Source organism: Pseudomonas sp. NFACC46-3, from assembly GCF_900114515.1.
GTDB classification, from domain to species: domain Bacteria; phylum Pseudomonadota; class Gammaproteobacteria; order Pseudomonadales; family Pseudomonadaceae; genus Aquipseudomonas; species Aquipseudomonas fluorescens_Q.
The window spans coordinates 57,672-111,623 of the sequence record NZ_FOTH01000021.1 but is presented as its reverse complement, the minus strand read 5'-3'; the positions used below and the strand labels follow the sequence as shown (position 1 = coordinate 111,623).

Genomic DNA, 53,952 nt, shown 5'->3' with positions numbered 1-53,952 from the left:
TCAACCGCAACTTCACCAACCCGAACAACGCCCAGGGCAAGGCCGAGGAATGGACCCAGAGTTTCATCCTCGACGCCAAGTCCGGGTTCACCCAGGGCGTGGTCGGTTTCGGCGTGGACGTGCTGGGGCTGTACTCGGTCAAGCTCGACGGCGGCCGTGGCACCGCAGGTACACAACTGCTCCCAGTGCATGACGACGGCCGCCCGGCCGACGACTTCGGCCGTTTGGGCGTGGCCCTGAAGGCCAAGGTGTCGAAGACCGAGCTGAAAGTGGGCGAGTGGATGCCTGTGCTGCCGATCCTGCGCTCCGACGATGGTCGTTCCCTGCCGCAAACCTTCCGTGGCGGCCAGGTGACCTCCACCGAAATCAGCGGCCTGACGCTGTACGGTGGCCAGTTCCGCGCCAACAGCCCGCGCAACGACGCGAGCATGGAGGACATGTCCATGAACGGCCGCGGCGCGTTCACCTCCGACCGTTTCAACTTCGGCGGCGGTGAATACGCCTTCAACGAAAAACGCACCCAGGTCGGCGTGTGGTACGCGGAACTGTCCGACATCTACCAGCAACAATATTTCAACCTGACCCACAGCCAGCCCATCGGCGACTGGACCCTGGGCGCCAACCTCGGCTACTTCACCGGCAAGGAAAACGGCAGTGCGCTGGCCGGCGACCTGGACAACAAAACCGCGTTCGCCATGCTCTCGGCCAAGTACGGCGGCAACACCTTTTATGTCGGCCTGCAGAAAGTCGGCGGCGATGATGCCTGGATGCGCGTCAACGGCACCAGCGGCGGCACCCTGGCCAACGACAGCTACAACTCCAGCTACGACAACGCCAAGGAAAAATCCTGGCAACTGCGCCACGACTTCAACTTCGCTGCCGTTGGCGTGCCGGGCCTGACGTTGATGAACCGCTACATCAGCGGTGACAACGTGCACACCGCCACCGTTGACGACGGCAAGGAATGGGGTCGGGAAAGTGAGCTGGCCTACACCGTGCAGAGCGGCGCGTTGAAGAGTCTCAACGTGAAGTGGCGTAACTCGACGATACGCCGGGATTACAGTACCAATGAGTTCGATGAGAACCGGTTGATCATCAGTTATCCGCTCAGCCTGCTGTAAAAGCCAAACATGGATGGAGGCTGTACCACCGTCATCGCGAGCAGGCTAGCTTCCACAGGGAATCGGTGCCGAGCACAAAATCAGCGCTCACTGAAGATCCAGTGTGGGAGCTTGCTCGCGATGGCGTCATCACATTCAACATCCCCCATCAATTGAACCACCGCTATCGCGAGCCAGCTCGCTCCCACAGGAAATGAGGTAACCCCTTAAGCCCGCGATTCGACGCCCAGTTCGTCCCACACCGACTCGGCCAGATGGAACGTGGCGTTGGCCGCCGGGATGCCACAGTAGATGGCGCTCTGCATGATCACTTCCTTGATCTCGCTGCGGCTCACGCCATTGTTGGCGGCGGCGCGCAGGTGCAGCTTGAGTTCTTCGGCGCGGTTCATGCCGATCAGCATGGCGATGGTAATCAGGCTACGGGTATGGCGCGGCAGGCCCGGGCGAGTCCAGATGTCGCCCCAGGCATGGCGGGTGATCATCTCCTGGAACTCGCTGTTGAACTCGGTCAGGGCATTGAGGCTGCGATCGACGTGGGCATCGCCCAGCACCGCGCGGCGTACTTGCATACCTTCATCGTAACGTTGTTTCTCGTCCACAAAAAACTCCTCAGGCACGGCCAGAATCAAGCAGGAAATCCAGCACCCGCGCGCTGAAGGCGGCGCCGGCCTGGACGTTGGACAGGTGCGCGGCGTAGAACTCGGCGTACTCCGCGCCACTGACCCGCTCCTGGATAAAGTGCCCACCCGACGGCGGTGTCACGGCATCTTCGGTGCCGGCGATCACCAGCAGCGGCACGCGAATCGACGACAACTGCTCGCGGAAATCGGCATCACGCACGGCCGCGCAGTTGGCCGCGTAGCCTTGGGGCGATGTGGCAGCGAGCATGTCGGTGATTTTCTTCACCTTCGCAGGATGAGCCTCGGAAAAATCCGCAGTAAACCAGCGGGCGATCGAAGCATCGCGCAACGCCACCATCGCATCCTTGCCGTCGCGCAGCACGGTTTCGATGCGCGGGTTCCACACCGACGGATCGCCGATCTTGGCCGCGGTGTTGCACACCACCAGTTTGTACAGGCGCTCGCCGGCGTTGATGCCCAGCCATTGGCCGATCAACCCGCCCATGGACAAGCCGCAGAAATGCACCTTGTCGAGGTTCAACTGATCAAGCATCGCCAGCACATCGCGACCCAGTTGTTCGATGCTGTACGGCCCTTCGGTGACCAGCGATTGACCATGGCCGCGCGTGTCGAAACGCAGCACGCGAAAGTGTTCGCTGAAAGCCGCGACCTGCTCGTCCCACATGTGCAGATCGGTGCCCAGGGAGTTGGAGAGCACCAGCACAGGGGCGTCTTGCGGCCCATCAAAACGATAGTTCAGATCGCCCTCGGCGAGTTTGACGAATCCCACAACAATCTCCTTTCAGGCGTTCAAGGCAAGGTGTTCGGCCACGGCCCGGGCGACCCAGGTCTGGGCTTGTCCGAGGTAGTGCGCCGGGTCGAGCAGATGATCAAGCTCGGTCGCGGATAGCTGCGCAGTGACCTGAGGTTCATCCCCCAGCACATCCCGCAAATGCCGTTGTTCGGCCACGGCGCGCTTGCAGCATTGCTCCAGCAGATGGTGCGCCGCGTCGCGTCCCACACGCTGGGCCAGGACGATGCTCACCGCTTCGGCCAGCACCAGCCCCTGGGTCAGTTCCAGGTTGCGGGCCATGCGCGCCGCGTCCACTTCCAACCCTTCGGCCAGCAGCCGCGCCTGCTGCAAGGCACCGGACACCAGGCAGCAGATCTCCGGCAGGGTTTCCCATTCGGCGTGCCACAGGCCCAGGCTGCGCTCGTGTTCCTGGGGCATGGCGCTGAACAGCGTCGACAACAAGCCAGGCACTCGCGTCGCCGCGCCGATCAGCACTGCCGCGCCCACCGGGTTGCGCTTGTGCGGCATGGTGGACGAACCACCCTTGCCCGGCGCCGAGGGCTCGAACGCTTCGCCGGCCTCGGTCTGCATCAACAGGCTGATGTCGCGGCCCAGCTTGCCCAGGCTACCGGCGATCAGGCCCAGCACTGAACCGAATTCCACCAGGCGATCGCGCTGGGTGTGCCACGGCTGCTCGGGCAGGTTCAGTTGCAATTCGGCGGCCAAGGCTTCGGCGATGGGCAAAGCGTGTTCACCCAAGGCGGCGAGGGTTCCGGAGGCGCCGCCGAATTGGAGCACCAGCAAGCGCGGCTTGAGTTCTTTCAAACGTTGGCGACTGCGGGTGATCGCCCCCAGCCAACCAGCGATCTTCATGCCCAGGGTCACCGGCGTGGCGTGCTGCAGCCAGGTGCGTCCGGCCAGCGGCGTGGCGGCGTAGTGTTCGGCTTGTCGGGCCAGGGTGGCGGCCAACTGCGCCAGCTCGCCTTCGATCAGCCCCAAGGCCAGGCGCAGTTGCAGCACCAGCCCGCTGTCCATCACGTCCTGGCTGGTGGCGCCCAGATGCACGTAGCGCTCGGCTTCGGCATCCTCGGCGGCGATGCGCTTGCCCAACGCCTTGACCAACGGGATTGCCGAATTGCCAGCGCTGGCGATCGCTTCGCTCAGTGCCGAAAAATCGTACAGCTGCGCACGACAAGCCTGCTCGATCGGCGCCACGGCACTTTGCGGAATCACCCCGACCCGCGCCTCGGCCCGGGCCAAGGCTGCTTCGACGTCCAGCATGGCCTGGACCCGACCCGCATCGCAGAACACCTCGCGCATGTCGCGGGCGGTGAAGTAGACATCGAATAGTTGATTGCCCGGTCGTTCGCTCATAAACAGTCCTTGGGAAGGTAGATGTCCCGTGGCGAGGGAGCTTGCTCCCGCTTGAGTGCGAAGCGCTCACAAGAGAGGGCTGCTACGCAGCCCAGCGGGAGCAAGCTCCCTCGCCACAATGACTCAAACAAGCCTCAAATGATCAGGTGGATTCAAAGGTCATGGTGCAAATACGCCGGCTGCTTGGGCAGGCGCAGGCTGAACAGGAACGCCACCACCATCATCACCGTGACATACCAATAAAAAGCGTTTTCCATGCCCTGGGCCTTCAGGCTCAGGGCAACGTACTCCGCCGAACCGCCAAAAATCGCATTGGCCACCGCGTACGCCAACCCTACCCCCAGCGCCCGGACTTCGGGTGGAAACATTTCCGCTTTCACCAGGCCGCTGATGGAGGTGTAGAAGCTGACGATCGCCAGCGCCAGCGTGATCAGGACAAACGCCAGGAACGGGCTGCTGATGCTTTTCAGGGTCAGCAGGATCGGCACGGTGCACAACGCGCCCAGGGCTCCGAACCAGAGCATGGAGTTACGCCGGCCGATCTTGTCCGCCAGCATGCCGAACAACGGCTGCATGCACATGTACAGGAACAGCGCGCCGGTCATGATGTAGCTGGCGGTCTTGGCGTGCAGGCCGGCGGTGTTCACCAGGTATTTCTGCATGTAGGTGGTGAAGGTGTAGAAAATCAGCGAGCCGCCGGCGGTGTAGCCCAGCACGGTGATAAACGCGGCCTTGTGGTCGCGAAACAGCGCCATAATGCTGCCCGCGTCCTTGTTCTCACGCATTTCCTTGCTGCTGGTTTCCTTCAGGGAACGCCGCAGCAACAGGGAAATCAACGCCGCAGCCGCACCCACCACGAATGGGATCCGCCAGCCGTAGGCACGCAGTTCATCTTCGTTGAGAAACTGTTGCAGGATCACCACCAGCGACACCGCCAGCAGTTGCCCACCGATCAACGTCACGTACTGGAACGAGGCGAAGAAACCGCGCTGGCCCTTGAGGGCGACTTCGCTCATGTAGGTGGCGGTGGTGCCGTACTCGCCGCCCACCGACAAACCCTGCAGCAGGCGTGCGAACAACAACAGCACCGGCGCCCATACGCCAATGTCCTTGTAGGTGGGCAGGCAGGCGATGAGCAATGAGCCGAAGCACATCATCAGCACCGAAATCATCATCGAATTCTTGCGCCCGTGACGGTCCGCCACCCGGCCGAAAATCCAACCGCCGATGGGCCGCATCAGGAACCCGGCGGCGAATACACCAGCCGTGTTGACCAGTTGCAGCGTGGGGTTGTCCGAGGGGAAGAACGCCGGGGCGAAATAAATTGCGCAGAACGCATAGACATAGAAGTCAAACCATTCGACCAGGTTGCCGGATGAAGCACCGACGATGGCGAAGATGCGCTTGCTGCGTTCTTCGCCGGTGTAGTGGCTGATGATTGGGGTGGCCATGGATTATTCACTCGTTGGGGACTGACGAAGTCTAGACACACTTAGTAACAGTCCCGTTCCACAAACGGTCTTTCAAGCAGTAGCGCCTGTAGCGCCGCCATCGCGAGCAAGCTCGCTCCCACAGGGTTCATGCTATTGCTGTGGTCCTGTGAGTTCATACACTTCCGGGCTGGGTTCATATCCCCTGTGGCGAGGGAGCTTGCTCCCGCTGGCTTGCGCAGCAAGCCCAAAGCCGGCGACCCGGTGTATCAGGATGACCTCAGTGCCTGGTTTTGCGACTGCTTCGCAGCCGAGCGGGAGCAAGCTCCCTCGCCACAGGAAAATCATGAGTCAGTAATCGAAGAACACCGTCTCGGCATCCGTGCCCTGAAGGATCACGTTCCACTGGTACACACCCGACGCATCAGGCTTGGCCACGATTGTGCCGCGACGTTCTTCGGGCACGCAGGCCAGCAGCGGGTCGGTTTCGTTGGTCTGTTCGCCGTCGAAATAGATGCGCGTCAGCAAATGCTTGACCAACCCGCGCGCGAACACCAGCACCACCAGGTGCGGGGCCTGGGTCGTGCCACTCAATCCCGGCACAGTGCCCGGCTTGATGGTGGTGAAGCGAAAACGCCCTTCGGCGTCCACCGGTACCCGGCCGAAGCCTTCGAAATGCGGGTCCAGGGGTTTGTCCTGGTCGTCTTCCGGGTGGGCGTATTTGCCGGCGGCGTTGGCCTGCCAGACTTCCAGCATCGCGTCGTTGACGAACTGGCCGTTGCCGTCGACCACCTGCCCGGTGATCGCCACGCGTTGGCCGAGGGTTTCGGCGACGGTCAGGTCTTCGCGGTTCAGCCAGGTCAGGCCGATGTGGTAGTACGGGCCAACGGTGTGGGATGTGGTGGCGGTGAGCGTCATCTTATTTCTCCATCGGCGTGGCATCGCGGCCGCGCAAGACGATGTCCCAGCGGTAACCGAGGGCGTAGTGAGGGACAGTTTTTTCCAGGTCGAAACGGGCGATCAGGCGTTCCTTGGCACTCGTGTCCGGCACGCAGTTGTAGATCGGGTCGTATTCCAGCAACGGATCGCCAGGGAAGTACATCTGCGTCACCAGGCGCGTCAGAATGCTCGGCCCGAACAGTGAGAAATGGATATGCGCCGGGCGCCAGGCGTTGTGGTGGTTGCCCCACGGATAGGCGCCGGGCTTGATGGTCTGGAACTGATACCAGCCATCGGCGTCGGTGACGGTGCGACCGGTGCCGGTGAAATTCGGGTCCAGGGGCGCGTCATGGTTATCGCGATCGTGGTTGTAGCGACCGGCGGCGTTGGCCTGCCAGATCTCCACAAGGATGCCCGGCACCGGCTGGCCGTGCTCATCCAGCACGCGCCCGTGAATGATGATCCGCTCCCCCAGCGGCTCGCCGGCATGCTGGGCGGTCAGGTCGTGGTCCTTCTCTTGCACGCGGTCGGCACCGACAGTCGGGCCAGTAATTTCCGACAGCGAATGCGGCAGGAACACCAACGGCTTGGACGGCGAGCGCAGGTTGGTGGACTGGTACGGCGGGTGCAGATACTCCGGCTGGGTGCCCGCTTGGGGGCGACGATAACCAGGCTTGTCAGTCATGGAGCGTTCCTCGATTTCTTATTAGTAGAACGACGCGTCAGACGCGTTCGATTGCCAGTGCCAGGCCTTGGCCGACGCCAACGCACATGGTCGCCAGGCCTTTCTTGCCGCCGGTCTTTTCCAGGTGGTGCAACGCCGTCAACACCAGACGCGCCCCGCTCATGCCCAGTGGATGACCGAGGGCGATGGCGCCGCCGTTCGGGTTGACCTGGGGCGCATCGTCCGCCAACCCCAACTCACGCAGCACGGCCAGGCCCTGGCTGGCAAAGGCTTCATTGAGTTCGATCACGTCGAAATCGGCGACCGCCAGGCCCAGGCGCTCAGTGAGCTTGCGCACCGCCGGCACCGGACCGATGCCCATCACTCGGGGCGCCACGCCGGCACTGGCCATGCCCAACACTTTGCCGCGCGGCGTCAGGCCATGTTTCTTCACCGCTTCGGCCGACGCCAGGATCAGTGCCGCCGCGCCATCGTTGACACCCGAGGCGTTGCCGGCAGTGACGGTCTTGTCGGGGCCGTTGACCGGTTTGAGTTTGCCCAGGGTTTCCAAGGTGGTGTCGGCGCGAGGATGTTCATCCTGCTCGACCACGGTTTCACCTTTCTTGTGGGCAATGCGCACCGCCACGATTTCTTCGGCGAAAAAGCCTGCCGCCTGGGCTGCTGCCGTGCGCTGTTGGCTGCGCAAGGCGAAAGCGTCCTGGTCGGCGCGGGACACAGCGTAGTCATCAGCCACGTTATCAGCGGTCTGCGGCATCGCATCCACGCCGTACTGGGCCTTCATCAATGGGTTGATGAAACGCCAGCCGATGGTGGTGTCTTCCAGCTTCATGCTGCGGGAAAACGCCGCGTCGGCCTTGCCCATCACGAACGGCGCACGGGACATCGACTCCACCCCACCGGCGATGGCCAGTTCCATCTCACCGCTGGCGATGGCGCGGAACGCGGTGCCGATGGCGTCCATGCCCGAGGCGCATAGACGGTTGAGGGTCACACCGGGAATGCTGTCCGGCAGGCCCGCCAACAGCAGCGCCATGCGCGCCACGTTGCGGTTGTCTTCGCCGGCCTGGTTGGCGCAGCCAAGAAACACTTCGTCCACCGCGCTCCAGTCCACCGATGGGTTGCGCTCCATCAGCGCCTTGATCGGCACCGCCGCCAAGTCATCGGCACGCACGGCGGACAAACCGCCGCCAAACCGACCGATGGGGGTTCGAATCGCATCACAGATATAAACGTCGCGCATCAGGCTTCTCCCGGTGCCTGGCCATGGGCCGCCGCGGTGCGAGCTTCCAGATCGCGCAGTGCGCGCAGCTCTACCTCGGTCGGTTCGGCGGTGGTTTGCACCTGGTCGGCGAAACGGATCGCCCATCCGGTGGCGGCAATGACTTGCTCGCGGGTCACGCCGGGGTGCAGCGCGGTGACCACGAATTCATGGGTGCCGGCTTCCGGTTCCATGATGCACAGGTCGGTGATAATCCCCACAGGACCGGCGCCCGGCAGGCCCAAGCGCTTGCGCGAATCGCCGCCTTCACCGTGGCCGACCGAAGTGATGAAATCCAGCTTGTCGACAAACGAACGCGCCGACTGCTTGAGGATGATCAACACGCTCTTGGCCGAGCCGGCGATTTCCGGCGCGCCACCCGCACCCGGCAGGCGGACTTTCGGCTGATGGTAATCGCCCACCACCGTAGTGTTGATGTTGCCGAAACGGTCGACCTGGGCCGCGCCCAGGAACCCGACGTCGATACGCCCGCCCTGCAGCCAGTAGCGAAAAATCTCACCGGTCGGTACGACGGTATCGGCGGTTTCCGCCAGCTCGCCGTCGCCGATGGACAGCGGCAGTACGCTGGGCTTGGCACCGATAGGGCCGGATTCGTAGATCAGCACGACGTCCGGCGATGAGGTCAGTCGTGCCAGGTTGGCCGCTTTCGACGGCAGGCCGATGCCCACGAAGCATACGGCATTGTTCTTCAAGCGACGCGCCGCGGCGACGGTCATCATTTCGTTGGTGGAGTAAGTCATGGTTTCACCTGCGAAGCGGCTGCCAGTCTGGCCTGGAATTCACTGAAGTCTTTAGTGCCATGGATGTATTCGTTGATCCATGCGGTAAAGGTCTCACGGTCCCGGGCGATCGGATCCCACGCCTGGTAGAAACGGTTATCACGCTCGGTATAGCCGTGGGCGTAGGACGGATGAGCGCCACCCGGCACGAGGCACACGGCGCTCAATGCCCAGGTCGGCAGTACGCAAGCGTTCATCGGTGCATTCAGGTCGTCGACAATTTCTTCCACGGTGACGATGCAACGCTTGGCGGCCAGGGCGGCTTCTTTCTGCACACCGAGAATGCCCCACAGCAGCACGTTGCCCTTGCGGTCGGCTTTCTGGGCGTGGATCACCGTGATATCAGGGCGCACCGAAGGCACGGCGGCCAATACTTCACCGGTGAAGGGACAGGTTACGCTCTTGATCAGCGGGTTGACCTTCGGCAGGTCGGAGCCGGCGTAGGCCCGCAACACCGCGAATGGCAGGCCGGAGGCGCCGGCCACGTAGGCGTTGGCCAGGTCGGCGTGGCTGTGTTCCTCGATCTCCAGCGGGCGCGGCCATTGTTTCTCCACGGCATCGCGCAAGCGGTGCAACGACCCCACGCCAGGGTTGCCGCCCCAGGAGAAAATCAACTTGCGAGCACAACCGGCGCCGATCAACTGGTCATAGATCAGGTCAGGTGTCATGCGCACCAAGGTCAGATCTTTCTTTCCCTGACGAATGATTTCATGACCCGCCGCCGTAGGAATCAGGTGAGTGAAGCCTTCGAGCGCGACGGTATCGCCGTCGTTGACGAATTGCTTCACCGCGTCATGCAGCGAAAGGATTTCAGCCATGGGGCAGGCTCCCGTTTTCCAGTAGACCGACATGAAGGAAAAGGCGCGAGGTTAAGCGCCGAAGTGACTGAAGATTAAGCCTGGGGGAAAAGCCAAACAATCCGATAATCGACTGAGTGTTCGTTTATCGAACGGATTGTTGTTTGGCTATCGATTTATCCACACAGCGAAAACGAGAACCGTGGCGAGGGCGCTTGCTCCCGCTGGGCCGGGCTGGCGCTCCAGTACGAAGCGGCCCTGTTTTTGGGGCTGCTACGCAGTCCAGCGGGAGCAAGCTCCCTCGCCACAGGTATGGATCCGGGGTTTAGGTGGCATCCGCATGGCTGACCATGCCTTTGATCACCACCGCCGTGGTCGCCAGGGCCGCCGGGATCACCAGGGCGGTCAGGACCTGTTCGAAGTTCCAGCCCAGGCCCAACAGGGTCGCGCCCATCCAGGCGCCGAGAATCGCGCCGAAACGACCGATGCCCAGCATCCACGAGACACCGGTGGCCCTACCCTGGGTCGGGTAGAAACGCGCCGCCAGCGAAGGCATCGCCGATTGCGCGCCGTTGACACACATGCCCGCCACCAGCACCAGGGTGGCGAGCAAGGTAATGTTGCCCAGGCTCTGCCCTACCGCGTAGGCAAACACCCCCGCCATCAGGTAGAAAAGGCCGATGACCTTGTGCGGATTGAACCGGTCCATCGCCCAACCCACCCCGACAGCGCTCAACACGCCGCCGAATTGGAACAGCGCACCGATAAACGCTGCCTGCTCCATGCTCGCGCCGCTGTCGCGCATCAGGGTCGGCAGCCAACTGGTCAACAGGTAGACGATCACCAGGCCCATGAAATAGGTCAGCCACAGAAGCAAGGTGCCAGCGCTGTAGGTGCCGGAGAAAATCACCGCCAGCACATTGCGGGCTTTCACGGTTTTCTGTTCCGGCACACTGAAGCTCGCCGCTTGGGCCACCGTGTTCGGTTCGATCGGTGCCAGGGTCTTGCGCACCTTGTCGGTGCCGCGATTGCGCACCACCAGGTAACGCGCCGACTCCGGCAGCCAGAACAGCAACACCACTGCGAGGATCAACGGCAGGATCCCACCAATCAGCAGCAGGCTATGCCAACCGAACGCCGGTATCAGCTTGGCGGAGATGAACCCACCGCCGGCCATGCCCAGGTTGAAACCGCAGAACATGCTGGTCACCAGCAGGGACTTCTTGCGCTCCGGGGTGTATTCCGACAGCAACGTGGTGGCGTTTGGCATCCCGGCGCCCAGTCCCAGGCCCGTCAGGAAACGCAGCACCAGCAATTGATCGACGTTGGTGCTGTAGGCCGAGGCCAGGCTGAACGAGCCGAACAGCAAAACCGCGCCCACCAGTACGACTTTTCGCCCGAAGCGGTCAGCCAGCGGCCCTGAACCCAGTGCGCCGAACACCATGCCGATCAGCGCGGCGCTCATCACCGGGCCAAGGCTGGCGCGATCGATGCCCCAATCCTGGGACAGTGCCGGGGCGATGAAGCCCATGGCCGCTGTATCAAGGCCGTCGAGGAAAACAATCAGGAAACAGAGAATCACCACCCGCCACTGGTAGCGCGAAATAGGTTGGGCATTGATAAAGGACTGCACATCGAGGCAGTTGCCTACGGAGGTCTGGGGCTGGTTCATTTTATTTTTATTCCACGTGATAAACGCAGGCGAACGATCAGGGACCGGCGAAACACGCCGGATGACGCTGCGCGACATTAATGAGGGCAGGCAAATACCGTCAATTCATCGCCGCCGACTCTGTGCGTTTATCGAACAGCTTAAGTGAACAGCTGCGCGCTCAAGTCGCGGCTGGCCCCCAGCAGGCCTGGCAGGAAGCGCTGTTCCAGCTCATTGCGGCTGACCCGCCCGGCATGGGTGCTGACGTTGAGCGCGGCCACTACTTGACCGGAAGCGTCGTACACCGGCACGGCAATCGAACGCAGGCCCTGTTCCAGCTCCTGGTCGACGATGCACCAGCCTTGCTGCCGCACCTGTTCCAGGCATTCAAGCAATGCCTCGGGGGTGTGCAAGGTGCGGCTGGTCTTGGCTTGCAGGTCGGCATGGTCCAGGTAGTCGCGCAGCGAAGCGTCATCCAGGGCCGCCAGGAGAATCCTGCCCATCGAAGTGCAATAGGCTGGAAGACGCCCGCCGACCGACAGATCGACCGAAATCAGGCGCTGGGTGGTGGCTGACCGGGCGATATAGAGGATATCGTCGCCTTCGAGCGTCGCCATGTTGCAGGCTTCGTGCAATTGCTCGCTCATGCGGTCCAGGTACGGCTGGGCAGAAACGGCCAGCGGCGTCGAGGACAGATAGGCGTGCCCCAGGGTCAGCACTTTGGGCAGCAGCGAATAGGTCCGTCCATCCGTAGTGGCGTAGCCCAGCTTGATCAAGGTATGCAGGCAACGTCTGACGGCGGCGCGAGGGATTTCCGTACGATGGCTGATCTGGGCAATGGTCAGGTGCCGCTTGCGCTCCTGGAAGGCCTGGACCACGGCCAACCCGCGGGCCAGGGACGTCATGAAATCGGGATCGCCGGTCAGGGCCTGGATCCGCTTGGCCGGCGAGGCGACGATCGGTGGCGCGACTGAAGTGAAAGCATTGCGCAATTGGTCGTTCATGTCTGGTCCTTCCCGGGGAATGACGGCTATTACAAGCGGCTGTCCGACGGACAGACAAGGGCCGGACCGCCAACAGTGTTCGATTATCGAACCAGCAACCGATAATCGCAATCCTGCCCGGTATCATGAGTTCGACAGCCGTCGAACGCCCGATAACAAGTTGAGCGAGAGTGACAAGCGATTTGACGTGAAGGCGCGGGCGATATTGAACTTGTCGCCTTGAACGGCATCAGGATATCGGCACTAGCAGACATCTTCTGAAACCTGATTGACACAAGTTTGCACATACAAACATCGATTCACACAACAACAGGCCCCTTTAAATATTTCCCGATAGTGTTATTCAGCTGGACCGCTATAATGCAACTCAGCGACGGTACGGCCAATCGACCGCTCCCGTACGCAGGCACCTTGGTAATACCCTGGCGCCCGAAGCACCTTTAGGTCGCTTCCCCTGTATTGGCAACAACACGAAGCCCTGATGCTACGTCAGCTGTCAGCTCTGGTGCCGTGGCCGTCTGCATGTCTACATGCAGTGCGTATCACCAGATTCAATTTCAATTAATTAGGTACAACTGTGACGAAAGACGAACTGCGCGCGGAACTTGAGCGCCAGGAACAACGTTACAAGGAAGTTTACGGCGGGGAAATCACCACCTACGCCGCACAACCTGAACCGGAACGCAAACCCTGGCGTAAGCGCGCCACCGTTCAGGACCAGGCCTTCACCCAGGAACTCCAGAAAATGGAAAAAGAACTCAAAGCCGAAGAGCAGTGACGCGCTGGGCATGATGTTCTTGTGAAGAGGTCTCCGGCCGCCATCCAGGCCGGAAACCGCAGCGCACGCCCGCCATGAGCGGGCCGCCATCCGCTCCCGCCCGACGGCCGGGAAGGCTCATGGCCGACCTTCTTTTCAGATATTTCATGCAACCGCTCGAAGTGCTCTACACGGGGCGGCGGTCAGGTTCCAGGACGCTTTGCGCCCCTGAATCAAAGGGTTACGCGCCCCACGGAAAACCTCGCGCCAGAGCCATTCCTACAAATTATTTCGTTGAAGAATGTTGCCGATGAGCAGGCAATGCATCGATTGCCATGGTTTTCTGGCATAATCGCGCCCCCTTATGACCGGGTCAGAAAACCTTCATGATCGATTTATTCAGCGGACTGGATGCTTGGGTGCTTGTGAGCCTCTTGCTCGCCCTGGCTTTTGTCCTCGCCTTCGAGTTCATCAACGGCTTTCATGACACCGCTAACGCGGTTGCCACTGTTATCTACACCAAAGCCATGCCGCCTCATCTGGCGGTGTTCTTTTCCGGTGTGTTCAATTTCCTCGGCGTGCTGCTGGGTGGTGTGGGGGTGGCGTACGCCATCGTTCACTTGCTGCCCGTAGAGCTGCTGATCAATGTGAACACCGGACACGGGCTCGCCATGGTGTTTTCGCTGCTCGCAGCGGCCATTACCTGGAACCTGGGCACCTGGTACTTCGGTATCCCGGCGTCCAGCTCCCACACGTTGATCGGCTCGATCCTCGGCGTGGGCCTGGCCAATGCGTTGATCAACGATATCCCGTTGGCCGACGGGGTGAACTGGCAGAAGGCGATCGATATCGGCGCCTCCCTGGTGTTCTCGCCCATGGCCGGCTTCCTGATCGCTGCCCTGGTGCTGATCGGCCTGAAATGGTGGCGTCCGCTGTCGAAGATGCACAAGACACCGGAACAGCGCCGCAAGATCGATGACAAGAAGCACCCGCCGTTCTGGAATCGCCTGGTACTGGTGATTTCGGCCATGGCCGTCAGTTTTGTCCATGGCTCCAACGATGGCCAGAAAGGCATCGGCCTGATCATGCTGGTGCTGATCGGTATCGTGCCTTCGCAGTTCGTGCTCGACCTGAGCAGCACCACGTATCAGATCGAGCGGACCCGCGACGCGACCCTGCACCTGAGCCAGTTCTACCAGCGCAACAGCGAATCCCTGGGTGAATACCTGGCGCTGGGCAAGAGCGTGGAAGGCGATCTGCCGGAAAAATTCCGTTGCAACCCGCAGCAGACCGAACCCACCATCGATGCCCTGCTCAACACCCTCAAGGGCGTGGCTGACTACCATTCGCTGCCGTCGGAAAGCCGTATCGAAGTGCGTCGCTACTTGCTCTGCCTGGACGACACGGCGAAGAAGGTTGGCAAACTGCCAGGCCTGGCAGCCCGTGAGAAAGACGACCTGAACAAACTGCGCAAGGACCTGACCGGCACCACCGAGTACGCCCCATTCTGGGTGATCCTGGCGGTCGCGCTGGCACTGGGCCTGGGCACCATGGTCGGCTGGAAGCGTGTGGTACTGACCATCGGCGAGAAGATCGGCAAGCAAGGCATGACCTATGCCCAGGGCATGTCGGCGCAGATCACCACCGCGTGCATGATCGGCGCGGCGAACATTTTCAGCCTGCCGGTTTCCACCACCCACGTACTGTCTTCGGGCGTGGCCGGTACCATGGTCGCGAACAAGAGCGGCCTGCAAGGTGGCACCGTGCGCAACATCCTGCTGGCCTGGGTGCTGACCCTGCCGGCAACGGTGGCGCTGTCGGCCGGGCTGTTCTGGTTGGCGTCCAAGGCCTTGGGCAACTGATTCCCGCAGCCACAAAAAAGGTGCGATCCTGACAGGTCGCACCTTTTTTTATACCACCAGAACCATTGTGGGAGCGGGCTTGCTCGCAAAGGCGTCGTGTCAGTTACTCATACATTGACTGACACACCGCCTTCGCGAGCAAGCCCGCTCCCGCATTTTGATTTGTATATACCGGAAAATCGGTAAAAAAAAGGGCGACCGAAGTCGCCCAAAATGCCTTGCGTGCTCGTTTTAGCCGGAAAGACCTACGGTTTTTTCCGCTTGTGTGCGTCTTTCCAGATGAATAATCCAAAGCCTGCGAAAAATACGAACATGAGGCCGACCGTCAACACACCGGCAAACACCACATTATCGAAAAACATGACTGGCCTCCTGGTCTTGCCCCTGTTGCGATGGGTTCAAGTTAACCAATCAGGCCTGGATGAAAATTGACCGGGGTCAATAACGCCCGCAACGGGGCGAAAAGGTGGGGAAATAACTGATCTGCATCAATGGATCGAGGGGGTTCAGCGCTTTTTCGGTTTGTTTTTCGACTTTTTCTTGGGCTTGCCCAACGGCATGGCCTGCTCGAAAGCCTGGCGGACTTCATTGAGGCGCTTTTCGTTGAGGTCGTGAACGCGCTTGGCGCGCTCGGCACTGAGGTCGATCAGCTTGTCGTCTTGGCTCATGGCGTGTGGGCATCATGCAGTGAATTGCGGATGCGCCCATGATGCGGGGTGTTGACGGCGTTGACCAGCCTGCGTACGTCGGCAAACGCCTGAATCAGATCTGGATATCGACCCACAAGCCCTGGCGCGACTCTTCGTCTATCAGCGGCACCACCGGCACGGTGTTGTCGGCGTTGAGTTCGGTACCCGGTACGGCCAGGTGTTCTTCAGGATCTTCATTGGCCTCGCGGTGGCGCTTGTCGCGCTCCTGCCGGCGACGCTGTTCCTCGCGCAACAGCAGCGCGGCCTCTTCCGGGTCGCGGCTCTGCAGGTCGATGGTGCTTTCGTTGGAGCTTTGCTGCACCGGGACCACGGGCGGTATGTCCGGTCGCTGGCGAACCGGATCCTGTTGAGCGGTGATAGGTACGGCGCTCAAAGGGAGCATGGGTGGCAACATAAAGGTCTCCTGTCTTCAGGTTGTCGGCTGGGAAAGTGGCAGCTTGAACCGCCGGTCTGAAACTTGTGACCCAGTTGGCATTGCAGCGATTCCCAGGGCCGAGCTTGTTTGATCGCTGGGCAAGCGTAAGTTCCGTGCCGTCGCTCACTAATCAACGTACGTAAATCCTTTGGTCTGAGGGATCCTTCCGTTAAGATAACCGGCTTTTTCAAGGCGGGAGTCAGGCAGCATGGCGCAGCAGTATCAACCGGGGCAACGCTGGATCAGTGACAGCGAAGCCGAGCTGGGTTTAGGCACCGTTCTGGCACAGGACGGCCGCTTGTTGACCGTGCTCTATCCGGCCACTGGCGACACTCGCCAGTACGCGCTACGGAACGCGCCGCTCACCCGGGTACGGTTTTCGCCGGGCGATGTGATCACTCACTTCGAAGGCTGGAAAATGACCGTGCGCGAAGTCGATGACATCGACGGGCTGCTGGTCTACCACGGCCTCAACGGACAGAACGAAGTCGTCACCCTGCCGGAAACCCAACTGTCGAACTTTATCCAGTTCCGCCTGGCGAGCGACCGTCTGTTCGCCGGCCAGATCGACCCATTGGCCTGGTTCTCCCTGCGCTACCACACCCTGGAACACACCAGCCGCCAGTTGCAGTCTTCGCTTTGGGGCCTGGGCGGCGTCCGTGCCCAGCCTATCGCCCACCAATTGCACATTGCCCGTGAAGTAGCCGACCGCATTGCGCCGCGGGTGTTGCTGGCGGACGAAGTGGGCCTGGGCAAGACCATCGAGGCCGGCCTGGTCATCCATCGTCAACTGCTGTCCGGCCGCGCCAACCGCGTCCTGATCCTGGTACCGGAAAACCTCCAGCACCAATGGCTGGTGGAAATGCGTCGACGTTTCAACCTGCAAGTCGCGCTGTTCGACGAAGAACGCTTCATCGAAAGCGATGCCAGCAACCCGTTCGAAGACACTCAACTGGCCCTGGTGGCGCTGGAGTGGCTGGTGGACGACGAGAAGGCCCAAGACGCGCTGTTCGCCGCCGGCTGGGACCTGATGGTGGTCGACGAGGCCCATCACCTGGTGTGGCACGAAGATCAGGTCAGCCCGCAGTACGCGCTGGTCGAACAACTCGCCGAGACGATCCCGGGCGTGCTGCTGCTGACCGCGACCCCGGAACAACTGGGCCAGGACAGCCACTTTGCTCGCCTGCGCCTGCTGGACCCGAATCGCTTCCACGACCTCAAGGCGTTCCGTGCCGAGAGCGAAAACTATCGCCCGGTGGCCGAAGCCGTGCAGGAGCTGCTGGACAAAGGCCGCCTCTCGCCCGAAGCCCACAAGACCATCCACGGCTTCCTGGGTAACGAAGGCGAAGCGTTGCTGACCGCCGTCAATGATGGCGATGTCGAAGCCAGTGCCCGCCTGGTGCGTGAACTGCTGGACCGCCACGGCACTGGCCGCGTGCTGTTTCGCAACACCCGCGCCGCCGTGCAGGGTTTCCCGGAGCGCAAGCTGCACGCCTATCCGCTGCCGTGCCCGGCCGAATACCTCGAATTGCCGCTGGGCGATCATCCCGAGCTGTACCCGGAAGTCAGCTTCCAAGCCCAGCCGGACGCCAGCGAAGAAGAACGCTGGTGGCGTTTCGACCCGCGGGTCGAGTGGCTGATCGACACCCTGAAGATGCTCAAGCGCACCAAAGTACTGGTGATCTGTGCCCACGCCGAAACCGCCATGGACCTGGAAGACGCCCTGCGCGTACGTTCCGGCATTCCGGCCACGGTGTTCCATGAAGGCATGAACATCCTGGAGCGCGACCGCGCGGCGGCCTATTTCGCCGACGAAGAGTTTGGTGCCCAGGTGCTGATCTGTTCGGAAATCGGCAGTGAGGGGCGCAACTTCCAGTTCGCCCATCACCTGGTGCTGTTCGATCTGCCAGCGCACCCGGACCTGCTCGAGCAACGTATCGGCCGTCTGGACCGGATCGGCCAGAAGCACACCATCGAGCTGCACGCGCCGTACCTGGAAACCAGCCCACAGGCGCGGCTGTTCCAGTGGTATCACGAAGCCCTGAATGCCTTCCTCAACACTTGCCCGACTGGCAACGCCTTGCAGCATCAGTTCGGCCCGCGCCTGCTGCCATTGCTGGAAGAAGCCGACGATGGCCAGTGGCAAGCACTGATCGACGAAGCCCGCACCGAACGCGAACGCCTGGAGGCCGAGCTGCACACCGGTCGAGACCGTTTGCTGGAGCTCAACTCCGGCGGCGCCGGTGAAGGCGATGCGCTGGTGGAAGCCATTCTCGAGCAGGACGACCAGTTCGCCCTGCCGATCTACATGGAAACCCTGTTCGACGCCTTTGGCATCGACAGTGAGGATCATTCGGAAAACGCGCTGATCCTCAAGCCAAGCGAAAAAATGCTCGACGCCAGCTTCCCGCTCGGCGACGACGAAGGCGTGACCATCACCTACGACCGCAACCAGGCGCTGTCGCGCGAAGACATGCAGTTCATCACCTGGGAGCACCCGATGGTGCAAGGCGGCATGGATCTGGTGCTGTCCGGTTCCATGGGCAACACCGCCGTGGCGCTGATCAAGAACAAGGCCCTCAAGCCCGGCACCGTGTTGCTGGAACTGCTCTACGTCAGTGAAGTAGTGGCCCCGCGTTCGCTGCAACTGGGCCGCTACCTGCCGCCGGCCGCCCTGCGCTGCCTGCTTGACGCCAACGGCAACGACCTGGCCGCCCGGGTTTCGTTCGAAACCTTGAACGACCAGCTCGAAAGCGTGCCACGTGCCAGCGCCAACAAATTCATCCAGGCCCAGCGCGACCAGCTCACGCCTCGGATCAATGCAGGCGAAGAAAAGATCGCCCCGCGTCACGCCGAACGCGTGGCCGAGGCCCAGCGTCGCCTGGCCGCCGATACCGACGAAGAACTGGCGCGCCTGACCGCCCTGCAAGCGGTCAACCCGACCGTGCGCGACAGCGAACTGGTAGCCCTGCGCCAACAGCGCGAGCAAGGGCTGGCGATGCTTGAGAAAGCGGCGTTGCGCCTGGAGGCGATTCGGGTGTTGGTGGCGGGCTGATTGCCACAGTAGTCCGAAAAAAGGCCCGCAGCGATGCGGGCCTTTTTGTGAGCAACCTGCCAAACACAGAAATGCCTGGCCAGGACATGGTCAACTGTGGCGAGGGGATTTATCCCCGCTGGGTTGCGCAGCAGCCCCAGAATCCATCATGCGCCGCGATTGTCAGTTGAAATGCAGAGGGTTGCTGCGCAACCCAACGGGGATAAATCCCCTCGCCACAATGCCCTGTCGGCTTCAGCTCCAGCCTTGGCCTTGGCCTTGGCATCAAGGACTGTAATACCCCACCGCCACCAGAAAATGCCCGACCTTCTTCAGGTACGCGTGCTTGTCCTCGACCTTGCCGGTCACCGGGTTCTTCCACCGATATTCATACTCCCCCACGTCCTGCTTGCCGATCATGGCCAGGATCGGCTCGCCCACCGGTTTGCCATCGGGGTCCTTGACCTTGGCGAAGTCGGTATTGATCAACCGCAGGTTGGTGCCGTGACCGACATAGCGCCGGGTATCGAGGTCGACGACAAAGACGTACAAGTCATCCTGCAGATAACCTCCCTTGAGGGAGTTAACCGCCGTCAGCGTGGCCTTCTCATTTTTCAACAGGTCGCTTGAAGCCTTGTCCAGCAGCGCCTTGGCCTGTTCGGCGGAAGCCCGGGGCAGGTAGTAGCCGACAGCCAGAATCCGTTCGCCGACACGCTGGAAATACACATGCTTGCGCTCGACCTTGCCGTCCGACCAGTTCTGCCAACGGTACTCGGCTTGCTGGATGCCACTGGCCTCGGGAGTCTTCAAGGCGTCCTTGAAGGCTTTGCGCAGGTCCGGGCCCAGCACTTCAGACACATCCCGCCCGATCAGCGCCGAGGAAGGCCCGCCGCTGGCGAGCATCACACCCTGGGTATCCACCACGAATACATAGCGATCCTTGTCGACGAATTCCCCCTGGCGACTGAAGGCGGCAAAGGCTTTGTCGCCGTTGTCGTGGTAGTAAGCCAAGGCCTTTTCCAGCAGCGAACGGGCCGCCTGGCCGTCATCCGGTGTCGCTGCATGAACCGGTGCCAGCCCCAGCACAAGCATTGCACCCAGCCAGGCCATCCTGTGAAAAAAACCCATATGCGCGCCCCTTGTTCTTGTTGGTGTTTCAAGAGCGTAGACGGCGTGGGGTGATGTTGGAGTATTCAGGGAATTGCTGGGGAGCCGGGGGCGTCAGCGGGTATGGTTACTGACAGAGGCGGTGCCATCGCGAGCAAGCTCGCTTGTACGCTGGACAGCGTTTCCTGTGAGAGCGAGCTTGCTCGCGATAGCGGCGGCACATTCACAATCGCTATCGCGAACAAACGCCCACAGGTTTATTGAGCCCCAGCGCGGAGTTGCTGCTGCAAGTTCTGGATCTGCGCTTGCAAGGTGTTGATGTTACGGGTGACCTGGCCACGGAAGGCGTCGAACTCGGCAGTGTTGCCACCCTTGTCCTGCTGGCTCTTGAGCACGATCATGTCCTGCTCCAGGCGATCGATGGCCGAGTTGGAGGTGGCTCTTTTCAGGGCGGTGATGTCGGCTCCGATGCTCTTGAGCTGAGCATCCAGGGCACCACCCTCGCCTTGGCTTTTCAGGGCGTTAACTTCAGCCACCAGCGTCTTGACCTGGGCTTGGAGTTCCTTGTTGGACGCTTGCAACTGGGCGTTGGTGTTCTGCTGTTCAGTGGCCTGGGCAATGAGCTGGGCCAGTTCCTTGTCCAAGTCGGCGGACGGACCGAAGGTAGCTTGCTGTTGCTTATACTGCTCCAACAGTTTGTTGTCGAATTGCTTGCCCTGATCCTGCAGCTTGCTTTCCAACTGCTTGATCTGCAGTTTCAAGGCCTCACTGTCGCTCATCACATTGGACTGGCCGGCGACGACCTTGCCGGAAAACTCCTGCAGTCGCCCCGCAGCATCTTCACTGATCCGCGCGAAGCTCTCCTGGGTGGCCACCAGTTGCTGCTCCATCAGGGAAATCTGCTGGAAGCTCCACCAGGCCAGGAAACCGAACGCACACAGCAGCGCGCCGACCAATGCCCACAGCGGCCCGGTGCTGGGCCCCTTGACCTTGGCCGCGGCAACGGGCGCCGGGCGTGCTTGCACATGAGGCTGGCGGTTGGGCAGGAAATCATCGTCATCGGGAATGTCGGCCCGCATCCGCAGGCTCGGTACATCATCGAAGTCGTCGTTGGCATCGTTACGCATGGGCATGGTTCAACCTTTGGGAAACCGGTGATGGCTTGATGCGGCGAGTATAACCCCCTCGCCCGCCGCACCGATTGACCCCGAACCTGGCAGTCGGTTCATGACGGGCCGATCAGCGGGTACTCGGGTGGGCTGTATGGCTAGTCATACAGGCTGCTGTACCTTCCACCAGGCACAAAACTCATCGAGGGCGGTCCACAGGCTGACCTGCGGATCATAATCGAGATAATGCCGGGCCCGGCTGATGTCCAGGGTGAAATTTTTGTTCATGACCTGCATGCCCAGGCGCGACAGCGTCGGTTCGGGGCGGCCCGGCCACAATTTGCAGAAACCTTCATTCAGGGCCGCGACACTATAAGCCAAGCCGTAGGAACGATAACGCCGGACCTGCGGGACTTCCATCTGGCGCATCACATAATTGACCACATCCCACAGTGGAACCGGTGCCCCATTGCTGATGTTATAGGCCTTGCCCAATGCTGAATCGGTAGCCAGCAGGCTGCTGAGCAGCGCTTCGTTGAGGTTTTGCACGCTGGTGAAATCCACTTTGTTCAGCCCGTTGCCGACAATCGCCAGGCGCCCCTTGCGCTGCATTTTCAACAGCCGCGGAAAAATGCTCATGTCACCGGCACCGGTCACGAAACGCGGGCGCAGGGCCAACACTTCGAGGCCGAACTCCTGGGCGCCGAAGACTTTCTGCTCGGCCAGGTACTTGGTGGCCGCGTAAGGGTGCTTGAAGCGCTTGGGCACCTGTTCTTCGGTCAACCCGAGGTGGTCACGACCGTCGAAGTAGATGGACGGCGAGGACAGATGAACCAGCCGGCGAACCTTTTGCTTGAGGCAGGCCTCGACGACATTTTCCGTGACCTGGACATTGCCCTGGTGGAAATCCTGGTAGCGGCCCCAAAGTCCCACGGAACCGGCGCAATGCACGACGGCTTCGACATCCAGGCACAAATCCCGGGCCAGCAGTGGGTCGCTCAGATCCCCTTGGACAAACTGTGCACCGCGACGCACCAGGTGTTCCACGCTCTCGGCCCGGCGACCATTGACCCGTACATCCAGGCCTTGCTCCAGGGCGAAACGCGCGAAGCGTCCGCCAATGAAGCCGCTCGCGCCGGTGACCAGAATTTTCATGAATGCTCCTAAGAAATGCGGTTACGAGCCTTGCGCTACAACCTGCAAATTTATCTGTGCGCCGCTTTTACCAGCAGCTTGACGTCTACTGCGCCTCCCAAGGCACCAGCCACTGCCGGGAGGAGCGGATCAACTGTTCGGTCAACAAGCCGAGCAACTGCCCGCCATTGCGCCAATGATGCCAGTACAGCGGCACATCGATCGGTTTATCTGCCAGCAATTCCACCAGCACGCCTCGCTCCAGCTGTTCGCGCACTTGCAGCTCCGGCACGAGCCCCCAGCCCAGCCCGACTTCAGCAAGACGGATAAAACCTTCGGACGAGGGGCACAGATGGTGCTCGAAACCGCCCTCCACGCCTACGGACGCGAGGTAGCGGTGCTGCAGGAAATCATCCGGGCCAAACACCAACGCCGGCGTACGGGCCAGTTGATCGGCCCGCACCCCGTCGGGGAAATGCCGGGCGATGAACGCTGGGCTGGCCAGCGCCCGGTAGCGCATCGCCCCCAGCAAAACACTGCGGGCGCCCGCCACCGGGCGTTCGCTGGCGCAGACACACGCCGCCACTTCACCGGCGCGCATGCGCTTGAGACCAACGGTCTGGTCCTCCACCACCAGGTCGAGCAACAGGTGCTGCTCGGCGCAGAAATCGCCCACGGCCGCCGCCCACCAGGTTGCCAGGCTGTCGGCGTTCAAGGCGATGCGCAAACGCTCCGGCAAACCCTCTTCATCCAGGGCCGGCACCAGGCTTTGCAGGTCGCGCTCAAGCAGACGCACCTGTTGCACGTGATTGAGCAGCCGTCGGCCGATCTCCGTGGGCGCTGGCGGCGTGGCACGTACCAACACGGGCTGGCCGACGCGTGCTTCCAACAGTTTGATTCGTTGGGAAATGGCCGATTGCGACAAACCCAACACTTGGGCCGCGCGCTCGAAACCGGCCTGCTCGACCACGGCAGCCAGGGCAGAAAGCAATTTGTAATCGAACATCAGTTTTCCTAATGAGCAATCAGCAGGATTGGTTTTTCTTATACAGCCCTTCCCCGGAGAATGGCCAGCATTGATACACAAACCGGGGATCAAACCTATGTGGCAAAGTTATATGAACGGCCTGCTGGTGGCCTTTGGGCTGATCATGGCCATCGGCGCCCAGAACGCATTTGTGCTGGCCCAGAGCCTGCGCCGCGAACATCATCTGCCCGTGGCGGCGCTGTGCGTCACGTTCGATGCGCTGCTGGTCGCCGCCGGGGTTTTCGGCTTGGCGACCTTGCTGGCCCAGAGTCCGTTGCTGCTGTCGATTGCCCGCTGGGGCGGTGCGGCGTTCCTGCTCTGGTACGCCAGCCTGGCCCTGCGCCGGGCCTGCTCGAAGCAAAGCCTGCGACAGGGGGAAAACCAGGCTGTACGCTCGCTGCGGGCGGTGCTGCTCAGCGCCCTGGCGGTGACGCTGCTCAACCCCCACGTCTACCTCGACACCGTGCTGCTGATCGGCTCCCTTGGTGCCCAGCAGAGCGTGCCTGGCGCCTATGTCGTGGGCGCGGCCAGTGCCTCGCTGCTGTGGTTCTTCACCCTGGCCTTCGGCGCTGCGTGGCTGGCACCCTGGCTGGCCCGTCCAAGCACCTGGCGGATCCTCGACCTGCTCGTGGCGGTGATGATGTTTACCGTGGCGGTGCAATTGATCGTCAACGGCTGATTATTCCAAACCGCTCTGGAACCTCTATTCCACACAGTTGTTGCGTGGTTATGCCGCACCCCCGGTGCTATGATCCGACTCCTGCGCCGCAAAGAGTACAAACTCCCCGGCGCTAGTCTGGCCGCCCGTGATCGGCCTTGCGCTCACCGCAACTGACCTGATTAGGAGAATCACCATGGCTTTCGAATTGCCGCCGCTGCCCTATCCACACGACGCACTGGCGCCACACATTTCCAAGGAAACTCTGGAATACCACCACGACAAGCACCACAACACCTATGTCGTGAACCTGAACAACCTGGTGCCTGGCACCGAGTTCGAAGGCAAGACCCTGGAAGAAATCGTCAAGACTTCCTCGGGCGGTATCTTCAACAACGCCGCTCAGGTCTGGAACCACACCTTCTACTGGAACTGCCTGGCACCGAACGCCGGCGGTCAACCAACCGGCGCGCTGGCTGAAGCCATCAACAAGGCCTTCGGTTCGTTCGACAAGTTCAAGGAAGAGTTCAGCAAAACCTCCATCGGCACCTTCGGTTCCGGCTGGGGCTGGCTGGTGAAAAAGGCCGACGGTACCCTGGCCCTGGCCAGCACCATTGGTGCCGGCAACCCGCTGACCAGCGGTGACACCCCGCTGCTGACCTGCGACGTGTGGGAACACGCTTACTACATCGACTACCGCAACCTTCGCCCGAAATACGTCGAAGCGTTCTGGAACCTGGTCAACTGGAAATTCGTCGCCGAGCAGTTCGAAGGCAAAGCCTTCACCGCCTAAGCGCCAATGCCAGACAAGAAAACCCGGCGTCGTGCCGGGTTTTTTTTGCCGGAAAAAAATGACCGCAGGCAAACTACCTCGCGTCTGGAACCCCAAGAAAAAATCCCTGGAGGCCTCAAGTTGCGGCCCCTTCCAACCGACACAATGGTCGTAGAGCAATCACTCTGGAAAAAACGTACACCGGTAAGGTTTCAAGCGAAAAACCTTGTGTTTGATTGTCCCTTTGACTGACATCACAGGATTGCCAATACTCATGGCAACTTGACGCTACCCGCACGGAACAAGGAACCACTCTTTGAAGCTGGAACTCAAGAACAGCTTGTCTGTGAAGTTGCTCCGGGTCGTGCTCCTCTCGGCATTGATCGTTGGCATGGTCTTGAGCTGCGCCCAGATCGTGTTCGATGCCTACAAAACCAACCAGGCCGTCGCCAGTGACGCCCAACGGATCCTCGACATGTTCCGCGATCCTTCGACCCAGGCCGTCTACAGCCTGGACCGGGAGATGGGCATGCAAGTGATCGAGGGCCTGTTCCAGGACGAAGCCGTACGCATGGCTTCCATCGGCCATCCACGCGAAACCATGCTCGCCGAAAAAACCCGGCCCTTGCAGCGCTCCGAAAGCCGCTGGCTGACCGACCTGATCCTGGGCAAGGAGCGCACCTTCACCACGCAACTGGTGGGACGCGGCCCCTATAGCGAATATTACGGCGACCTGAGCATTACCCTCGACACCGCCACCTACGGCGAGGGTTTCATCGTCAGCTCGGTGATCATCTTCATCTCCGGAATGCTGCGGGCCCTGGCCATGGGCCTGGTGCTGTACCTGGTCTATCACTGGCTGCTGACCAAACCGTTGTCGCGGATCATCGAGCACCTGACCGAGATCAACCCCGATCGCCCCAGCGCCCACAAGATCCCGCAGCTGCGCGGTCACGAGCAAAACGAACTGGGCCTGTGGATCAATACGGCCAACCAACTGCTCGAATCCATCGAGCGCAACACACACCTGCGTCACGAAGCGGAAAACAGCCTGCTGCGCATGGCCCAGTACGACTTTCTCACCGGTCTGCCCAACCGCCAGCAACTTCAACAGCAACTGGACAAGATCCTGGTGGACGCCGGACGCCTGCAACGCCGGGTGGCGGTGTTGTGTGTAGGGCTGGATGATTTCAAGGGCATCAACGAACAGTTCAGCTATCAGACCGGCGACCAGTTGCTGCTGGCCCTGGCCGATCGGCTGCGGGCCCACAGCGGGCGGCTCGGCGCACTGGCGCGGCTGGGGGGCGATCAGTTCGCGCTGGTCCAGGCCGACATCGAACAGCCTTACGAGGCGGCCGAACTGGCTCAAAGCATCCTCGACGACCTGGAAGCGCCGTTCGCCATCGACGATCAACAAATCCGCCTGCGGGCCACCATCGGCATCACCCTCTTCCCCGAAGACGGCGACAGCACCGAGAAACTGTTGCAGAAAGCCGAGCAGACCATGACCCTGGCCAAGAGCCGCTCGCGCAATCGCTACCAGTTCTACATCGCCAGCGTCGACAGCGAGATGCGCCGTCGTCGCGAACTGGAGAAAGACTTGCGCGAGGCCCTGGCCCGCGAGCAGTTCACCCTGGTGTACCAGCCGCAGATCAGTTACCGCGACCTGCGGGTGGTGGGCACCGAAGCCCTGATCCGCTGGCACCATCCCGAGCACGGCCTGGTGCCGCCGGATCTGTTCATTCCCCTGGCCGAGCAGAACGGCACCATTATCGCCATCGGTGAATGGGTGCTGGACCAGGCTTGCAGGCAATTGCGCGACTGGCACGACCAGGGCTTCGTCGACCTGCGCATGGCGGTCAACCTGTCGACGGTGCAACTGCACCACGCCGAACTGCCGCGGGTGGTGAACAATCTCCTGCAAATGTACCGGCTGCCGCCGCGCAGCCTGGAGCTGGAGGTTACCGAGACCGGCCTGATGGAAGACATCACCACCGCTGCCCAGCATTTGCTGAGCCTGCGCCGCTCCGGGGCGCTGATTGCCATCGATGACTTCGGGACCGGCTATTCGTCCCTGAGCTACCTCAAGAGCCTGCCGCTGGACAAGATCAAGATCGACAAGAGCTTCGTCCAGGACCTGCTCGACGACGAGGACGATGCAACCATCGTCCGGGCCATCATCCAGTTGGGCAAGAGCCTGGGGATGCAGGTCATTGCCGAAGGCGTCGAAACAGTCGAGCAGGAAGCCTACATCATCGCCGAGGGTTGCCACGAAGGTCAGGGGTATTACTACAGCAAACCGCTGCCGGCACGGGAATTGGGCCTTTACTTGAAGCAGGCCGAGCGCAGCAAGGCGTCCATCATCTGATTCCTGCCCCTGGGCGCCAAGCCTCGCTTTGCGAGGCAGTTCCTACAGACACTATCGAAGGCGGCAATCTTTCATCATTAAATAAGAAATATTTACACCTGCAACCCTTTACACATAATGCAAATCTTTCGCATTATGTCGCAGTTTTGCGCACCCTCGCGCCTGTCCCATCCATCATCGAAGCAGGATGTTTGCCATGATTCGTATGCCCCTGGCTACCGCCAGTCTGCTGGCTATCGCTATTTCCCTCGCCGGTTGCGGCGAAGGCAAAGACAAGGCCGCCGCCCCGCAAGCGCCAACGCCTGCCGCCAGCACCGCGGCACCGGTCGCCCCTGCTGCCGCCGGCAAAATCGACGAAGCGGCCGCCAAGGCCGTCGTCGCGCACTATGCCGACATCGTCTATGCCGTCTACAGCGATGCCGAATCCACTGCAAAAACCCTGCAAACCGCCGTCGACGCGTTCCTGGCCAAGCCGAACGCCGAGACCCTGAAGGCCGCCAAGGCTGCCTGGGTCGCCGCACGCGTGCCTTACCTGCAAAGTGAAGTGTTCCGCTTCGGCAACACCATCATCGACGACTGGGAAGGCCAAGTGAACGCCTGGCCCCTGGATGAAGGCCTGATCGACTACGTCGACAAATCCTACGAACACGCCTTGGGTAACCCGGGCGCCACCGCCAACATCATCGCCAATACCGAAGTCCAGGTTGGCGAAGACAAGGTCGACGTGAAGGACATCACCCCGGAAAAACTCGCCAGCCTCAACGAGCTGGGCGGTTCCGAGGCCAACGTCGCCACCGGCTACCACGCCATCGAATTCCTGCTGTGGGGCCAGGACCTCAACGGCACCGGCCCTGGTGCGGGCAACCGCCCGGCATCGGACTACCTGCAAGGTACTGGCGCCACCGGTGGTCACAACGACCGTCGTCGTGCCTACCTCAAGTCCGTGACCCAATTGCTGGTCAACGACCTCGAAGAGATGGTCGGCAACTGGAAGCCGAACGTGGCCGACAACTACCGCGCCACCCTGGAAGCCGAACCGGCCGAAAGCGGCCTGCGCAAGATGCTGTTCGGCATGGGCAGCCTGTCCTTGGGTGAACTGGCGGGCGAGCGCATGAAGGTGTCCCTGGAAGCCAACTCGCCAGAAGACGAGCAGGATTGCTTCAGCGACAACACCCACAACTCGCACTTCTACGATGCCAAGGGCGTGCGTAACGTGTACCTGGGCGAATACACCCGCGTCGACGGCACCAAGATGACCGGCGCGAGCCTGTCGTCCCTGGTCGCCAAGGCCGATCCAGCCGCGGATACGGCGCTCAAGGCCGACCTGGCCGACACCGAGGCCAAGATCCAGGTCATGGTCGATCACGCCAACAAGGGTGAGCACTACGACCAACTGATCGCCGCCGGCAACACCGCGGGCAACCAGATCGTGCGCGACGCCATCGCCGCACTGGTCAAGCAGACCGGTTCGATCGAACAGGCCGCGGGCAAACTGGGCATCAGCGACCTGAACCCGGACAACGCTGATCACGAGTTCTGATCAACGCCGGCTGGCTGAAAAAAAGCGACCTTCGGGTCGCTTTTTTTTTGTCTGATGCAGGTCAGTTGAAAAAATGAAATTCGAACGACAATCCTGTGGCGAGGGAGCTTGCTCCCGCTGGGGCGCGTAGCGGCCCTGTTTTGGGGCTGCTGCGCAGCCCAGCGGGAGCAAGCTCCCTCGCCACAGGGGTCTGCGTTCGGCGGGACCCTGTCACTGCAACCCCGCAAGCCGCCCCTCGATAAACCGCCGTTCCGGCAATTGCTGCGTCAGTTCGAGCGCTCGGCGGTACGCCGCCCTCGCCTCGTCCAATCGTCCCAGTTGACGACAGAATTCCGCCTGCGCCGAATAGGCCAGGTGATAGTCGAGTAATTCCCCACGCTCCAGGATCGCCTCGACCAGGCGCAAGCCGACTTCCGGTCCGTCGCGCTTGGCCAGGGCAGCGGCGCGGTTGAGTTCGATCACCGGCGACGGCACGGCGCGCAGCAGCTCATCATAAAGCCCGACGATCTGCGGCCAGTCGGTCTGCTCTGCCGTCGGTGCTTCGGCATGCACCGCCGCAATCGCCGCCTGCAGGCAGTACGGCCCGAACCGCCGGGTCTTCAGCGCAGCCTCCACCAATGCACAGCCCTCGGCGATCAGCTCGGCATCCCACAAGGATCGTGCCTGTTCATCCAGCAGGATCAGTTCACCGGTCGATGACGTCCGTGCCGGGCGCCGGGATTCGTGCAGCAGCATCAATGCCAGCAACCCCATGACCTCCGCGTCGGGCAGCAACTCCATCAGCAGGCGCCCGAGGCGGATGGCTTCGCGCGTCAGGTCTTCGCGGGTCAGCTCGGCGCCCATCGAGGCCGAATAACCCTCGTTGAACACCAGGTAGATCACCCGCAGCACGCTGTCCAGCCGTTCCGGCAGTTCCGCGCGGGACGGCACTTGGTAGGGGATCCTGGCATCGCGGATTTTCGCCTTGGCCCGCACGATACGCTGGGCAATGGCCGCCGGGGCGGCGAGGAATGCCCGGGCGATTTGCTCGGTGGTCAGGTCGCAGACTTCCCGCAGCGTCAGGGGCACTTGGGCATCCGCCGCCAGGGCCGGGTGGCAACAGGTAAAAATCAGCCGCAGGCGATCATCTTCCACGTCTTCGTCACTCCACTGGCCCTGCTCCAGCTCTTCGAGCTGGGCGATCAACATCGGCCGGGACGCGGCGAAACGCGCGCGCCGGCGCAAACTGTCGATGGCCTTGAAACGCCCGGCAGACACCAGCCAGGCCCGCGGGTTGTCCGGCACCCCGTCGCGCTGCCAGCGCTCGACCGCAATGAAGAAGGCCTCGTGCAAGGCTTCTTCGGCGAGGTCGAAGTCCCCCAGCAGGCGAATCAACGTCGCCAGGATCCTCCGCGAGTCTTGCCGATAAACCTGCTCGACCCGCGCCTTGACCGCTTCGACCGGCATCAGTCGGGCATGCCTTGGGGGCCCCACCCTTGGATCACCAAGGCTGGCTCGCTCCGGGGACGGAAAATCTTCTGACGCGGGGCGTCGATCGTTCGGCTGATGAACGCGTGGGGGGCAGCTGCAAGGTTCATGAATGAAGTCCTGTTTGTATTTATTGTTCAGGGGTTCAGTTGGCGTACCGGTCGCACTTCGACGCAGCCGACCCGGGCCGCCGGGATATTGCCGGCGACCTGGATGGCTTCGTTGAGGTCCTTGGCATCGATCAGGTAGAAGCCGGCCAGTTGCTCCTTGGTTTCGGCGAACGGGCCGTCGATGATCGACAGCTTGCCGCCGCGCATGCGCACCGTGGTGGCTGTCTGCACCGACTCCAGGGCCTCGGCGGCCAGCATCCGCCCACTGCCCTGGATCGATTCGGCATAGGCCATGCACTCGGCGTCCTCCGGGCTGTCGGGCGAGTTGTGCAGCGTGTGTTCGTTGCTATACACCAGGCATAGGTACTTCATGGAAGGCTCCACGATCGGACTGATCAACTATGGACGGTAGAATGTGGCTCGGCAAAAAAACCGACGATCAGGGTTGTAGGTCGAACAACGTCGTACCGGCCATCGGGTCGAACGGCGCGGACCAATGTTCATGGACGATCCGCCATTGCCCGGCTACACGCCGGTAGCAGGCCGTCACACGCATCCAGCAGGCCTGTTCCTCGCCCTTGTCATTGGTGCCGCCACAATAGGCCAGCCAGTGGGCGAAGGCGATGTTCTCTGCCGGGGTAATCTTGACCTGATGGAAGTCGAACTTGTGCGGGCCGGGGCACATTTCCATGCAGGCTTGCCAATGGGCCCGGTAAGCGGTCTTGCCCTTGAATTGCAAGGCCTGGATGGCATCGAACGAGACGATGTCTTCGTCATAGAGTGCCATGACCTTTTCAACGTCCTTGGCCATGACCGCTTGGCGATAGGTGTCGATCAGGACCTGGATTTCGGTTTCAGTGGCTTGGGTATTCATGGTGATTCTCCGCAGTTTTTTGTTGAAGACACCCTTTGTCGTTTGGAGAAACAGGAAATCGACAACCCAACAAAAATGATTCGAAGAAAAAATTCGCTAGAATCCAGGTTCTATTCTGCAGGCAAACAACGGACGTTCTTGTGACCGCTCAGCTTGTACCCTACGAAGACCTGACCCCGCTGCAACGCGAACAGGTCGGTGCCATCGAAATCCACCCCGAACAGATCAAGTTCGCTGGCGATATCCACGGCGCCCTGCACACGCTGCTGTCCAAGCCAGGCCCCGGGGTCAAAGGGTTTGCGCTATTGGCTGAAGAGGTGCCAGTGGCCTTCCTGCTGCTCAAGCGCCCACCGGTACTGCCCGCCTGGGCCAATGAACACAGCGCCACCCTGCATGCCCTGCAAGTCGATCACCGGGCCCAGGGCAAAGGTTATGGCAAGGCCTGCCTACAGGCGCTACCCGCCGTGGCGCGAGCCGCCTGGCCGGAAATCCGCGGGCTGGAACTGTCGGTTGACGCCGATAACGACTCGGCCATCGGCCTGTATTCCCGGCTGGGCTGGGTCGATAGTGGCGAGGCCTACAAGGGCCGCATCGGTTACGAGCGGCGGATGGGGTTGGCGTTCTGATGGACCTTGCCCCATAGACACTCATGACCGTGAAGCACCTGCGCGGGTGCAGGCCAGCCTGTACTGAAGCTGGCGACGGTCAGCTTGGCTTGAGCGGGATCCAGATCTCCAGGGTGCCTTCGCCGGTCCTGGGGTTGAAATCCTCGCTGTAGCGCTCGAACTCCGGCAGCTCGGCCGCTGTATGACCGGAATGTGGCAGCCACTCGTTCCAGATGTATTGGAACGTGTCCGGTAGTTGTTTCAACGGCCCCTTGTGTTCGAAGACGGCGTAATACCCAGGCTGGATTTCGACCCAGCGGTATTGCTCCGGCAGATCGTCGAGCCGGCTGATTTCCACGCCAGCGATGTATTCGAACCCACCCTTCCCGTCCGGGTTGCAACACACGCCGTAGGTCACTTCATCTTGCTGCCCTGGCACCTTGCCGAGCCAGGGCAGGAACTTTTCCCAGAGCAAAGGGATGTCCTGGGCAGTGTCCTGGGTAAACCGAGCACCAAAGCCGGCGATAAGCTGAAAACGTCCCTGTTCAAAGCGTGGTTGGGCTGTGTAATCGCGTTTGTGCTTTTCCATGCGGCAACACTCCAGCAAAACGTGAAGTCGGGTTTGGCAGTATAGAAGCCAAACCGTGATTGCCAGGGCCGTTTCGCCTGTCAGATTCCAGGCAAGGCGTTGGCGACAGCTTTTCCTACAAACTCGTTGTAACCAGAAACGATCACGTACACCGCGAAATAGCAGAAGATCGCGGCGGATGCCCAATAGGAGTAACGCAGCAGTTTATCCCCCAACAATTTGCCACCCTGGGTTGCCGCCAGGCACAGGGCCGCGCACCACAACAATCCGGCGCAGAGAAAACCACTGAGGAACAGCGCCGAGCTGAACAAGGTGCCACCACCCGAACGCGCGATAAGTGTACCGCCCACCGCAGCGAACCAGAGGATGGCACTGGGCGACGACATGGCCAGGAAAATCCCGCGAAAGAACTCCTGGCGCGAGGAATTGCCCTGCACCTCCCCGGCCTCGGCGAGCACGGCGCTGTGATAGATCGCCGAATGGATCATCTTCGCCGCGAAATACAGCAACAGCACCGAGCCACCGAGCCACAGCACCCAACGCACCGCCTCGTATTGCAGCAACACTGTCATGCCCGCCAAGGCCAGGACGGCGTAGATCAGGTCGCCCACGCAGGTGCCCAGGCCCAAGGCGAAACCCTGGAAGTAACCGCGCTGCATCGCCAGGGTGATCATTGCGATATTGGCCACGCCTATGTCCAGGCACAGGGAGAGACTCAGCAGGAAACCGCTGGAAAATTCCATTATTCATTCCGTTCGATTGGGCTACAGCGAATTCAACAGCCCGCAGCCGGCGTTGATGGCTGCGTGGCAAGGCCGACAGTGTCGTCGAAAATAGTTGCGCGCGGCTACTGGACAATCCGACATCCGCCCGATTATCTTGCGCCGCAGGCCACCGCAGTGGCCAACGTCGCTCGGACGGTTCCGGGCGCTCACGTATCTCGAGGCAACAATGGCCGAACAAGGTTCGCCGCGCCGCTTTGCGCGCATCGATCGACTCCCCCCTTACGTATTCAATATCACTGCCGAGCTGAAGATGGCTGCGCGTCGGCGCGGCGAAGACATCATCGACTTGAGCATGGGTAACCCCGACGGCGCCACACCCCCGCACATCGTGGAAAAACTGGTCACCGTCGCCCAGCGGGAAGACACCCACGGCTATTCCACCTCCAAAGGCATCCCGCGCCTGCGCCGCGCCATTTCGCGCTGGTACAAGGATCGCTACGAGGTGGACATCGACCCGGAAACCGAAGCCATTGTCACCATCGGTTCCAAGGAAGGCCTGGCCCACCTGATGCTGGCCACCCTGGACCAGGGCGACACGGTGCTGGTGCCCAACCCCAGCTATCCGATCCACATCTACGGCGCGGTGATCGCCGGCGCCCAAGTCCGTTCGGTGCCGCTGGTGCCAGGGGTGGATTTCTTCGCTGAACTGGAGCGGGCCATCCGCGGCTCGATTCCCAAGCCGAAGATGATGATCCTCGGCTTCCCCTCCAACCCCACCGCCCAGTGCGTGGAGCTGGATTTCTTCGAACGGGTCATCGCTCTGGCCAAACAGTACGACGTCCTGGTGATCCACGACCTGGCCTACGCCGACATCGTCTACGACGGCTGGAAAGCCCCGTCGATCATGCAGGTGCCCGGCGCGAAAGACATCGCGGTGGAGTTCTTCACGCTGTCCAAGAGCTACAACATGGCTGGCTGGCGCATCGGTTTCATGGTGGGCAACCCGGAACTGGTCAACGCCCTGGCGCGGATCAAGAGCTACCACGACTACGGCACCTTCACGCCGCTGCAAGTGGCCGCCATCGCCGCCCTTGAAGGCGACCAGCAATGCGTGCGCGACATCGCCGAGCAGTACCGCCAGCGCCGCAACGTACTGGTCAAGGGGCTGCATGAGCTGGGCTGGATGGTGGAAAACCCCAAGGCGTCGATGTACGTCTGGGCCAAGATCCCCGAAGCCTATGCCCACCTGGGCTCACTGGAATTTGCCAAGAAGCTGTTGGCCGAAGCCAAGGTCTGCGTCTCGCCGGGGGTGGGGTTCGGGGAATATGGGGATGATCACGTGCGCTTCGCGCTGATCGAAAACCAGGACCGGATTCGCCAGGCGGTACGTGGGATCCGTGGGATGTTCAGGGCCGATGGCTTGGTTCACAAAACCAACGGCTGAGACAAGAACCCATTGTGGCGAGGGAGCTTGCTCCCGCTGGGCCGCGAAGCGGCCCCAATGCGGCGACCGCTGCATTCCAATGAATCGCGGTAGCCGTTGCGACTGCTTCGCAGTCGAGCGGGAGCAAGCTCCCTCGCCACATATGGTGTGTTGCGGTTAGACCACCAGCGACAGCAGCAGGATAAAGATCAATCCCACCACCGACAGGATGGTTTCCATCGCGGTCCAGGTCTTGAAGGTCTCGGCCACGGTCATGTTGAAGTACTGCTTGACCAGCCAGAAGCCCGCGTCGTTGACGTGGGACAGGATCAACGAACCGGCACCGGTCGCCAGCACCAGCAGCTCACGGTTCACACCCGGCATCATCCCCACCACCGGCACCACGATCCCGGCACCGGTAATGGTCGCCACTGTCGCCGAGCCTGTGGCAATGCGGATCACCGCAGCCACCAGCCACGCCAGCAGGATCGGCGAGATCTGCGCACTCACCGCCATGTGGCCGATCACGTCACCCACACCACTGGTCACCAGCATCTGCTTGAAGCCACCGCCCGCACCGATGATCAGGATAATCGCGGCGGTCGGCGCCAGGCTGGCGTCCAGCCATTTGAGCATCTGGCTGGAACCGATGCCCTGCTTGTAGCCGAAGGTGTACAGCGACAGCAGCAACGCCAGCAGCAACGCCGAGATCGGGTGGCCGATCATGTCCATCCAGGCGCGGAAGAGGTTGCCATCGGGCAGCGCCACGTCAGCGAAGGTCTTGAGCAGCATCAGGAATACCGGCGACAGCACGGTGATCAGGGTGATGCTGAAGCTTGGCAGTTCTGTGGAGTCCGTCTCGCGCGCCAGTTGGTCCACCAGTTCCTGATTCGGATGGCCGGGGATGTGCTTGGCAATGAACGTACCGAAAATCGGCCCGGCAATAATGGCCGTCGGCAGCGCTACGATCAGGCCATAGAGAATGGTCTTGCCAATGTCGGCGCCAAACACGCCAATCGCCAGCAGCGGCCCCGGGTGCGGCGGCACCAGGCCGTGGACGGCGGAAAGACCGGCCAGCAACGGGATACCGATCTTGATGATCGACACGCCGGTGCGACGTGCAACGATGAACACCAGCGGGATCAGCAGCACGAAGCCGATTTCGAAGAACAGCGGAATGCCCACCAGGAACGCGGCGAACATCATGGCCCACTGCACCTTGTCCTTGCCGAAGGCGCGGATCAGGGTCTGGGCGATCTGGTCGGCCCCGCCCGACTCGGCCATCATTTTGCCGAGCATCGTGCCCAGCGCCAGGATGATGCCGACAAAGCCCAGTACGCCACCGAAGCCGTCCTGGAACGCCTTGATGATGGTGCCGGTCGGCATGCCCGACGTCAGGCCGAGGAACGCGGCGGCGATGGTCAGTGCGATGAACGGGTGGAATTTGAACTTGGTGATGAGGATGATGAGTCCGATCACCGTGACCACTGCATCGAGCAGCAGGAACGTCTCGTGGGACATGCCAAACATGGGAGGTGTCTCCTGATTTGTTGTTGTTATTGAAGCAGTTATTGGTTAGCCGTCGGGGTAGCGCTATCTTTCTGACGCAAACTTTTTGAAACTCAGCCAGCAAGCTTCAAACCATGGTCCAACCACCAGACGTAAGCCTGATGCGCCAACTCTTCAACGCTGTGGCTGGACGCATCCAGAGCCAGGGTCAGGGGCTCGCCGACAGGGGATTGCAGGGTGGCAAACTGGCTGTCGATCAACGTCGACGGCATGAAATGGCCGGGACGATGGGAAACCCGGTCGGCGGCCACTTCAGGGGTCAATTCAAGGAACACGAAGCCAAGGCCTGGCAAGGCACTGCGCAGACGCTCGCGATAACTGTGCTTGAGGGCCGAGCAGGTCAGCACCGGGCGCTCGCCCTTGGCGTCGACACGGCGCAACTCATCACACAGGCTGTCGAGCCAGCCGGCACGGTCGTCGTCGTTCAAGGGAATACCGGCGCTCATCTTCTGGATGTTGGCCGCAGGATGGAAAGTGTCGCCTTCAATGGCAGTGGCGCCGCTCAACTCGCATAGCGCCTGGCTGACGCAAGTTTTGCCGCAACCGGCAACGCCCATGATGACCAGGGCGGTGATGGGATTATTCATGTAACACCTCAGCGCGCAGACAGCGCTACCTTTGCCAGTTATGACACCGCAGCAAAAGCAGAAGTTGCCGACGCCTTCTTGTCATTTTTGTGGTTGCAGCATGTTCGTTCACGACACCGGCACACGGGGGATCAGGCAAACCCCACTTACGCAATTGCAGCCGCGTCGAGACAGCGCTACCTTAGTGCCTTGATTTTTGTTTGGCAAGCCGCCCTGATGACCGCCCCTAAAAACGATAAGAATACTCGCACCACCGGTCGCCCTACGCTCAACGAAGTCGCACGCCTGGCCGGTGTCAGCCCCATCACCGCCTCCCGTGCCCTTCGCGGCGTCAGCACCGTAGCCGTCGATCTGGTGGAAAAAGTCCGCCAGGCCGCCTCGGAGCTCAACTACGTCGTCAACCCCGCCGCCCGCGCCCTGGCTTCGGCCCAGAGCCATTCGGTGGTGGTGCTGGTGCCGTCGTTGTCCAACCTGTTGTTCATCGACACCCTGGAAGCCATTCATCGGGTGCTGCGCCCCAAGGGTTTCGAAGTGGTGATCGGCAACTATCACTACTCCCGGGACGAAGAAGAAGACCTGCTGCGCAACTACATGGCCTATCAGCCGCGTGGTTTGCTGCTGACCGGTTTCGACCGCACCGAAAGCGCCCGACGCATGATCGAGGCCAGCAACATTCCCTGCGTGTACATGATGGAACTGGACCCCGGCGCGGGGCTCAACTGCGTCGGTTTTTCCCAGCTCAAGGCCGGCGAAACGGCGGCTGAGCACCTGATTTCCAAAGGCCGCAAGCGCCTGGCCTACATCGGCGCGCAACTGGATCAACGCACCCTGCTGCGTGGCGAAGGTTTTCGCCGCGCCCTGCAGAAAGCCGGCCGCTATGACCCGGACCTGGAACTGCTGACCCCGCGTCCGTCATCGGTAGGCCTGGGCGGCGAGCTGTTCCTGCAATTGCTGGCCAGTCATCCGGACGTTGACGCAATCTTCTTCGGCAACGACGACCTGGCCCACGGCGCCCTGCTCGAAGCATTGCGCTGCGGCATCAAGATTCCCGAGCAGGTGTCGATCCTCGGTTTCAACGACCTGCCTGCCTCGGCCCACATGGTGCCGCGCCTGAGCAGCATCAGCACCCCACGGGAAGCCATCGGCCGCCGCGCCGCCGAGCAAATGCTGACGCTGATGGCCGGCAACCGCATCGCGCAGCCGGTGGTGGACCTGGGTTTCGAACTCAAGGTTCGCGAAAGCACCTGAGGCGCCACGTTCAAGCGGTCGATCCATGCCGTCCGACGGCAAGGGTTGGCCGCCCCGCTCGTCGCGCGCTCGTCCACACCCCTTGGAATACGGACCTTGCGAGGGCGGCATGGGAATTGCTCCTGCCCATCGCTCAGCCATTACCCACAGGTGTTCATCATGTTGGTCAGTGCAAAACAGCAAGCGATGGTCTTACCGCTCAAACGCCCGGGCGAAGATCCCACCGCCGAAGCCGCCAGCGGCCTGCAAAGTGCCGCGTTGCAGGCCTTGCGCGATAACGTCCAGGTCCAGGCCAGCCAGGGCGCTGCCCAAGTCCAGGACTCCTTCACCAAACGAGCCACGCAACAGGTCAATGCGAGCACCGCCATCAGCGACAACGTCGACGAGGCATTCGCCAAGACCCGCGTGCAATTGCAGACTGTTGCTTCACCCGCATCCGAAGAAACCACGACGCTTGGAGGTTCTGCGACAGCAGAATTCAAGGACTACATGAGCAAGACGCCCGAAGAGCGCCTGCGCGACAGCATTCTCGAAGAGATGGGCATTACTGAGGAAGAGTTCGAGGCGATGCCGCCCGAGAAGCAGATGGCGGTCAGCCAGGAGATTGCCCAGCGCATGCAGGACAAGTCGGCGATGGCACAAGTGGAAAAGGCCCAGCAGAGCCGCACCGACGACAAAGCCTCGGCCACTGACATGTTTCTCGCCTCGCTTTGAGCCTCGGCACATGGCGGAGCGTTTGAGCTGGGGTTAGCGCCCCAGCTCAAACCTGAGGCCAACCGAGGCAGTGTCGGCTCAATGACCGAACAGGTTCACCTTCTTGGTTTTTTTGTCGGCGCGCTTTTCATCGGCAGTCTTCGCCGGTTTTTTCTTTGCCGCTTTTTTTGAATCCATGCCTTTGGCCATGATACGTACTCCACTCATACGGGATGTGAAGTCAGGTATACACCTATCGCCGCCCCTGCGTTCTTTTATAATCGCCCTCCCCTTATCGCCCACGACCCTGTCATGTCCGAAATCCATTACGCAGCGCTCGAAGAATCGCTTTGGCCGCTGATGAATAAGTTTTATCGCGCCCACCAATCCTCGATGAAAGCGGTGCGTGACGCGCAGCTTTGGGTGGCGCGGCGGGATGAGATCGTCGCCGCCCTGTGCCTGCGACCGGTGTCGGGCGGGCATTGGTTGACGGGGTTGTTCGTCGACCCGGCGTACCGCGTACAAGGGATCGCGGCACGGTTGATCGCTGAAGCGGTGAAAGACGTTGAAGGGCCGGTGTGGCTGTTCTGCCACCCGGATTTGCGCGGCTTTTATGAGCGGCGCGGGTTCAGCTTCGACCCTGAACTGCCCTATGCGATGGCTGAGCGCCTGAGCCGATATGCGCGTAGCAAGCCGATGATTGCGATGGGGTGGGAGCCTTCGCGCCCTTCCTGACATAGATCCAATGTGGGAGCGAGCTTGCTCGCGATAGCGTCAGGTCTGTTGCATCACAATGCCCACTGACACACTGCAATCGCGAGCAAGCTCCCACAGGGTTCGGTGGGGTATCAATCGTCGGCCGCGGGGTCCAGGTCCGGGAACATCACCTCGGTAAACCCGAACTTGCTGAAATCACTGATACGCGAGGGGTACAAGCGCCCGATCAGGTGATCGCATTCATGCTGCACCACCCGCGCATGAAAGCCCGACGCGTAACGCACGATCGGCTCGCCCTTGGGATCGAAGCCTTCGTAGCGGATGTCCCGGTAGCGCTCGACCGCCCCGCGCAGGCCCGGCACTGACAGGCAACCTTCGAACCCCTCTTCCATCTGCGGGCCCAGTGGGGTGATCAGCGGGTTGATCAGGATGGTCTGGGGCACCGCCTCGGCGTCGGGGTAACGCTCGCTGTGCTCGAAGCCGAAGATCACCAGTTGCAAGTCCACGCCGATCTGTGGCGCCGCCAGGCCGACGCCGCCGACGCTTTCCATGGTCTGGAACATGTCGTCGATCAGTTGCCACAATTCTGGGCTGTCGAACATTTCGGTGGGCACCGGCGGGGCGATGCGCAGCAGGCGTTCGTCGCCCATTTTCAGGATGTCACGGATCATGGTCGGGCTTCGTCAGGGTGGGGATGAGGGATGGAATGGTCGCGGCCCAGGCCCGACACATGCTGTTTTTCGTGCTCGCCGGCGCTCTTTTCCCCCGGGTTCTTGCCCTCGGTGGACATGTGCTCGATCACCGCATTCATCTCCGCACCGAGCAGCAGCACTGCCGAAGAAATATAGAAATACAGCAACAACACGATGATCGCACCGATGCTGCCATACATGGCGTTGTAGTTGGCAAAGGTCTTGACGTAAAACGCAAAGCCCAGGGAGGCAATGATCCATACCACCACTGCCAGCACCGACCCCGGCGTGATGAAGCGAAACTCCTGCTTGACGTCGGGCATCACGTAATAGATCAGCGCCACGGCCACCATCAGCAAGATCACGATCACCGGCCAGCGCACGATCGTCCAGAGCGTGACGATGAACTCCTCCAAGCCGACCTGGGCCGCAATCCAGCCCATTACCTGTGGCCCGAGCACCATCAACGCCGCAGCGGCCAGCAGCATGCCGGCGATACCGACGGTGTAGAAGATCGACAGCGGAAAACGCTTCCAGGCCGGGCGGCCCTCCACCACATCGTAGGCGGCGTTCATCGCGCTCATCATCAGTCGCACGCCTGCCGAGGCGGTCCACAACGCAATGACGATACCCACCGACAACAATCCACCCTTGGATTGCTGGAGCTGGTCGATCACCGGGTTGACCTGCTCCAGGGCCTGGGGTGGCAGCACCAGTTCCGATTGCAGGCGCAGCCAGGAGAAGAAGTCCGGCAGGTGCAGGAAGCCGATCAACGCGATCAAAAAGAGAATGAAAGGAAACAGCGAAAACAGCATCTGGTAGGCCAATGCCGAGGCGTAGGTCGACATCTCGTCGTCGAGAAACTCGGTCACGGTGCGCATCATCACACGATGCAAGGGTAAGCCTTTCAAGGCCGGGAACATCATGTGCGTCTCCTTTCGCCGCAAAAAAAGGGGGTCGCTTGGCGACTCAGGGGGCCGTTATCACAACAAAGTAGCCTGTTTGGCGACGTTGGATCAATTTCGTCTTTCATGCCCGACGCTGAATTGACCGGCGATTGCCAAGCCAAGTTTCATTGTTCCTACAGGCGGGGCTTTATGTTTGCCCGGCAACCACCGAGAATGCCCCACGTATTCAGGCTGCGGCCTGAAGCTCCAACCCCGTAGGAACGTTATGAAACTCGATAAAAAGCAGGCCATCGCCCGCAGAAACCAGGAACTGGGCGGCGCCGTACTGGGCGTCAACAACTGCCACTTCAGCGAATTGAACCGCAACCGCAACATCTTCTGGTTCGATATCCCGGTGGCGCGCCTGGCCATCGGTCAATACGAATGGATTCACCTGCTGCTGCACACGCCGGCCACCGATGAGCTGCTGCACCTGAAGGTGCCGACCGTGTTCCTGCGCGAGAAAATGGAAGGCTTGGAAGTGCGCAACCAGGGCAAGCGCAAGGCGGCCCTGAGCCTGGAGCTGAGCGCCGACAAGGATTCCTACCTGCAGGACATGCGGCCAGGTGGTACTAACCTGGATTTTGCGCAGTTCCGGTTGTAACCGGACCCGAGAAGCACCAGATCACCTGTGGCGAGGGAGCTTGCTCCCGCTGGGCTGCGCAGCGGCCCCCTTCGATCCAACTGACACTCCACAAGGGGCCGCTGCGCGTCCAGCGGGAGCAAGCTCCCTCGCCACAAAGGCGGTATCGCTTCAGGTCATCGCCCAACAAAAAGCCCCGCTTCTGCGGGGCTTTCGTCTACAAGCTTTTACTTTTTCAGCCCCAGTTTCCTGAGCTCTTCATCCCGCAACTCGCGCCGCAGGATCTTGCCCACGTTGGTGGTCGGCAAGGCATCACGGAACTCCACGGCCTTGGGCACCTTGTAGCCGGTGACGTTGGCACGCATGTGTTCCATCACCTGCTCCTTGGTCAACGTGACACCCGGTCGTGCGACGATGAAGATCTTGATCGCCTCGCCGGACTTCTCGTCCGGTATGCCGATGGCCGCGCACTGCAGCACGCCCGGCAGGGTTGCCAGCACGTCTTCCAGTTCGTTGGGGTACACGTTGAAACCGGAGATCAGGATCATGTCTTTCTTGCGATCGACGATACGCATGTAGCCGTCCGGCTGGATCACCGCGATGTCGCCGGTCTTGAGCCAGCCTTCGCTGTCGAGGATCTCGTCGGTGGCGTCCTGGCGCTGCCAGTAGCCCTTCATGACCTGCGGCCCTTTCACACACAGCTCACCGATTTCGCCCAACGGCTGTTCGACGCCCGCGTCATTGATCACCTTGCACAGCGTCGACGGCACCGGGATGCCGATGGTACCGATCTGGATGTTCTGGATCGGGTTGACGGTGGCCACCGGGCTGGTTTCGGTCATGCCATAACCTTCGCAGATCGGGCAGCCGGTCACCGCTTTCCAGCGCTCGGCAGCTGCCAGTTGCAGGGCCATGCCGCCAGACAGGGTGACTTTCAGGGCCGAGAAATCCAGCTTGCGAAAGGCTTCGTTGTTGCACAGGGCCACGAACAGCGTATTGAGGCCGACGAAACCGCTGAACTTCCACTTCGACAGCTCCTTGACCATCGCCGGCAGGTCACGCGGGTTGCTGATCAGGATGTTGTGATTGCCGATCAGCATCATCGCCATGCAATGAAAGGTGAAGGCATAGATGTGGTACAGCGGCAGCGGCGTGATCAGGATCTCGCAACCTTCATTGAGGTTGGAGCCCATCAGCGCCTTGCACTGCAACATGTTCGCCACCAGGTTGCGGTGGGTGAGCATCGCGCCCTTGGCCACGCCGGTGGTGCCACCGGTGTATTGCAGCACTGCTACATCGTCGCTGGTGGGGTTGGCTTCGCTCACGGGTTGGCCGTGGCCTTTGCTCAGCACGTCGTTGAACTTGACGGCCTTGGGTAAGTGATAGGCCGGGACCATCTTCTTGACGTACTTGATCACGCTGTTGATCAACAGGCGCTTGAGCGGCGGCAGCAGGTCGGCGACTTCGGTGACGATGACGTGCTTGACGCTCGTCTTGGGTACCACGGCCTCGGCCAGGTGCGCCATGTTCGCCAGGCACACCAGCGCCTTGGCCCCGGAGTCATTGAACTGGTGTTCCATTTCCCGCGCGGTGTACAGCGGGTTGGTGTTGACCACGATCAGCCCGGCGCGGATCGCACCAAACACGGCCACCGGGTACTGGAGAACGTTGGGCAACTGCACGGCGATTCGATCGCCGGGCTGTAAATCGGTATGCTGTTGCAGGTACGCGGCAAAGGCACCGGACAACTCGTAGAGTTCACCGTAGGTGATTGTCTTGCCGAGGTTGCTGAATGCCGGCTTGTTGGCAAAGCGTTGGCAGGACTGCTTCAACACCGCCTGAATATTCGGATACTCGTCTGGATTGATGTCGGCAGCAATCCCAGCTGGGTACTTATCCTTCCAAAAGTCTTCAATCATGGAAGCCCACTCCTCAGCAACGCGAATTCTCACCGCATTTGATGCGATTATTATTGGTGTGTGTTTATTGGTGAATCTGGCTTGAATCAAGGCCGAGAAGTCACAAAAGCGCGCCGAGAGTAGCAGCTTTGCCGGGGGCCGACTAGAGCCAAAAGCAGCCCCCACAGTCACAAACATGACTCATGAATTATTCATAGTCATTTTTAGAGTAAAAATTCCAAACACCATCTGAATCGCCCTGGATACCCAAAAAACTGTGGGAGCGAGCAAGCTCGCTCCCACAGGGGGTTCTACTGGACCTCTCTGGCCTCAGGCGATATCCCGCAGCTCCCGCCGCAGGATCTTGCCCACCGGGGTCATCGGCAATGAGTCCCGCAACACGATGTGCTTGGGTATCTTGTAGCCGGTGAAGTTCTCCTTGCAGTAGGCCTTGAGTTCTTCAAGGCTGACGCCGGTTTCGCGCGCCACCACGAACAGCTTCACCGCCTCCCCCGAGCGTTCGTCCGGCACGCCGATCACCGCACAGTTGGCCACCTTGGGATGGGCCATCACCACATCTTCGATCTCGTTGGGGTACACATTGAAGCCCGAGACAATGATCATGTCCTTCTTGCGGTCGACGATGCGCACGAAACCGTCCGGGTCGATCACCGCAATATCGCCGGACCTGAACCAGCCCTCGTGGTCCAGCACTTCGGCCGTGGCCTCAGGCTTGTTCCAGTAGCCTTTCATGATCTGCGGGCCCTTGATGCACAGCTCGCCGCGCTCGCCCAGGGGCTGCTCGACGCCATCGTCGTTGATCACTTTCATCAGCGTGCCCGGCACCGGCATCCCCACCGTGCCCAGCCGGGACTTGCCGCCGTAAGGATTGGCACTGGCCACCGGTGAGGTTTCGGTCAGGCCATAACCTTCGGTGATACCGCACCCGGTGATCTGCTCCCAACGCTCGGCGGTGGCCTTGATCAGCGCCGTGCCACCTGAGTTGGTGACCTTGAGGTTGGAAAAATCCAGGGTCTTGAAATCCGGATGGTCCATCAAGGCCACGAACAACGTGTTGAGCCCCAGCAGCAGCGAGAAACGCCAGTTCTTCAGTTCCTTGATGAAACCACCGATGTCCCGCGGATTGGTGATCAGCACGTTGTGGTTGCCGGTCACCATCATGCACATGCAGTTCGCCGTGAACGCATAGATATGGTAAAGCGGCAGCGGTGCGATCATGACCTCCTGGCCCTCGCGCAACAGCGGATGGCCGTCATCGCCGAGCTGCCCCAGGCAGGCCCGGGCCTGTTGCATGTTGGCCACCAGGTTGCCGTGGGTCAGCATCGCGCCCTTCGCCAACCCGGTGGTGCCGCCGGTGTATTGCAACACCGCAATATCGTCGAGGCTGACTTTCAGCGGCTTGATGCCCTGGCCGCGTCCCAGGCGCAAGGCGCTCTTGAAGGAAATGGCCTGGGGCAGCGAATAGGCCGGGACCATTTTCTTGACCTTGCTCACCATCGTGTTGACCAGCCAGCCCTTGGCGGTGGGCATCAGGTCGCCCATCTTCGCTTCGATCAGGTACTGCAGGTCCGTATCGGGCAACACCTCCTGGACTTTCTGCCCGAACATGTTCAGGTACACCAGCGCCCGGGCACCGGAGTCCTTGAACTGATGACGCATTTCCCGCGCGGTGTACAAAGGGTTGGTGTTGACCACGATCAGCCCGGCGCGCAAGGCACCGAACACGGCGATCGGGTATTGCAGGATGTTGGGCATCTGCACCGCGATTCGATCACCTGGCGCCAGGTCGGTATGGGCTTGCAGGTAGCCGGCGAAAGCCGCGCTGTAGCGCTCCAGCTCGGCATAGGTGAGGGTCACCCCCATGTTGCTGAACGCCGGACGGTCGGCAAATTTCTTGCAGGAACGTTCGAACACCTCGATCACCGACTTGTAGGCCCCAAGGTCAACATCCAGGGGCACCCCGGCCGGGCGTTTGTCATTCCAGAAATCAGGCTGCATTGTTTTTGTCCTCTTTACCTGAGCATGTCCGGGCCGCCTCTGTATCGCTTGCAGAGGCGGAGCTCCTGGGACACTAGCAGCTATGGCCAATCAGGCAAATATGGCAACCTGCGTCATAGATTGTGTGAATCTTCTTGCCATGGCATAGCCTGATCAGGCGAGACGCAGCGGATGCGCTATACAATGCAGCGACGCTGCGTCTGACTTTGTGCAAAGGAATCGCCATGATCCACCAAACGTTCTGGCTGACCGCGACCGACCACAGCCGCCTGTTCGTCAACCAGTGGCTGCCCGAAACCGCCCCTTTGGCGGTGATCATGCTGGCTCACGGCATGGCCGAACACAGCGGCCGCTACGCCCGCCTGGCCCAGGCACTGTGCGACGAAGGCTATGGTGTCTGCGCTGTGGACCTGCGCGGCCATGGCAAGAGCGGCGAGGAAGCGATTCTCGGCCATTTTGCCGACGAGGACGGCTGGACCAAGGTCGTGGGCGACCTGGCCAGCCTCAACCACCATATCGTCCAGCAATATCCCGATACCCCCATCCTGCTGCTGGGTCACAGCATGGGCAGCTACATCGCCCAGGGTTACCTATTGCATCACAGCGCCAGCCTGCACGGGGCGATTCTCAGCGGCTCGAACTTTCAGCCGGTGACGCTCTACCGCAGCGCTCGCCTGATCGCCCGCTTCGAACGCTGGCGCCAGGGTGCCACGGGGCGCAGCGCGTTGATCGAGTGGCTGTCGTTCGGCAGCTTCAACAAGAAATTCAAACCCACGCGCACCCCCTTCGACTGGCTCAGCCGCGACCCGGTCGAAGTCGACAAGTACGTCCACGACCCGCTGTGTGGCTTTCGCTGCACCAATCAACTGTGGGTCGACCTGCTCGGCGGGTTGCAGCAAATCAGCAAAGCGTCCAATCTCGCCCAGATCGATCCGGGCCTGCCCCTGCTGGTGATCGGTGGCGAATGTGATCCGGTGAGCGAAGGCAAGCGTCTGAAGGATCTGGCCGACGCCTTGCGTGACGCCGGCATCCGGCACCTGCAATTGACGATTTATCCGCAGGCCCGACACGAACTGTTCAATGAAACCAACCGCGATGAAGTGACCGCCGACGTGCTGGCCTGGATTGCCCAGGCCCTGAGCCACAAGCGGCCGCCACGCAGCGAGTAGGCTTGCAGCATTTATCCTTTACTCCTTCACAGGATTTGAAACAAATGACCCAGGTTACCAACACCCCTTACGAAGCCCTCGAAATCGGCCAGACCGCCAGCTACAGCAAGACTGTCGAAGAGCGTGACATCCAGCTGTTCGCCGCGATGTCGGGCGATCACAACCCGGTGCACCTGGACGCCGAGTTCGCCGCCGCGAGCATGTTCAAGGAGCGCATCGCCCATGGCATGTTCAGCGGTGCGCTGATCAGCGCGGCGGTAGCCTGCGAGTTGCCTGGGCCGGGCACGATCTATATCGGCCAGCAGATGAGCTTCCAGAAACCGGTGAAAATCGGCGACACCCTGACCGTGCGCCTGGAGATCCTGGAAAAACTGCCGAAATTCCGTGTGCGCATCGCCACACGTGTGTTCAACCAGCGCGACGAGCTGGTGGTGGACGGCGAGGCCGAAATCCTCGCACCGCGCAAGCAGCAGACCGTGACCTTGCCGACGTTGCCGGCGATCACCGTCGGTTGATTCAAACTCACTTGTGGCGAGGGAGCTTGCTCCCGCTCGGCGGCGAAGCCGTCGTAAAAAAAGCGACCGCGTTTGAGCAGTTCAAATGCGGTGGCTTTTTTGGGGGGCTTCGCCCCCAGCGGGAGCAAGCTCCCTCGCCACAGGGAACGCGGCGCGGCAATTACTGATGGTCTTCACGCACCTGCACGCTCGCCGTCATCCCGGCGCTCAGGTTCACACCCTCCGGCACCTTGTCCAACTTGATCCGCACCGGTATCCGCTGGGCCAGGCGCACCCAGTTGAAGGTCGGCTCAACCTCCGCCAGCAACTGCGCATCGGGATTGGTGTTGCGGTCGGTAATGCCACGGCTGATGCTTTCGACATGGCCCTCCAGCGCATGGCCGGCGCTCATCAGCCAGATCTTGACCGGATCGCCTACGCGGATCCTCGGCAGCTTGGTTTCTTCGAAATAGGCCTGCACATAGAACGTCGAGTCGTCGATCAGCGCCATCACCGGCTGCCCGGCATTCACGTAGTTGCCTTCGGCCAGGCGCAGGTTGGTGATGTGGCCGTTGCGTGGGGCCAGGACCTGGCTGCGCGCCAGGTTCAGTTCGGCGACCTTGGCCTCGGCCTGGGCTTCGCGCAGTTCGCCTCGGGCGATGCCGGCGTTGATCTGGGCGTTTTCCCGCAGCTCGGCGCTGATGGCCTGAGGCCCAAGGGCGGCGCGGCGGCTGGCTTCGTGCTCGCGCAAGCTCAGTTGCTGCTGACGCGTCTGCACCACCGCCCGAGCCTTCTCCAGGGCCGCCTCGAAACGCTCACGGTCGATATTCAGCAACACATCGCCGGCCTTGACCTGCTGGTTATCCACCGCCTTGAGCTCGCGCACCCAACCCGACACGTCGGGTGCAATCACCACTACGTCGGCGCGGATCCGCGCATCGCGGGTCCAGGGTGTGAGCATGTAGTACTGCCACAAGTGAAACCCGGCGAAGATCGCCACGGCCACCATGCACAGCGTGACGGCGACACGTACGGATGTACGCATGTTCAACTCCTATAGCGGCCCGAGGACCACGGTAATAACGGTCAGGACACAGACATACAGGGCGCAGTCGAACAAGGCTTCATGCCAGATCCAGCGCCCGGCCGGCACCAGGCTGAGCAACAGGCGCAACGCACCGGTCACCAGCAACGCCAGCACCACATAAATCAGGAACGGGCTAAGCAACACCCCGCCAATCGACCACTCACGCAAGCCCATGGCTGTGCTCCCGTCGTTCAGGTTCGTGCTGGTGGCACCAGGCGCGCCAGCTGTTTTGCAATTGCACCACCGCGCCCTGGGCCAGCTTCAATGCATCACCGGGCGGCTGGGTCGACAAGACTTTCAGGAACTCGGCGCTCGCTGGGGCCAGCGCATCGGCCTGGTCACCGGTCGGGCCGTGTTCGAGCACCTGTTCCAGCGCTTCGAAATAACGACGCTGAGCCCGGGTATCAGGCACTTGGGCGACGGCCAGGCTCAGGCGCAAATGCAACAGTTCATCGCCAATGTCCAGGCCAAGCAAACCATCATCCCAGCGGCTGCGCGCCTGCACCGGCAATTCAGGGTAATGCCGCGCCAGTTGCAGCAGCCGGTCGGCCATGCGCCCGCCGAACCAGCTCTCGGCGCCACGCAGGCTGCGATGGGTCAGGCGCACCAGATCGTGGAGGGTCGCGGCCAGCAGGCGGCGGCTGTGCCAGGCCGGGTTGCGCAAAATCAGCAGATTGAAGGCCAGTACCGCAGCGCCCACGCCAATCATCATGGCCTGGGCGTTGTTGAAGAACGCCGCGACGTCGTACTTCATGGCATTGAGCGGTGAGATCAACACCACGAAATGCAGGCAGAACGACGTCGCCGTGGCGAATATCTGCGGCTTGGCCATACCCAGCGCGCCGAAAAACAACGGCACGCCCATGGCCATGCAGAGCATCGCGAAACTGCTCCATTGCGGGAGCAGGAGCTCACCGATCACGAACGCCGTCGGCACGGCCAACAGAATGCCCCGTAGAAAACTCATGCCGATCTGCGCGCCGTTTTCGCGACTGGCAAACAGGCTGCACACCACGCACGTCAGCACCAACGCGCCCGAAGCGGCGGGCCAGGCTGTCGCCAGCCAGAAACAGGCCACCGCCAGGAACGCCAGCGCGCTGCGAGCACCAAAGACCATGGCCAGGGACAGATCACGATGAGGCGCCAGGGTTCGCGGTGGATCCGCCGCCTCCCGGCCCTCCTGCACCGCCGTCAGGGCTGCGCAGGCGGCCAGGGCGGTATCGAGCAACAAGGCGAACCGCGCCAGGCAGTAGCTTTGCGCCGAGCTGATCTGCGAATCGTGAGACGCATTCCATACCCGGGGGCGCAAGGCTTGCAGGGTCGCACTGTCGGCGTCGAGGGCCTGCTGTACCTCGTTCATCCATGGCTGGAGAGCCTCGGCCTCCTCGGGATCGAGCTGTTTCCACTGCCGCCGCACCGAGCGCGAAAGGCGCAGCAGCATCAGCAATTTCTGGCTCAAGCCGCTGATGGCCCGGGCTCGCTGTCGGCCACGGCTGCCTTCGAACCAGGCATGTTCGCGCTGGGCATCCACCGCGACGATCCTGCCCAGAATTTCCAGCAACCCTTTTCGCGCCTGGACATCACCAGCCAGGGTCGCACGGGCGGCCTGCATGCCGCTCTGCCAGGCAGCAAGGGCCTGACCGGCCAGTTGCCGCTCGACCCGCAACGGCCAGAGCAAGGCACTGGCCGCCGTGGCGCAGACAATGCCCAGGCTGATCTCGGTGCAACGCGCCACCGCCTGGTCGAACACACCCAGCGGATGGGAAATGGCCGGCAAGGCAATGATCGCCACCGTGTAACCGGCCAGCACGAACGAATACGACCAGGCGCTGCGCAGCAACGTCGAACAGGCTGTGCACAACCCCAGCCAGAGCGCCAAGGCCAGCAGGAACAACCAGGGCGCCTGGGCAAACAGGCCCATGAACACCACCGACATGACGGTGCCTACCAGCGTGCCGACCAATCGTGCCAACCCCTTCTGCACCACCATCCCGGACAGTGGCTGGGCGACGATGATCGCGGTCATCAGCGCCCATGACGGCTGCTCCAGCCCCCAGCGCAGCGCCAGCCACAACGCCAGCCCAGCGCCAAGCACCGTCTTGATGGCGAACTGCAAAGCGAGACGGTCGGGGGCAAACAAGGCCTGGAAGGTAATGGGCACGTAAGAGGCTCTTCTGGGGGGACGCAATAACGATAGATGCAATATGGGGTGGTTGGCAGGCGCCAATTATTAGCTAGCTAACTATGCGAGTCCAGAGCTGTTTGCCAAGACATAAACCTAAGCGCTTTTGTGGCGAGGGAGCTTGCTCCCGCTGGGTTGCGAAGCGACCCTCTTTTTGGGCCTGCTCCGCAGTCCAGCGGGAGCAAGCTCCCTCGCCACGGGATAAAATTCTTGCCATAAAAAAACGCCAGGCAAGCTGGCGTTTTTTCAGGTCAGGACCCGTGTTTAGCTGGCGCGCGCCTGGTTACGCAGGGCCTTGACCTGATCATGGTTGCGTTGAACGCCATGGTACTGACGCTCGACCAGGTCACGAATACCGACCAGGTTGTGCTTGGTGATTTTTTCCAGCGCCTCTTTGTAAGCCTTGAGCGCATGGTCTTCGCCACGCTCGGCTTCGTTGAGCACGGCTTCTTCATCCTTGCCGGTGAACATGGATTTCACGTCGACCCAACGACGGTGCAGGTCACCGGCAACGCTGGTGGAGGTTTCCGGATCGCCGCCCAAGGAACGTACGGCCGCTTGCAGCTCGGCTGCCGCAGTCGCGCAATCGGCGGCACGCTTGACGAACAGATCCTTGAGTTCTGGATGCTTGATGTCTTCAGCGCAGGTCTTGAAGCCTTCCTGGCCATCTTTGCTGGTCTCGATCAGGTCGTTCAAGACGGAGATGGATTCTTTGTTGATGTCAGTCATTTTTCAGTTCCTTTGCTTGGTGAATAAAAAACCTGCAAGGGATGTTGCATCGGCCATGCCAGTCAAAGAATCTCGTTAATTTCCTTTAAAATCAGTCAGTTAACAAAAAACAAGAAAACTCTATCCGCGTTATTTGCATGATCTGTCATTTGGCCTGCATGCAGAATGCCTGTATTTTCGAGGCAGATTTGAATCAGACGATTGCCATGAACCCGGAAAAGCTCGAATTGCTCATCACGCGTCAAATGCCGTTCGGCAAATACAAGGGTCGAATCCTGGCTGACCTGCCCGGTCAATACCTGAACTGGTTCGCCCGCGAGGGTTTTCCTCACGGTGAACTGGGGGGTTTGCTGGCACTGATGCAGGAAATCGATCACAACGGGCTGTCGGACCTGCTCGATCCCTTGCGTGCCAAACACGGCAAACCCAAGCCTCGCCCCTGACCAGTTGAGCCCCCTGTCATGCCCGAAAACACACTACGCGCCCATGATGAAGCTTTCTGGCAGACGTTTGTCGGCCGCTACGACGTCGATCCCGCCGGGCCGCTCAACCTGGAAAACGGTTACTTCGGGCGTATGTCCCGCACCGTGGTGGAGGAGTACCAGCGCAACATCGAGTTCATCAACCGGGGCAACTCGGTGTACGTGCGCCAGCATTTCGACCGTGAACACGGCGAAGCCATTCGTCGACAGGTGGCCCGGCTGATCCACGCATCCCCCCAGAGCGTGGCATTGGCCGGTAGCGCGGTGGATGCCTTGCAGACGCTGATTCGCAACTACAACGGCCTCAAGCCAGGCGATCAAGTGCTGATCTGTGACCTGGAATATGCCTCGGTCAAGAGCGCAGTGCGCTGGCTGGCCCGCCAGCGTGGCGTGGAGGTAATCGAGATCGTCCACCAGCACCCTGCCAGTTTCGAAAGCCTGGTGGGCACTTATCGCGAAGCGTTCATTCGCTACCCTCGCATCAAGTTGATGGCGCTGACTTACGTCAACCATCTCACCGGACTGGTGATGCCGGTCCAGGCCATTGCCGAGAGTGCCCGCGAGTTCGCCGTCGATATCATCCTCGACGGTGCCCATGCCCTGGGCCAGATCGATTTCGACCTGAAGAAGCTCGGGATCGAATTCGCCGGTTTCAACCTGCAGAAGTGGATCGGCGGGCCCCTCTCCCAGGGGTTTCTGTACATCGCCCCGCAGCGCTTGGCCGACATCGACCCGGACATGGACGAAGGCAGCTACCCCGCCACCGACGTCCGCTCGCGCACGCCCCACAGCACACCCAACATCCCTGCCTTGCTCACCCTGCCGCTGGTCTTCGAAGAACACCAGGCCCTGGGTGGCGCTTCGGCCAAAGGCGCGCGCCTCTGTTATCTGCGTGACCTGTGGGTGAGCGCCGTGCGCGATGTGCCGGGCATCGAAGTCATGACTCCGGATGACCGGCGTCTCTATTGCGGGATCACCGCGATGCGCTTCACCGCCCAGGCCGATCAACGGGCGATGGCCGATCGATTGCTCAACGACCATGGGATCTTCACCGTGGTACGCAATACCAGCGTCGGACCGTGCATCCGCATTACCCCAGGATTGATGACCTTGGCGAGTGATATCGAGCGGTTGACCCAGGCACTGATCCATCTGAGCCGAACATAGTTGAGCTTTTGAGCTTTTGTGGCGAGGGAGCTTGCTCCCGCTGGGCTGCGCAGCAGCCCCCTCTCAAGCTCACTCAATCAACCTGATCCACTGCGTCGCCGGACTCCAGGGCCGCTGCGCACCCCAGCGGGAGCAAGCTCCCTCGCCACCGGAATTTTGTGCTGCCATAAAAACCCGGGCAAAAAAAAACGGCGCGCCGACCAAGCGCACCGTAAAACCGTAGAACACCCAACGAGGTTCGGTAAAACAATCAGTCCAGCAGTGCCAAGGCCTCGGCGGTGCATTCCTGAATGCGGGCCCAGTCGCCGTTCTTGATCCATTCAGGATCAAGCATCCAGCTTCCGCCCACGCACATCACGTTTTTCAACGCCATGTAGCTCTTGATGTTGGCCGGGCTCACGCCGCCGGTCGGGCAGAATTTCACTTCGCCAAACGGGCCACCCAAGGCCTTGATGGCCGCGACGCCGCCGCTGACTTCGGCCGGGAACAGTTTGAAGCGACGATAGCCCAGGCTGTAGCCTTCCATGATGCCCGAGGCGTTGCTGATGCCGGGCAGCAGCGGGATAGGGCTGTAGACGCTGGCCTCGAGCAGATCACGGGTGATGCCCGGAGTGACGATGAACTGCGAACCGGCGGCCTCGGCGGCGTCCAGCATGTGACGGTCAAGCACCGTGCCGGCACCGGTCACCAGTTCCGGACGCTGCTCACGCAGCACCTGGATGGCCTTGAGGCCGTATTGGGAACGCAGTGTCACTTCCAGCGCCGTCAGGCCACCGGCAGCCAGGGCATCGGCCAGTGGCAGGATGTCCTGTTCACGGGCGATGGTGATCACCGGCAGGATCCGCGCCTTGGCGCAGAGGCTGTCGATCAGGGCAACTTTGTCCGCCATGGAAACGGTCGGGGATGGGTTTGTCATAGCGGCTGATCCTTG

52 protein-coding genes and 1 pseudogene are annotated in these 53,952 nt (G+C 61.3%); 18 read left to right on the top strand and 35 right to left on the bottom strand.

The features are described 5' to 3' along the window. Positions 1 to 1,121: OprD family porin (locus tag BM300_RS20315; RefSeq protein WP_092463791.1), on the top strand; the 1,121-nt coding region annotated here is incomplete at its 5' end. Positions 1,122 to 1,327: 206 nt separating this feature from the next. Here BM300_RS20315 and pcaC read toward each other — a convergent pair. From pcaC to pcaR, 11 genes are all read right to left on the bottom strand, one after another. Continuing rightward, the gene (pcaC, locus tag BM300_RS20310; RefSeq protein ID WP_063325152.1) at positions 1,328 to 1,720 is read right to left on the bottom strand and encodes a 4-carboxymuconolactone decarboxylase; all 393 of its coding nucleotides are present in this window, start codon (positions 1,718 to 1,720) and stop codon (positions 1,328 to 1,330) included. A 10-nt stretch (positions 1,721 to 1,730) separates the two neighbouring features. After that, positions 1,731 to 2,531, bottom strand: coding sequence for a 3-oxoadipate enol-lactonase (gene pcaD / locus BM300_RS20305; protein ID WP_092144296.1), 801 nt, complete (start codon positions 2,529 to 2,531; stop codon positions 1,731 to 1,733). A 12-nt stretch (positions 2,532 to 2,543) separates the two neighbouring features. Then, positions 2,544 to 3,908 (bottom strand): 3-carboxy-cis,cis-muconate cycloisomerase, encoded by a 1,365-nt coding sequence (locus tag BM300_RS20300; RefSeq protein WP_092144294.1) that lies wholly within the window; start codon positions 3,906 to 3,908, stop codon positions 2,544 to 2,546. A 152-nt stretch (positions 3,909 to 4,060) separates the two neighbouring features. Then, positions 4,061 to 5,359 carry an MFS family transporter gene (locus tag BM300_RS20295; protein ID WP_092463788.1) on the bottom strand — a complete coding sequence of 433 codons (1,299 nt, stop codon included), beginning with the start codon at positions 5,357 to 5,359 and terminating at the stop codon, positions 4,061 to 4,063. A gap of 330 nt (positions 5,360 to 5,689) precedes the next feature. Beyond that, complete coding sequence (gene pcaG, locus BM300_RS20290) at positions 5,690 to 6,256, bottom strand: protocatechuate 3,4-dioxygenase subunit alpha (RefSeq protein WP_092463785.1); 567 nt, start codon at positions 6,254 to 6,256, stop codon at positions 5,690 to 5,692. A 1-nt stretch (position 6,257) separates the two neighbouring features. Beyond that, complete coding sequence (gene pcaH, locus BM300_RS20285) at positions 6,258 to 6,962, bottom strand: protocatechuate 3,4-dioxygenase subunit beta (protein ID WP_092144292.1); 705 nt, start codon at positions 6,960 to 6,962, stop codon at positions 6,258 to 6,260. A gap of 37 nt (positions 6,963 to 6,999) precedes the next feature. Beyond that, the gene (pcaF, locus tag BM300_RS20280) at positions 7,000 to 8,205 is read right to left on the bottom strand and encodes a 3-oxoadipyl-CoA thiolase (RefSeq protein ID WP_170862080.1); all 1,206 of its coding nucleotides are present in this window, start codon (positions 8,203 to 8,205) and stop codon (positions 7,000 to 7,002) included. Continuing rightward, positions 8,202 to 8,981: a CoA-transferase subunit beta gene (locus BM300_RS20275; RefSeq protein ID WP_053178376.1), complete on the bottom strand. Its 780-nt coding sequence runs from the start codon at positions 8,979 to 8,981 to the stop codon at positions 8,202 to 8,204. Before BM300_RS20275 ends, pcaF begins: the two co-directional genes overlap by 4 nt. Then, the gene (locus tag BM300_RS20270; protein WP_092463779.1) at positions 8,978 to 9,838 is read right to left on the bottom strand and encodes a CoA transferase subunit A; all 861 of its coding nucleotides are present in this window, start codon (positions 9,836 to 9,838) and stop codon (positions 8,978 to 8,980) included. Before BM300_RS20270 ends, BM300_RS20275 begins: the two co-directional genes overlap by 4 nt. Positions 9,839 to 10,142: 304 nt before the next feature. Beyond that, complete coding sequence (locus BM300_RS20265) at positions 10,143 to 11,489, bottom strand: 4-hydroxybenzoate transporter PcaK (RefSeq protein WP_092463777.1); 1,347 nt, start codon at positions 11,487 to 11,489, stop codon at positions 10,143 to 10,145. Positions 11,490 to 11,629: 140 nt separating this feature from the next. Beyond that, on the bottom strand, positions 11,630 to 12,472 hold the full coding sequence (pcaR, locus tag BM300_RS20260) for a pca regulon transcriptional regulator PcaR (RefSeq protein ID WP_014336961.1): 843 nt from the start codon (positions 12,470 to 12,472) through the stop codon (positions 11,630 to 11,632). A gap of 577 nt (positions 12,473 to 13,049) precedes the next feature. Between pcaR and BM300_RS20255 the strand changes: the two genes are divergently transcribed. Next, on the top strand, positions 13,050 to 13,250 hold the full coding sequence (locus BM300_RS20255) for a hypothetical protein (RefSeq protein ID WP_003198635.1): 201 nt from the start codon (positions 13,050 to 13,052) through the stop codon (positions 13,248 to 13,250). Between the two features lie 365 nt (positions 13,251 to 13,615). Further along, the gene (locus tag BM300_RS20250; RefSeq protein ID WP_092463774.1) at positions 13,616 to 15,091 is read left to right on the top strand and encodes an inorganic phosphate transporter; all 1,476 of its coding nucleotides are present in this window, start codon (positions 13,616 to 13,618) and stop codon (positions 15,089 to 15,091) included. A 245-nt stretch (positions 15,092 to 15,336) separates the two neighbouring features. On the opposite strand, the gene ccoM is transcribed toward BM300_RS20250, so the two are convergent. The 3 genes from ccoM to BM300_RS20240 all read right to left on the bottom strand — a co-directional run bounded on the left by ccoM (position 15,337) and on the right by BM300_RS20240 (position 16,195). Beyond that, positions 15,337 to 15,453, bottom strand: coding sequence for a cytochrome c oxidase subunit CcoM (gene ccoM, locus BM300_RS31545; RefSeq protein ID WP_025212288.1), 117 nt, complete (start codon positions 15,451 to 15,453; stop codon positions 15,337 to 15,339). Positions 15,454 to 15,597: 144 nt separating this feature from the next. After that, the gene (locus BM300_RS31075; protein WP_003198631.1) at positions 15,598 to 15,759 is read right to left on the bottom strand and encodes a hypothetical protein; all 162 of its coding nucleotides are present in this window, start codon (positions 15,757 to 15,759) and stop codon (positions 15,598 to 15,600) included. A gap of 94 nt (positions 15,760 to 15,853) precedes the next feature. Beyond that, on the bottom strand, positions 15,854 to 16,195 hold the full coding sequence (locus BM300_RS20240; RefSeq protein WP_092144282.1) for an aspartate-semialdehyde dehydrogenase: 342 nt from the start codon (positions 16,193 to 16,195) through the stop codon (positions 15,854 to 15,856). Positions 16,196 to 16,424: 229 nt separating this feature from the next. Here BM300_RS20240 and rapA point away from each other — a divergent pair, with 229 nt between their 5' ends. After that, a complete protein-coding gene (gene rapA / locus BM300_RS20235) occupies positions 16,425 to 19,271 on the top strand; it encodes an RNA polymerase-associated protein RapA (RefSeq protein ID WP_072342053.1) in 2,847 nt (948 codons plus the stop codon). A 264-nt stretch (positions 19,272 to 19,535) separates the two neighbouring features. On the opposite strand, the gene BM300_RS20230 is transcribed toward rapA, so the two are convergent. The 4 genes from BM300_RS20230 to BM300_RS20215 all read right to left on the bottom strand — a co-directional run bounded on the left by BM300_RS20230 (position 19,536) and on the right by BM300_RS20215 (position 23,606). Beyond that, the gene (locus BM300_RS20230; RefSeq protein WP_092223123.1) at positions 19,536 to 20,378 is read right to left on the bottom strand and encodes a cache domain-containing protein; all 843 of its coding nucleotides are present in this window, start codon (positions 20,376 to 20,378) and stop codon (positions 19,536 to 19,538) included. A 236-nt stretch (positions 20,379 to 20,614) separates the two neighbouring features. After that, positions 20,615 to 21,490: an ATPase gene (locus tag BM300_RS20225; RefSeq protein WP_072342058.1), complete on the bottom strand. Its 876-nt coding sequence runs from the start codon at positions 21,488 to 21,490 to the stop codon at positions 20,615 to 20,617. Positions 21,491 to 21,628: 138 nt separating this feature from the next. Further along, complete coding sequence (locus tag BM300_RS20220) at positions 21,629 to 22,621, bottom strand: NAD-dependent epimerase/dehydratase family protein (RefSeq protein ID WP_063322604.1); 993 nt, start codon at positions 22,619 to 22,621, stop codon at positions 21,629 to 21,631. Positions 22,622 to 22,706: 85 nt separating this feature from the next. Beyond that, positions 22,707 to 23,606: a LysR family transcriptional regulator ArgP gene (locus tag BM300_RS20215; protein WP_072342064.1), complete on the bottom strand. Its 900-nt coding sequence runs from the start codon at positions 23,604 to 23,606 to the stop codon at positions 22,707 to 22,709. A 97-nt stretch (positions 23,607 to 23,703) separates the two neighbouring features. Here BM300_RS20215 and BM300_RS20210 point away from each other — a divergent pair, with 97 nt between their 5' ends. From BM300_RS20210 to BM300_RS20195, 4 genes are all read left to right on the top strand, one after another. Next, a complete protein-coding gene (locus tag BM300_RS20210; protein WP_063322606.1) occupies positions 23,704 to 24,306 on the top strand; it encodes a LysE/ArgO family amino acid transporter in 603 nt (200 codons plus the stop codon). Positions 24,307 to 24,481: 175 nt separating this feature from the next. Then, positions 24,482 to 25,078: a superoxide dismutase gene (locus BM300_RS20205; protein WP_092223125.1), complete on the top strand. Its 597-nt coding sequence runs from the start codon at positions 24,482 to 24,484 to the stop codon at positions 25,076 to 25,078. Positions 25,079 to 25,373: 295 nt separating this feature from the next. Continuing rightward, on the top strand, positions 25,374 to 27,425 hold the full coding sequence (locus tag BM300_RS20200) for a putative bifunctional diguanylate cyclase/phosphodiesterase (RefSeq protein ID WP_092144274.1): 2,052 nt from the start codon (positions 25,374 to 25,376) through the stop codon (positions 27,423 to 27,425). Positions 27,426 to 27,621: 196 nt separating this feature from the next. Further along, a complete protein-coding gene (locus BM300_RS20195) occupies positions 27,622 to 28,965 on the top strand; it encodes an imelysin family protein (protein WP_063322609.1) in 1,344 nt (447 codons plus the stop codon). 210 nt (positions 28,966 to 29,175) lie between these two features. On the opposite strand, the gene BM300_RS20190 is transcribed toward BM300_RS20195, so the two are convergent. From BM300_RS20190 to BM300_RS20175, 4 genes and pseudogenes are all read right to left on the bottom strand, one after another. Further along, a complete protein-coding gene (locus BM300_RS20190; protein WP_092223127.1) occupies positions 29,176 to 30,411 on the bottom strand; it encodes an RNA polymerase sigma factor in 1,236 nt (411 codons plus the stop codon). Positions 30,412 to 30,419: 8 nt separating this feature from the next. Beyond that, positions 30,420 to 30,542 (bottom strand): annotated as a pseudogene (locus BM300_RS31455) (polyketide cyclase); the annotation flags it as partial. A gap of 27 nt (positions 30,543 to 30,569) precedes the next feature. Beyond that, entirely contained in the window at positions 30,570 to 30,914 is a 345-nt protein-coding gene (locus BM300_RS20180) for a YciI family protein (protein ID WP_063322612.1), read from the bottom strand. A 67-nt stretch (positions 30,915 to 30,981) separates the two neighbouring features. Then, positions 30,982 to 31,416 carry a YybH family protein gene (locus tag BM300_RS20175; protein WP_072342082.1) on the bottom strand — a complete coding sequence of 145 codons (435 nt, stop codon included), beginning with the start codon at positions 31,414 to 31,416 and terminating at the stop codon, positions 30,982 to 30,984. A 140-nt stretch (positions 31,417 to 31,556) separates the two neighbouring features. Here BM300_RS20175 and BM300_RS20170 point away from each other — a divergent pair, with 140 nt between their 5' ends. After that, positions 31,557 to 32,042: a GNAT family N-acetyltransferase gene (locus tag BM300_RS20170; protein WP_092223131.1), complete on the top strand. Its 486-nt coding sequence runs from the start codon at positions 31,557 to 31,559 to the stop codon at positions 32,040 to 32,042. Positions 32,043 to 32,121: 79 nt separating this feature from the next. Here the strand turns inward: BM300_RS20170 and BM300_RS20165 are convergent, their stop codons facing one another. Both BM300_RS20165 and BM300_RS20160 read right to left on the bottom strand, forming a co-directional pair. After that, positions 32,122 to 32,610 (bottom strand): GyrI-like domain-containing protein, encoded by a 489-nt coding sequence (locus BM300_RS20165; protein WP_063322615.1) that lies wholly within the window; start codon positions 32,608 to 32,610, stop codon positions 32,122 to 32,124. An 80-nt stretch (positions 32,611 to 32,690) separates the two neighbouring features. Further along, positions 32,691 to 33,353 (bottom strand): LysE family translocator, encoded by a 663-nt coding sequence (locus BM300_RS20160; protein WP_092223133.1) that lies wholly within the window; start codon positions 33,351 to 33,353, stop codon positions 32,691 to 32,693. Positions 33,354 to 33,561: 208 nt separating this feature from the next. On the opposite strand from BM300_RS20160, the gene alaC reads away from it, so the two are divergent. Further along, on the top strand, positions 33,562 to 34,779 hold the full coding sequence (gene alaC / locus BM300_RS20155; RefSeq protein ID WP_063322617.1) for an alanine transaminase: 1,218 nt from the start codon (positions 33,562 to 33,564) through the stop codon (positions 34,777 to 34,779). A 156-nt stretch (positions 34,780 to 34,935) separates the two neighbouring features. Here the strand turns inward: alaC and BM300_RS20150 are convergent, their stop codons facing one another. Both BM300_RS20150 and BM300_RS20145 read right to left on the bottom strand, forming a co-directional pair. Then, positions 34,936 to 36,288 carry a GntP family permease gene (locus BM300_RS20150; protein WP_092144266.1) on the bottom strand — a complete coding sequence of 451 codons (1,353 nt, stop codon included), beginning with the start codon at positions 36,286 to 36,288 and terminating at the stop codon, positions 34,936 to 34,938. Between the two features lie 92 nt (positions 36,289 to 36,380). Next, a complete protein-coding gene (locus BM300_RS20145; RefSeq protein ID WP_072342091.1) occupies positions 36,381 to 36,914 on the bottom strand; it encodes a gluconokinase in 534 nt (177 codons plus the stop codon). A 216-nt stretch (positions 36,915 to 37,130) separates the two neighbouring features. On the opposite strand from BM300_RS20145, the gene BM300_RS20140 reads away from it, so the two are divergent. The 3 genes from BM300_RS20140 to BM300_RS20130 all read left to right on the top strand — a co-directional run bounded on the left by BM300_RS20140 (position 37,131) and on the right by BM300_RS20130 (position 39,590). Then, entirely contained in the window at positions 37,131 to 38,162 is a 1,032-nt protein-coding gene (locus BM300_RS20140) for an HTH-type transcriptional regulator GntR (protein WP_063322620.1), read from the top strand. 159 nt (positions 38,163 to 38,321) lie between these two features. Beyond that, positions 38,322 to 38,876 carry a hypothetical protein gene (locus BM300_RS20135; protein ID WP_092144264.1) on the top strand — a complete coding sequence of 185 codons (555 nt, stop codon included), beginning with the start codon at positions 38,322 to 38,324 and terminating at the stop codon, positions 38,874 to 38,876. A 291-nt stretch (positions 38,877 to 39,167) separates the two neighbouring features. Continuing rightward, entirely contained in the window at positions 39,168 to 39,590 is a 423-nt protein-coding gene (locus tag BM300_RS20130) for a GNAT family N-acetyltransferase (protein ID WP_092144262.1), read from the top strand. Between the two features lie 113 nt (positions 39,591 to 39,703). Here BM300_RS20130 and def read toward each other — a convergent pair whose 3' ends face one another. Further along, positions 39,704 to 40,243 (bottom strand): peptide deformylase, encoded by a 540-nt coding sequence (gene def / locus BM300_RS20125; protein WP_092223135.1) that lies wholly within the window; start codon positions 40,241 to 40,243, stop codon positions 39,704 to 39,706. After that, complete coding sequence (locus BM300_RS20120) at positions 40,240 to 41,190, bottom strand: YihY/virulence factor BrkB family protein (RefSeq protein WP_057448927.1); 951 nt, start codon at positions 41,188 to 41,190, stop codon at positions 40,240 to 40,242. Before BM300_RS20120 ends, def begins: the two co-directional genes overlap by 4 nt. Before the next feature lie 247 nt (positions 41,191 to 41,437). Between BM300_RS20120 and BM300_RS20115 the strand changes: the two genes are divergently transcribed. After that, the gene (locus tag BM300_RS20115; RefSeq protein ID WP_030139341.1) at positions 41,438 to 41,815 is read left to right on the top strand and encodes a hypothetical protein; all 378 of its coding nucleotides are present in this window, start codon (positions 41,438 to 41,440) and stop codon (positions 41,813 to 41,815) included. 206 nt (positions 41,816 to 42,021) lie between these two features. Here BM300_RS20115 and fadD1 read toward each other — a convergent pair whose 3' ends face one another. After that, the gene (fadD1, locus tag BM300_RS20110; protein ID WP_092223137.1) at positions 42,022 to 43,713 is read right to left on the bottom strand and encodes a long-chain-fatty-acid--CoA ligase FadD1; all 1,692 of its coding nucleotides are present in this window, start codon (positions 43,711 to 43,713) and stop codon (positions 42,022 to 42,024) included. Positions 43,714 to 44,022: 309 nt separating this feature from the next. After that, complete coding sequence (gene fadD2, locus BM300_RS20105; RefSeq protein WP_063322625.1) at positions 44,023 to 45,711, bottom strand: long-chain-fatty-acid--CoA ligase FadD2; 1,689 nt, start codon at positions 45,709 to 45,711, stop codon at positions 44,023 to 44,025. A 224-nt stretch (positions 45,712 to 45,935) separates the two neighbouring features. Between fadD2 and BM300_RS20100 the strand changes: the two genes are divergently transcribed. After that, a complete protein-coding gene (locus tag BM300_RS20100; RefSeq protein WP_092144256.1) occupies positions 45,936 to 46,880 on the top strand; it encodes an alpha/beta hydrolase in 945 nt (314 codons plus the stop codon). 44 nt (positions 46,881 to 46,924) lie between these two features. Further along, positions 46,925 to 47,395 (top strand): MaoC family dehydratase, encoded by a 471-nt coding sequence (locus tag BM300_RS20095; protein WP_014336929.1) that lies wholly within the window; start codon positions 46,925 to 46,927, stop codon positions 47,393 to 47,395. 160 nt (positions 47,396 to 47,555) lie between these two features. Here the strand turns inward: BM300_RS20095 and BM300_RS20090 are convergent, their stop codons facing one another. The 4 genes from BM300_RS20090 to BM300_RS20075 all read right to left on the bottom strand — a co-directional run bounded on the left by BM300_RS20090 (position 47,556) and on the right by BM300_RS20075 (position 51,372). Next, positions 47,556 to 48,419, bottom strand: coding sequence for an efflux RND transporter periplasmic adaptor subunit (locus BM300_RS20090; protein WP_092144254.1), 864 nt, complete (start codon positions 48,417 to 48,419; stop codon positions 47,556 to 47,558). 9 nt (positions 48,420 to 48,428) lie between these two features. After that, positions 48,429 to 48,635 carry a DUF1656 domain-containing protein gene (locus BM300_RS20085; RefSeq protein WP_003198565.1) on the bottom strand — a complete coding sequence of 69 codons (207 nt, stop codon included), beginning with the start codon at positions 48,633 to 48,635 and terminating at the stop codon, positions 48,429 to 48,431. Then, the gene (locus BM300_RS20080) at positions 48,622 to 50,622 is read right to left on the bottom strand and encodes an FUSC family protein (RefSeq protein WP_092144252.1); all 2,001 of its coding nucleotides are present in this window, start codon (positions 50,620 to 50,622) and stop codon (positions 48,622 to 48,624) included. The genes BM300_RS20085 and BM300_RS20080 overlap by 14 nt, the downstream gene beginning before the upstream one ends. A gap of 285 nt (positions 50,623 to 50,907) precedes the next feature. Continuing rightward, on the bottom strand, positions 50,908 to 51,372 hold the full coding sequence (locus tag BM300_RS20075) for a PA2169 family four-helix-bundle protein (protein ID WP_063322630.1): 465 nt from the start codon (positions 51,370 to 51,372) through the stop codon (positions 50,908 to 50,910). A 206-nt stretch (positions 51,373 to 51,578) separates the two neighbouring features. On the opposite strand from BM300_RS20075, the gene BM300_RS20070 reads away from it, so the two are divergent. Then, positions 51,579 to 51,815 carry a DUF3820 family protein gene (locus tag BM300_RS20070; protein ID WP_014336924.1) on the top strand — a complete coding sequence of 79 codons (237 nt, stop codon included), beginning with the start codon at positions 51,579 to 51,581 and terminating at the stop codon, positions 51,813 to 51,815. A gap of 18 nt (positions 51,816 to 51,833) precedes the next feature. Continuing rightward, positions 51,834 to 53,021 carry an aminotransferase class V-fold PLP-dependent enzyme gene (locus BM300_RS20065; protein WP_092223139.1) on the top strand — a complete coding sequence of 396 codons (1,188 nt, stop codon included), beginning with the start codon at positions 51,834 to 51,836 and terminating at the stop codon, positions 53,019 to 53,021. 250 nt (positions 53,022 to 53,271) lie between these two features. Here BM300_RS20065 and BM300_RS20060 read toward each other — a convergent pair whose 3' ends face one another. Beyond that, on the bottom strand, positions 53,272 to 53,937 hold the full coding sequence (locus BM300_RS20060; protein ID WP_013692437.1) for a bifunctional 4-hydroxy-2-oxoglutarate aldolase/2-dehydro-3-deoxy-phosphogluconate aldolase: 666 nt from the start codon (positions 53,935 to 53,937) through the stop codon (positions 53,272 to 53,274). Positions 53,938 to 53,952 lie beyond the last annotated feature (15 nt).

Coding starts and splice junctions, on each gene's coding strand:
- BM300_RS20180 (WP_063322612.1), bottom strand. CDS start 30,914: ATGAAGTACCTATGCCTGGTGTATAGCAACGAACACACGCTGCACAAC.
- BM300_RS20130 (WP_092144262.1), top strand. CDS start 39,168: ATGTCCGAAATCCATTACGCAGCGCTCGAAGAATCGCTTTGGCCGCTG.
- BM300_RS20190 (WP_092223127.1), bottom strand. CDS start 30,411: ATGCCGGTCGAAGCGGTCAAGGCGCGGGTCGAGCAGGTTTATCGGCAA.
- BM300_RS20250 (WP_092463774.1), top strand. CDS start 13,616: ATGATCGATTTATTCAGCGGACTGGATGCTTGGGTGCTTGTGAGCCTC.
- pcaG (WP_092463785.1), bottom strand. CDS start 6,256: ATGACGCTCACCGCCACCACATCCCACACCGTTGGCCCGTACTACCAC.
- BM300_RS20225 (WP_072342058.1), bottom strand. CDS start 21,490: ATGCCCATGCGTAACGATGCCAACGACGACTTCGATGATGTACCGAGC.
- BM300_RS20240 (WP_092144282.1), bottom strand. CDS start 16,195: ATGTTGCCACCCATGCTCCCTTTGAGCGCCGTACCTATCACCGCTCAA.
- BM300_RS20215 (WP_072342064.1), bottom strand. CDS start 23,606: ATGTTCGATTACAAATTGCTTTCTGCCCTGGCTGCCGTGGTCGAGCAG.
- alaC (WP_063322617.1), top strand. CDS start 33,562: ATGGCCGAACAAGGTTCGCCGCGCCGCTTTGCGCGCATCGATCGACTC.
- pcaH (WP_092144292.1), bottom strand. CDS start 6,962: ATGACTGACAAGCCTGGTTATCGTCGCCCCCAAGCGGGCACCCAGCCG.
- BM300_RS20270 (WP_092463779.1), bottom strand. CDS start 9,838: ATGGCTGAAATCCTTTCGCTGCATGACGCGGTGAAGCAATTCGTCAAC.
- BM300_RS20070 (WP_014336924.1), top strand. CDS start 51,579: ATGAACCCGGAAAAGCTCGAATTGCTCATCACGCGTCAAATGCCGTTC.
- BM300_RS20165 (WP_063322615.1), bottom strand. CDS start 32,610: ATGGAAAAGCACAAACGCGATTACACAGCCCAACCACGCTTTGAACAG.
- rapA (WP_072342053.1), top strand. CDS start 16,425: ATGGCGCAGCAGTATCAACCGGGGCAACGCTGGATCAGTGACAGCGAA.
- BM300_RS20115 (WP_030139341.1), top strand. CDS start 41,438: ATGAAACTCGATAAAAAGCAGGCCATCGCCCGCAGAAACCAGGAACTG.
- BM300_RS20135 (WP_092144264.1), top strand. CDS start 38,322: ATGTTGGTCAGTGCAAAACAGCAAGCGATGGTCTTACCGCTCAAACGC.
- BM300_RS20175 (WP_072342082.1), bottom strand. CDS start 31,416: ATGAATACCCAAGCCACTGAAACCGAAATCCAGGTCCTGATCGACACC.
- BM300_RS20060 (WP_013692437.1), bottom strand. CDS start 53,937: ATGACAAACCCATCCCCGACCGTTTCCATGGCGGACAAAGTTGCCCTG.
- pcaR (WP_014336961.1), bottom strand. CDS start 12,472: ATGAACGACCAATTGCGCAATGCTTTCACTTCAGTCGCGCCACCGATC.
- BM300_RS20100 (WP_092144256.1), top strand. CDS start 45,936: ATGATCCACCAAACGTTCTGGCTGACCGCGACCGACCACAGCCGCCTG.
- BM300_RS20145 (WP_072342091.1), bottom strand. CDS start 36,914: ATGAATAATCCCATCACCGCCCTGGTCATCATGGGCGTTGCCGGTTGC.
- fadD2 (WP_063322625.1), bottom strand. CDS start 45,711: ATGCAGCCTGATTTCTGGAATGACAAACGCCCGGCCGGGGTGCCCCTG.
- BM300_RS20295 (WP_092463788.1), bottom strand. CDS start 5,359: ATGGCCACCCCAATCATCAGCCACTACACCGGCGAAGAACGCAGCAAG.
- BM300_RS20275 (WP_053178376.1), bottom strand. CDS start 8,981: ATGACTTACTCCACCAACGAAATGATGACCGTCGCCGCGGCGCGTCGC.
- BM300_RS20120 (WP_057448927.1), bottom strand. CDS start 41,190: ATGATGTTCCCGGCCTTGAAAGGCTTACCCTTGCATCGTGTGATGATG.
- fadD1 (WP_092223137.1), bottom strand. CDS start 43,713: ATGATTGAAGACTTTTGGAAGGATAAGTACCCAGCTGGGATTGCTGCC.
- BM300_RS20065 (WP_092223139.1), top strand. CDS start 51,834: ATGCCCGAAAACACACTACGCGCCCATGATGAAGCTTTCTGGCAGACG.
- BM300_RS20090 (WP_092144254.1), bottom strand. CDS start 48,419: ATGCGTACATCCGTACGTGTCGCCGTCACGCTGTGCATGGTGGCCGTG.
- BM300_RS20095 (WP_014336929.1), top strand. CDS start 46,925: ATGACCCAGGTTACCAACACCCCTTACGAAGCCCTCGAAATCGGCCAG.
- BM300_RS20150 (WP_092144266.1), bottom strand. CDS start 36,288: ATGTTTGGCATGTCCCACGAGACGTTCCTGCTGCTCGATGCAGTGGTC.
- BM300_RS31075 (WP_003198631.1), bottom strand. CDS start 15,759: ATGAGCCAAGACGACAAGCTGATCGACCTCAGTGCCGAGCGCGCCAAG.
- BM300_RS20220 (WP_063322604.1), bottom strand. CDS start 22,621: ATGAAAATTCTGGTCACCGGCGCGAGCGGCTTCATTGGCGGACGCTTC.
- BM300_RS20085 (WP_003198565.1), bottom strand. CDS start 48,635: ATGGGCTTGCGTGAGTGGTCGATTGGCGGGGTGTTGCTTAGCCCGTTC.
- BM300_RS20205 (WP_092223125.1), top strand. CDS start 24,482: ATGGCTTTCGAATTGCCGCCGCTGCCCTATCCACACGACGCACTGGCG.
- BM300_RS20265 (WP_092463777.1), bottom strand. CDS start 11,489: ATGAACCAGCCCCAGACCTCCGTAGGCAACTGCCTCGATGTGCAGTCC.
- ccoM (WP_025212288.1), bottom strand. CDS start 15,453: ATGTTTTTCGATAATGTGGTGTTTGCCGGTGTGTTGACGGTCGGCCTC.
- BM300_RS20160 (WP_092223133.1), bottom strand. CDS start 33,353: ATGGAATTTTCCAGCGGTTTCCTGCTGAGTCTCTCCCTGTGCCTGGAC.
- BM300_RS20210 (WP_063322606.1), top strand. CDS start 23,704: ATGTGGCAAAGTTATATGAACGGCCTGCTGGTGGCCTTTGGGCTGATC.
- def (WP_092223135.1), bottom strand. CDS start 40,243: ATGATCCGTGACATCCTGAAAATGGGCGACGAACGCCTGCTGCGCATC.
- BM300_RS20140 (WP_063322620.1), top strand. CDS start 37,131: ATGACCGCCCCTAAAAACGATAAGAATACTCGCACCACCGGTCGCCCT.
- BM300_RS20075 (WP_063322630.1), bottom strand. CDS start 51,372: ATGACTGACATCAACAAAGAATCCATCTCCGTCTTGAACGACCTGATC.
- BM300_RS20195 (WP_063322609.1), top strand. CDS start 27,622: ATGATTCGTATGCCCCTGGCTACCGCCAGTCTGCTGGCTATCGCTATT.
- BM300_RS20230 (WP_092223123.1), bottom strand. CDS start 20,378: ATGGGTTTTTTTCACAGGATGGCCTGGCTGGGTGCAATGCTTGTGCTG.
- BM300_RS20300 (WP_092144294.1), bottom strand. CDS start 3,908: ATGAGCGAACGACCGGGCAATCAACTATTCGATGTCTACTTCACCGCC.